44 protein-coding genes, 1 tRNA gene and 2 riboswitches (1 of these 47 running past the window's edge) are annotated in these 57671 nt (G+C 37.8%); of the genes, 32 read left to right on the top strand and 13 right to left on the bottom strand.

The genetic code is table 11. The features are described 5' to 3' along the window. Window positions 1-94: the beginning of a hypothetical protein gene (locus VIO64_RS20125; RefSeq protein ID WP_331921535.1), read on the bottom strand. Its footprint begins 698 nt before the window's first position; 94 of the gene's 792 nt are visible here — the first part of the coding sequence; its start codon is at window positions 92-94; the stop codon falls past the left edge of the window. Window positions 95-288: 194 nt separating this feature from the next. Here VIO64_RS20125 and VIO64_RS20120 point away from each other — a divergent pair, with 194 nt between their 5' ends. Beyond that, window positions 289-1623 (top strand): PTS transporter subunit IIC, encoded by a 1335-nt coding sequence (locus VIO64_RS20120; RefSeq protein WP_331921534.1) that lies wholly within the window; start codon window positions 289-291, stop codon window positions 1621-1623. A gap of 128 nt (window positions 1624-1751) precedes the next feature. Beyond that, complete coding sequence (locus tag VIO64_RS20115; RefSeq protein WP_331921533.1) at window positions 1752-2393, top strand: superoxide dismutase; 642 nt, start codon at window positions 1752-1754, stop codon at window positions 2391-2393. 38 nt (window positions 2394-2431) lie between these two features. On the opposite strand, the gene VIO64_RS20110 is transcribed toward VIO64_RS20115, so the two are convergent. From VIO64_RS20110 to VIO64_RS20090, 5 genes are all read right to left on the bottom strand, one after another. Next, a complete protein-coding gene (locus tag VIO64_RS20110) occupies window positions 2432-7165 on the bottom strand; it encodes an S-layer homology domain-containing protein (protein ID WP_331921532.1) in 4734 nt (1577 codons plus the stop codon). A 180-nt stretch (window positions 7166-7345) separates the two neighbouring features. After that, on the bottom strand, window positions 7346-10006 hold the full coding sequence (locus tag VIO64_RS20105; RefSeq protein ID WP_331921531.1) for a cation-transporting P-type ATPase: 2661 nt from the start codon (window positions 10004-10006) through the stop codon (window positions 7346-7348). Window positions 10007-10192: 186 nt separating this feature from the next. After that, window positions 10193-10885 carry an SDR family oxidoreductase gene (locus tag VIO64_RS20100; RefSeq protein ID WP_331921530.1) on the bottom strand — a complete coding sequence of 231 codons (693 nt, stop codon included), beginning with the start codon at window positions 10883-10885 and terminating at the stop codon, window positions 10193-10195. Further along, window positions 10882-11892 (bottom strand): SPL family radical SAM protein, encoded by a 1011-nt coding sequence (locus VIO64_RS20095; protein ID WP_331921529.1) that lies wholly within the window; start codon window positions 11890-11892, stop codon window positions 10882-10884. Before VIO64_RS20095 ends, VIO64_RS20100 begins: the two co-directional genes overlap by 4 nt. Continuing rightward, window positions 11852-12688 (bottom strand): nucleoside phosphorylase, encoded by an 837-nt coding sequence (locus VIO64_RS20090; protein ID WP_331921528.1) that lies wholly within the window; start codon window positions 12686-12688, stop codon window positions 11852-11854. Before VIO64_RS20090 ends, VIO64_RS20095 begins: the two co-directional genes overlap by 41 nt. Before the next feature lie 204 nt (window positions 12689-12892). Here VIO64_RS20090 and VIO64_RS20085 point away from each other — a divergent pair, with 204 nt between their 5' ends. Further along, window positions 12893-14425: a PLP-dependent aminotransferase family protein gene (locus tag VIO64_RS20085; protein ID WP_331921527.1), complete on the top strand. Its 1533-nt coding sequence runs from the start codon at window positions 12893-12895 to the stop codon at window positions 14423-14425. A gap of 40 nt (window positions 14426-14465) precedes the next feature. After that, window positions 14466-15680: a PLP-dependent aminotransferase family protein gene (locus tag VIO64_RS20080; protein ID WP_331921604.1), complete on the top strand. Its 1215-nt coding sequence runs from the start codon at window positions 14466-14468 to the stop codon at window positions 15678-15680. On the opposite strand, the gene VIO64_RS20075 is transcribed toward VIO64_RS20080, so the two are convergent. Together VIO64_RS20075 and VIO64_RS20070 are read right to left on the bottom strand one after the other, a co-directional pair. Then, on the bottom strand, window positions 15657-16622 hold the full coding sequence (locus VIO64_RS20075; protein WP_331921526.1) for an ImmA/IrrE family metallo-endopeptidase: 966 nt from the start codon (window positions 16620-16622) through the stop codon (window positions 15657-15659). The genes VIO64_RS20080 and VIO64_RS20075 overlap by 24 nt on opposite strands. 147 nt (window positions 16623-16769) lie before the next feature. Continuing rightward, on the bottom strand, window positions 16770-17198 hold the full coding sequence (locus VIO64_RS20070) for a helix-turn-helix transcriptional regulator (RefSeq protein ID WP_331921525.1): 429 nt from the start codon (window positions 17196-17198) through the stop codon (window positions 16770-16772). Between the two features lie 168 nt (window positions 17199-17366). Between VIO64_RS20070 and VIO64_RS20065 the strand changes: the two genes are divergently transcribed. From VIO64_RS20065 to VIO64_RS20055, 3 genes are all read left to right on the top strand, one after another. After that, window positions 17367-20471 (top strand): Ig-like domain repeat protein, encoded by a 3105-nt coding sequence (locus VIO64_RS20065; RefSeq protein WP_331921524.1) that lies wholly within the window; start codon window positions 17367-17369, stop codon window positions 20469-20471. Further along, a complete protein-coding gene (locus VIO64_RS20060) occupies window positions 20452-20604 on the top strand; it encodes a hypothetical protein (RefSeq protein ID WP_331921523.1) in 153 nt (50 codons plus the stop codon). The genes VIO64_RS20065 and VIO64_RS20060 overlap by 20 nt, the downstream gene beginning before the upstream one ends. A 422-nt stretch (window positions 20605-21026) precedes the next feature. Beyond that, complete coding sequence (locus VIO64_RS20055) at window positions 21027-21167, top strand: SHOCT domain-containing protein (protein ID WP_331921522.1); 141 nt, start codon at window positions 21027-21029, stop codon at window positions 21165-21167. A gap of 50 nt (window positions 21168-21217) precedes the next feature. Here VIO64_RS20055 and VIO64_RS20050 read toward each other — a convergent pair whose 3' ends face one another. Beyond that, the gene (locus VIO64_RS20050) at window positions 21218-24199 is read right to left on the bottom strand and encodes a CotH kinase family protein (protein ID WP_331921521.1); all 2982 of its coding nucleotides are present in this window, start codon (window positions 24197-24199) and stop codon (window positions 21218-21220) included. Window positions 24200-24649: 450 nt separating this feature from the next. Between VIO64_RS20050 and VIO64_RS20045 the strand changes: the two genes are divergently transcribed. The 9 genes from VIO64_RS20045 (at window position 24650) to VIO64_RS20005 (ending at window position 32417) form a co-directional block, all read left to right on the top strand. Then, window positions 24650-25024 carry a response regulator gene (locus tag VIO64_RS20045; protein ID WP_331921520.1) on the top strand — a complete coding sequence of 125 codons (375 nt, stop codon included), beginning with the start codon at window positions 24650-24652 and terminating at the stop codon, window positions 25022-25024. 6 nt (window positions 25025-25030) lie between these two features. After that, on the top strand, window positions 25031-25915 hold the full coding sequence (locus VIO64_RS20040; protein WP_331921519.1) for a hypothetical protein: 885 nt from the start codon (window positions 25031-25033) through the stop codon (window positions 25913-25915). A 396-nt stretch (window positions 25916-26311) separates the two neighbouring features. Beyond that, a complete protein-coding gene (locus VIO64_RS20035; RefSeq protein ID WP_331921518.1) occupies window positions 26312-26680 on the top strand; it encodes a hypothetical protein in 369 nt (122 codons plus the stop codon). Between the two features lie 130 nt (window positions 26681-26810). Continuing rightward, window positions 26811-27887, top strand: a complete 1077-nt coding sequence (locus tag VIO64_RS20030; protein WP_331921517.1) for a DUF4261 domain-containing protein — start codon at window positions 26811-26813, stop codon at window positions 27885-27887. A gap of 280 nt (window positions 27888-28167) precedes the next feature. Continuing rightward, window positions 28168-28551, top strand: a complete 384-nt coding sequence (locus VIO64_RS20025; protein WP_331921516.1) for an STAS domain-containing protein — start codon at window positions 28168-28170, stop codon at window positions 28549-28551. A 429-nt stretch (window positions 28552-28980) separates the two neighbouring features. After that, window positions 28981-30552 carry a DUF3369 domain-containing protein gene (locus VIO64_RS20020; protein ID WP_331921515.1) on the top strand — a complete coding sequence of 524 codons (1572 nt, stop codon included), beginning with the start codon at window positions 28981-28983 and terminating at the stop codon, window positions 30550-30552. 215 nt (window positions 30553-30767) lie between these two features. Continuing rightward, entirely contained in the window at window positions 30768-30932 is a 165-nt protein-coding gene (locus tag VIO64_RS20015; RefSeq protein ID WP_331921514.1) for a hypothetical protein, read from the top strand. Window positions 30933-31209: 277 nt separating this feature from the next. Beyond that, window positions 31210-31291, top strand: a tRNA-Leu gene (locus tag VIO64_RS20010). A 973-nt stretch (window positions 31292-32264) separates the two neighbouring features. Beyond that, on the top strand, window positions 32265-32417 hold the full coding sequence (locus VIO64_RS20005; RefSeq protein ID WP_331921513.1) for a hypothetical protein: 153 nt from the start codon (window positions 32265-32267) through the stop codon (window positions 32415-32417). 81 nt (window positions 32418-32498) lie between these two features. Here the strand turns inward: VIO64_RS20005 and VIO64_RS20000 are convergent, their stop codons facing one another. Next, window positions 32499-35357 carry a cellulose binding domain-containing protein gene (locus VIO64_RS20000; RefSeq protein ID WP_331921512.1) on the bottom strand — a complete coding sequence of 953 codons (2859 nt, stop codon included), beginning with the start codon at window positions 35355-35357 and terminating at the stop codon, window positions 32499-32501. A 528-nt stretch (window positions 35358-35885) separates the two neighbouring features. Beyond that, window positions 35886-35969, bottom strand: a riboswitch (cyclic di-GMP riboswitch). A gap of 393 nt (window positions 35970-36362) precedes the next feature. Between VIO64_RS20000 and VIO64_RS19995 the strand changes: the two genes are divergently transcribed. From VIO64_RS19995 to VIO64_RS19950, 10 genes are all read left to right on the top strand, one after another. Continuing rightward, window positions 36363-37490, top strand: a complete 1128-nt coding sequence (locus VIO64_RS19995; RefSeq protein ID WP_331921511.1) for a DUF2087 domain-containing protein — start codon at window positions 36363-36365, stop codon at window positions 37488-37490. Window positions 37491-37676: 186 nt separating this feature from the next. Beyond that, window positions 37677-39998 (top strand): anaerobic ribonucleoside triphosphate reductase, encoded by a 2322-nt coding sequence (locus tag VIO64_RS19990; RefSeq protein ID WP_331921510.1) that lies wholly within the window; start codon window positions 37677-37679, stop codon window positions 39996-39998. Between the two features lie 18 nt (window positions 39999-40016). Beyond that, window positions 40017-40526 (top strand): anaerobic ribonucleoside-triphosphate reductase activating protein, encoded by a 510-nt coding sequence (nrdG, locus tag VIO64_RS19985; RefSeq protein WP_331921509.1) that lies wholly within the window; start codon window positions 40017-40019, stop codon window positions 40524-40526. 242 nt (window positions 40527-40768) lie between these two features. Beyond that, a complete protein-coding gene (locus VIO64_RS19980; RefSeq protein WP_331921508.1) occupies window positions 40769-42859 on the top strand; it encodes a sensor domain-containing protein in 2091 nt (696 codons plus the stop codon). A 98-nt stretch (window positions 42860-42957) separates the two neighbouring features. Next, window positions 42958-43096, top strand: a riboswitch (TPP riboswitch). 180 nt (window positions 43097-43276) lie between these two features. Beyond that, window positions 43277-44050 (top strand): thiazole synthase, encoded by a 774-nt coding sequence (locus VIO64_RS19975; RefSeq protein WP_331921507.1) that lies wholly within the window; start codon window positions 43277-43279, stop codon window positions 44048-44050. Between the two features lie 48 nt (window positions 44051-44098). Beyond that, window positions 44099-45199, top strand: coding sequence for a 2-iminoacetate synthase ThiH (thiH, locus tag VIO64_RS19970; protein WP_331921506.1), 1101 nt, complete (start codon window positions 44099-44101; stop codon window positions 45197-45199). Window positions 45200-45242: 43 nt separating this feature from the next. Continuing rightward, window positions 45243-46295: a thiamine phosphate synthase gene (thiE, locus tag VIO64_RS19965; protein WP_331921505.1), complete on the top strand. Its 1053-nt coding sequence runs from the start codon at window positions 45243-45245 to the stop codon at window positions 46293-46295. A gap of 1 nt (window position 46296) precedes the next feature. After that, on the top strand, window positions 46297-47598 hold the full coding sequence (gene thiC, locus VIO64_RS19960) for a phosphomethylpyrimidine synthase ThiC (protein ID WP_331921504.1): 1302 nt from the start codon (window positions 46297-46299) through the stop codon (window positions 47596-47598). A 12-nt stretch (window positions 47599-47610) separates the two neighbouring features. Continuing rightward, on the top strand, window positions 47611-47814 hold the full coding sequence (gene thiS / locus VIO64_RS19955) for a sulfur carrier protein ThiS (protein ID WP_331921503.1): 204 nt from the start codon (window positions 47611-47613) through the stop codon (window positions 47812-47814). Between the two features lie 6 nt (window positions 47815-47820). Beyond that, complete coding sequence (locus VIO64_RS19950; RefSeq protein WP_331921502.1) at window positions 47821-48651, top strand: HesA/MoeB/ThiF family protein; 831 nt, start codon at window positions 47821-47823, stop codon at window positions 48649-48651. Between the two features lie 53 nt (window positions 48652-48704). Here the strand turns inward: VIO64_RS19950 and VIO64_RS19945 are convergent, their stop codons facing one another. Further along, complete coding sequence (locus VIO64_RS19945; protein WP_331921501.1) at window positions 48705-50672, bottom strand: DNA topoisomerase 3; 1968 nt, start codon at window positions 50670-50672, stop codon at window positions 48705-48707. A gap of 153 nt (window positions 50673-50825) precedes the next feature. Here VIO64_RS19945 and VIO64_RS19940 point away from each other — a divergent pair, with 153 nt between their 5' ends. Both VIO64_RS19940 and VIO64_RS19935 read left to right on the top strand, forming a co-directional pair. Beyond that, complete coding sequence (locus VIO64_RS19940) at window positions 50826-51434, top strand: accessory gene regulator B family protein (RefSeq protein WP_331921500.1); 609 nt, start codon at window positions 50826-50828, stop codon at window positions 51432-51434. A 47-nt stretch (window positions 51435-51481) separates the two neighbouring features. Beyond that, on the top strand, window positions 51482-51619 hold the full coding sequence (locus tag VIO64_RS19935; RefSeq protein WP_331921499.1) for an AgrD family cyclic lactone autoinducer peptide: 138 nt from the start codon (window positions 51482-51484) through the stop codon (window positions 51617-51619). 50 nt (window positions 51620-51669) lie between these two features. Here the strand turns inward: VIO64_RS19935 and VIO64_RS19930 are convergent, their stop codons facing one another. Then, window positions 51670-52995, bottom strand: coding sequence for a sensor histidine kinase (locus tag VIO64_RS19930; protein ID WP_331921498.1), 1326 nt, complete (start codon window positions 52993-52995; stop codon window positions 51670-51672). A gap of 359 nt (window positions 52996-53354) precedes the next feature. Here VIO64_RS19930 and VIO64_RS19925 point away from each other — a divergent pair, with 359 nt between their 5' ends. Genes VIO64_RS19925 through VIO64_RS19910 form a run of 4 tightly spaced genes read left to right on the top strand, consistent with a single transcriptional unit; the run spans window position 53355 to window position 56974 of the window. Then, window positions 53355-53786, top strand: coding sequence for a YaiI/YqxD family protein (locus tag VIO64_RS19925; protein ID WP_331921603.1), 432 nt, complete (start codon window positions 53355-53357; stop codon window positions 53784-53786). Between the two features lie 40 nt (window positions 53787-53826). Beyond that, window positions 53827-54270, top strand: coding sequence for an FHA domain-containing protein (locus VIO64_RS19920; RefSeq protein WP_331921497.1), 444 nt, complete (start codon window positions 53827-53829; stop codon window positions 54268-54270). Window positions 54271-54282: 12 nt separating this feature from the next. Then, window positions 54283-55563 carry an FtsW/RodA/SpoVE family cell cycle protein gene (locus VIO64_RS19915; protein WP_331921496.1) on the top strand — a complete coding sequence of 427 codons (1281 nt, stop codon included), beginning with the start codon at window positions 54283-54285 and terminating at the stop codon, window positions 55561-55563. After that, on the top strand, window positions 55556-56974 hold the full coding sequence (locus VIO64_RS19910) for a peptidoglycan D,D-transpeptidase FtsI family protein (protein WP_331921495.1): 1419 nt from the start codon (window positions 55556-55558) through the stop codon (window positions 56972-56974). Before VIO64_RS19915 ends, VIO64_RS19910 begins: the two co-directional genes overlap by 8 nt. 229 nt (window positions 56975-57203) lie before the next feature. On the opposite strand, the gene VIO64_RS19905 is transcribed toward VIO64_RS19910, so the two are convergent. Then, on the bottom strand, window positions 57204-57359 hold the full coding sequence (locus tag VIO64_RS19905) for a hypothetical protein (RefSeq protein ID WP_331921494.1): 156 nt from the start codon (window positions 57357-57359) through the stop codon (window positions 57204-57206). Between the last annotated feature and the right edge of the window lie 312 nt (window positions 57360-57671).

Here is a 57671-nt window from a genome sequence, read left to right as displayed (position 1 = left end):
CTTTGTAAAGCCATATTATAACAGCAAAAGTGCCTGCAATTAAAAATGTTTCAGTTTGGTTGTTTTCTATTGCTCTAATAAGTACGTCAAACATATTGGTGAACCGCCTTGGATTAAACTCATTAATATAAATATATAAGAGAATAGGCTGCTTAATACTTAATAGTTGAATTTATAGCAGATAAATATCTTCTAGACATTATTAAAGTGTTTGTGATATAAAAGTACTTATATTGTTGATTTAGGCAATAGAAATATACTTCAAAACTTTAAAAAATGGAGAGTAAAATGGATATTGTTAAACAAGCTGCAATGTATTTTCTGGGCTTCAAACCCTACGTTATGCTTCCGGTCATTATTTTTATCCTTGCCCTTATATTCAGGATAAAGTTGAGAACTGCTATAACATCTGCATTTACTATTGGGATAGGATTTATAGGTATATTTATTGTATTTGATTATTTCGTAGCAATAATAAACCCTGTAATACAGAACCTCATTAAAAGAACGGGACTTAACCTCAATGTCTTGGATGCAGGCTGGCCGCCTTTGGCAGCTATTACATGGTCGTTCGCATTTGCACCTGTATTTATAATTCTAGTTATGGCTGTAAATATAATTTTGCTGATCACAAAGCTTACCAAAACCATAAACATAGACATATGGAATTACTGGCATTTTATCTTTACCGGGGCTTTGGTTTATAATGTAACTCAAAACATTTTTCTTTCTTCTTTGGCTACAGTTATTATTTGTGTGATAACCCTTAAGATAGCTGACTGGAGTGCACCTTTAGTCAACAAATTTTCAGGGATGGAGGGTATATCCATTCCTACTCTTTCAGCTGCAACGTACTTCCCGTTTGGAATACTAGGGAACAAGCTTATTGACAAGATGCCATTTGTTAACAAGATTGATGCCAATCCTGAGAAAATGAAAGAAAAAATAGGTCTTGCCGGAGAGCCAATGATTATTGGATTTGTTATCGGCATCCTGCTGGGCATAGGCGGAGGCTATGACACAAGAAAAATAGCCGAGCTGGCTTTCGGGATTGCAGCAGTGATTTACATACTTCCCAAAATGGCCAATATTGTTGGTTCTTCACTAATCCCAATATCTGAAGGAATGAAGGGATTTATAAAAAAACGTTTTCCCGGTATTGGAGGAACCTATATTGCCCTTGATGTGGCAGTCCTGGTAGGTATTCCATCCGTGGTTGTAACCGCAATACTATTGATGCCTGTTGCATTAATCCTGTCTTTTACTCTTCCGGGTGTAAAATTCATTCCTCTTGGGGATTTGGTTAATATCATGGGTTCTGTTGCACTGGTATGTGCTGCGACTAGAGGTAATGTAATAAGATCTTTTTTAATAGGAATTCCAATTGTGGTGATACACTTGTACACAGCTTCCAACATGGCCCATGTGTATACCAAACTTGCGGGAAGTGTGAATTACAAGCTTGAGAACTACTCAGGTACGTTTACCAGCTTTCTTGACGGCGGAAATGTGATAAGGGTATGGGTGGTAAAGCTTTTTGTTGGAAATACCTATGCATTGCTGTTGATTCCGGTATTTATACTTATATTTTACTTAACCAGGAAGATAGCCAAGAGAGGATGAAATGCTTTAATCCCAAAAACAGAGGAATGCAGCCAAGATTACGGCTTATTATATATTTTTGCACAATATAAGCCCCTGTTGAATAATATGCAGTAAACGTGACTATTAACAAGGGGGCTTTTAATTTCATGCAGTATACAATGATTTTTCCCGGGCAGCACCAGCTTCCTCCACTTCCGTATGCTTATAATGCTCTTGAGCCTGTAATAAGTGCCAGAACCCTTAGAATTCATCATGACAAACATCACAAGTCCTATGTTGATGGCTTGAATAAAGCAGAATTAAGCTTGGTTGATGCACGCAGACGGAATGATTTTCAGTATATAAAGTATTGGGAAAAGGAATTGGCCTTTAACGGCTCGGGACATATTTTACACAGTATTTTCTGGACTGTCATGGCTCCAAGCGGAACTGGAGGACAGCCGGGGCCTCATACCACAGCACAGATAAATAACTACTTTGGCAGCTTTGATGCATTTAAAGAGCAGTTTAAAAATGCCACTGAGAAGGTTGAGGCATCAGGCTGGGGTATATTAACATGGCAGCCTTCATGGAGGCGGATGGAAATTTTGCAGGCAGAAAAGCACCAGAATTTAACACAGTGGAGTGGGATTCCCATTCTAGTATGTGATGTTTGGGAGCATGCTTATTATCTTGATTATCAAAACGAACGAAGGAAATTTATCGATGCATGGTGGAATATTATAAACTGGTATGAGGTTGAAAGAAGGCTAGTGCTTGGAATGAACGGTCAGGTTCATTTAGTGTGAAAGCGGACCGGGAGGCCCGCTTCACAATTATAGTTAATTTACAGCTTCTTATAAAGTCTGTATAAAATTATAGCTGCATCCCCTCTTGTACATGAACTCGTGCCCTTGAAACTGTTGTCGGGCTTTTTTACAATAATGCCTTCTCTGTTTCCGAGTGCAACGAATTTTTTTGCCCACTGCGGAATACTTTGCTTATCGACAAAATTCAAGTATTTGTCCAGATTTTTGGGATAGTAATATCCTATTCTTTCGTTAAGGGTGGCGGCACATATTTTTACTATTTCCTGTTTGTTAATGACTTTGCTGCCTCTGAATGTTTTGTCTTCATAACCGGCTATTATTCCTTCAGCACATGCAATGGATACTACATTGTAGTACCAGGCGGTTTTTAAAACGTCCTTAAAGTCACTAGCTGCATTATCATCATTGAGGTTCAGGCCTTTTATTATGAGGCTTGTAAACTCGCTTCTGCTGATAGATGCATGAGGGTCAAAGGAATTCTGGCTTCGTCCGCTTATTATGCCTTTTGAAGCCAGAGCCTCGACGGCCTTTTTCATTTCGGAGGATTCCTTTCCAATGTCCTCAAAGGATTTTTTATCTTCCACAATGAAATAGTCACCTGCAGATGCGGTACTAACCCTGAGTATTTTATAATCCAAATCCTCGTGTCCCCCCATATTATAAACATTGCCATCCGATTCGTGCATTATGGCACTATATTCGGGATTTCCAGAACCGTATGGGAGCTCATACCCCAATTTTTTGCTGAGCTTTTTAAGTATTCCAATTCCAGGGTTTGCAAAATTCATGCTAACTCTAGTACTCTTTATGTTTTTAATGTCAGGAGATGTTTTTTTACTTTCGGCAAGAGATATTGTCAAACCGTTTTTCAACTGAGTATCTGCATTCTCATTATATAAGATAACATTTCCTAGGTTTGTAGAAACCTTCACATCTACCTTTTCTTTCATGACATTTACAATATCTTTATTAAAGTTAAGGCTCAATTCCTTATGGGTACCTTCTACCAGAATATTTATCCGAGTGCGTATATCTCTTATATCTTCATCAATATAAGGCTTTAAAATCTTTTCAACATCATTTTTAGCTTCCTTTGCTTTTTGGCTTTGAGGTAGAATGAAAACTTTGTTTATGTCCACAGAACTATTTACACTTTTTACTCTTCTTAAGCTTATATCCTCAATTGTTTTTTCAGCCTTTCTTATGAGTACCTCATTCATGTCATTATATGTATCCGATGTAGCTTTATATTGATCAACTATTTTAGATACCTCATCCTTAAATGTGGTTATTTTTTTATTGTAGTCCGAAGCCGATATTATGGTAACAGGCTCGGGAGTACTTGTGGAAGCTTTCGTAGGTGAGGGCACAGGTGTTTCTGAAGCCTCGGGGGATGGAGCACCCGGATAGCCGGTTTGAGGGGTGTATATATAAACCGGGCTGTTGGGCACTGGGGTTGTGGTACTTTGAGAAGGTGTAGGCGTAGGAGGGGACGTGAGCGTAGGAGAAGATACCGGGGAAACCACAATCTCATTTGTGTTGACTTCCATATTGCCCCTGTAGGATATTGTATATTTAATTTTCTTACCACAATCTGAGGGATCAATCTCAGGTACCTTGATTATTGCTGTATTTGTGCTAGCATCAAAGTCGTATACACTGAACGTGACAGACTGGGGTGAAGACCCGTTTATTATTCTGTTGACGTAAAAATCCTGCTGGTTTACTGATTCCACATATGCACCTTCAATTTGTACTTCAATAGTATCGTCTAATAACGAAGCACTGCCTATAAACGGTTGGACAGGCATATGCTCGGGTTCCCATAAGGTATAGCCATTTACCCTTCCAAGCCTGAAAAGGTAACCATCAGCATCTATATAACTACTTGTTCTATGGCCTGTTGAGAATTGGATGACATTATCGGTAATGAGTGTTGGTTCGATAATATTTGATTGAGTGTCCCTAGGTACAATCTGGTTATCAGAGTTGTCTCCCCAGCCCCAAAGTGTGCCATAGGTATCTAATGCAAGGACATGGCTGTCAGATACAGATAAATCATTAATAAAGTCCATTATTTCTGCAGGTTGGTTATTAGTGCCCTCTGTGACTCTTCCTAATTGACCTTGGTCATTAGAGCCCCATGAATACAGTGAATTATCCATTGTTAAGGCGTATGCTGATTGGGTTGAAGCAAAAACTTCCTTTATTCCTTCATTAACATTATCCATAATTCTTTTTGGGGTGTTACTAAACGAATCAGATTCTAAAATATACCCCAATTGGCCATATTCGTTATTACCCCATGTCCACAAGGTGTTATCTGACTTTATTGCATAGCAGGAATAATACTTTATTTTTATTTTCTTTACTTTATCCATAATTGCGACGGGTTTACTGTTTGAATCTGATATATTGCACATTTGTCCAAAAGTATTATCACCCATACCCCACAGGTTGTTATCTGTTTTTATAGCCATAAAGTAATCAGGTCCGCTGGCAACATCAATAACATCATCCATTATTTTTTTTGGAGTTACATAGTTAGGTAAATCTCCACCAAGCTGACCTCCGGAATTATCACCCCATCCCCAGAGTGTGTTGTCGTTTTTAATTGCAAAGCATGTTGAATAATCACCGCTGATCCTATAAACATCATCCATTATATTTATAGGCTTGGAGCTATGGTTTGTAGTATTATCTCCTAATTGGCCATAACTGTTACTGCCCCAGGTCCAAAGCTTTTTGTCCTCGGTGACAGCCAGAATGTTTCCCTCATTGCCTATAGATACATCGGTTACATGTTCCAGCATTTTTACAGGGTGGGTAAGCATAGCTGCTTCACTTTCGGTTCCAGCTGCTTCATATATTATGTTGCTCCACTGCCAAAGACTGTTGTCACTTAGAATGCCAAGATATATTTCGTTATTGGTAAATACTTTTTTCCATTTTAGGGTTGGAATTTGAGCAAATCCGATAAAAAAAACTCTATATCCGATTCCAACCAGTGAACCATCCCCCATTAACAGAGCTGCATGGTATCGCCCTGCAGCGACTTGTTTTACATTTCTGTATGTGCTGGGATCAAGATAGAATGCTTCGCTGTGATTTTGCCAGAGGCTGATTGTCTTATTTCCATTTAATGCAATTATGTAATCACTTCCGGCATGTATTGATTTTGCACCTGAAAGTTGCTCCAGCGTGGAAGGTAGACTTGAAGGATCATCTCCCCAGAGATGCACAAATCCATCCGAAGAAAGTGCTGCTGCAAAGTTATATCCGACGGAGATATCAATATAGTTTTGAGATTGGCTTAGGGAGGCGTATTTCCCATTGCCAATATCACCCCAGTAGACAATGCTTCCATCATGGTTTATTGCTGCACTGTGACTATCACTTGCTGCAATGGCTTTTACACCGGATAGCTCATCTGGAATATCACACTGACCGTAATAATTATCCCCCCAAGCGATAACAGTACCGTCATTCTTTAAAGCAAGGGTAAAACCATATCCTGCAGCTATAGCCTTAACATCTTTCAGACTAGGTGGAACATCACACTGATAGGATGTATTATTTCCCCATGCCACTACAGTGCCATCATTTTTAAGAGCTACCGAATGGTCATAACCGGTCGCAACAGCTTGTACATCAGAAAGATCCGAAGGGACCGAACACTGTCCGTAATCATTGTTACCAAATGCAGTAACAGTTCCGTTTACCTTAAGCACAAGCGTGAAATCATTACCTGCAGCTACTGAACGAATTTTAGTTGAATCAGGTGTAAGGCTTTGTCCGAAATCATTTAAACCGAAGCACTGGATAGACCCATCTTGTTTTAATATTATTGAATGATTATTTCCGGCGGAAATTGACTTTACATTGGTAATACCTTGGGGCATAGAGGGGCCACCGCTTGTGGGTGAACCGGTTTGAAAGCCTCCTGTATAATAGCCCCATGCTGCTAATGTTCCGTCTTCCGATAATGCTAAGGAATGACTTCCACCTGCAGCAAGGGATGTAATATTTAAAAGGTTTTGTGGTATTAAATCCCAATTGCCGTTGTGCTGGCTACCCCATGCAACTATGGTTCCGTCATTCTTTAATGCTAAAGAATAGTTTGTCCCTGCAGCAACAGCCTTAACATCCGATAAAGATTCCGGAACGTTGCACTGATTGGCATAGTTATAACCCCATGCCACCACAGTTCCGTCTTCTTTTAGTGCAAGGGTATGATCATATCCAGCTGAGATTGCCTTTACATTTTTCAAATCTTCCGGAATTGTAGTTTGTTCATATTGGTAGGGATTATCACTCCATGCAACAACAGTACCATCTTCTATAAGTGCAACTGAAAAATCATATCCTGCCGATATGGCTTTTACTTTGGACAATCCATCAGGAAAATTTCTTTTTAATCCGTTATTTGTTACAGAACCCCAGCTTGTTACGGTACCATCATCTTTTAATGCCGTAACATGATTACTACCTGCGGCAATAGCTTTGACACCGGAAAGCCCTGAAGGAACATTACATTGGCCGTAGTCATTCCGGCCCCATGCTATAACTGTTCCATCATTTTTTATAGCTGCTGAAAAGGAATCGCCAGCAGCAACTTCAGTATAAATTGTGTCAGTCTGCTTTGTCTGTATAACAGTAGCATCGCTATCGGCAAATGTCCATGTTTGGTTTAATGGCAACAGATTTAGAAACAGGGATAAAGATAGAAAATAAACTAAAAACCGCTTCACAAAATCATCTCACTTTCTTTAATAAAACATATTAATAAAGCTACTTCCAATATATATAATAATCTTTCTTGTAAAGGAATTACAAGAAGAATTTTTCTAGATAGAACAAAATCGCATGGGATTACTTAGACATAAAAAAGGCAGCCGTATAAGCTGCCTGATATTTTTAGTTAATATTTTTTATTGCTTTTTAGATATAAATAACTTTGAAACTACTTTCTCAACCTCCATTACGATAAAGGTTCCAATTCCTATTGCAACTATTTTTATCCAAACATCGCCTGAAAGTGGCTCTGTTTTAAAGGCACTGTTCATAAAGGGCAGGTAAATGAATGCCCACTGCAAAACTGCCATTGTAAGAATACCCAAGAATATAAATTTATTGGAGAAGAATCCTATTTTTATAAGGCCTGCATGTAATGAGCGGCTGTTGATAAGATATGCAGCCTCTATAACAATAAAAACTGTTACTGCTGTAGTTCTTGCTGCTTCTATACTGCTGCCGTTCCTTATTGCATGATCGAACATGAGGAAGGACGCAGCAAGAAGAATTATACTTACAATAATTATCTTTACTATTAGCTCTTTTGTTAAAATGGGTTGAGACGGGCTTCTGGGTTTCTTCTGCATAATTCCCGGTTCTTTTGGCTCAAAAGCAAGCATAAGGCCAAGGAACACTGCTGTAGTCATGTTAATCCATAAAATTTGTGTCGGAGTTATGGGTAAAGTAATTCCAAGGAAAATGGCAAGAAGTATGACCAGACCTTCACCAAGGTTGGTGGGAAGGGTCCATGTAATAAATTTTGTGAGATTGTCAAATACACCTCTTCCTTCCTCAACAGCATTTTCTATTGTGGCGAAGTTATCGTCCATGAGTATCATATCTGCTGAATCTTTAGCCACTTCAGTACCGGTGATTCCCATTGCGATACCGATATCCGCCTTTTTCAAGGCTGGTGCATCATTTACTCCGTCGCCTGTCATCGCAACAACATGGCCTAAGGCTTGCAGTGCTTCAACAAGCCTTAGCTTTTGCTCGGGAGTAACCCTTGCAAAAACGTTATTTGAAGCCGCAACACCTTTTAATTCCTCGCTGCTTAGTTTTTCAAGCTCAATTCCTGTATACACCTTGCTGTCCTTGCCTGTAGGGGCAATTCCAAGCTGCTTTGCAATTGCCAATGCGGTGACTGCGTGGTCTCCTGTAATCATTTTTACTATTATACCTGCATCATGGCATTTTTTGATGGCAGTGATGGCTTCCGCCCTTGGGGGGTCGATCATTCCCTGAAGACCTAAAAATGTAAAACCTTCCTTTAAATCTTCCTCAACTATTTTATTGTTTGATGTAACCTTATAAGCAAATGCAAGTACCCTTAGTCCATCTGATGCTATGATGTCGTAAGCCTTTGTTACATTGCCGCCAGTGTTGCTGATTTTTGAAAGTTTTTCCAGGGAGCCCTTCATATAAATACGGTTTTCCCCGTTTTCCGTCTTTATCAATACAGCCATATACTGCCTTTCGGACTCAAAAGGCAATACCTCCAGACGAGGGTTGCTCCTTATAAGAAGATCATTATCAATTCCTGCTTTAGCTGAACAAACAAGCAGGCTGATTTCAGTAGGATCCCCTTGTATTTCACTACCTCCTTCTTTGAAATTTATTGAACTGTCGTTGCAAAACACCCCACACCTTAAGCATTCCAATAAACTTTGGTCGTCATCCAAGTTAACCTTATTTCCATTTGCAAGAATACTGCCATCCTTGTCATAACCCTGACCTGATACATCATAGTATCCCTTTTCGGTCCATATTTTTTTAACGGTCATACGGTTTTCCGTCAGGGTGCCTGTTTTATCGGAGCAAATAACAGTGGTGCTTCCAAGGGTTTCAACTACTGGTAGCTTTCGTGTGATTGAATTCTTTTTTGCCATTCTCGATACGCCGATGGCAAGTGTTGCTGCCAGTGCTGCAGGAAGTCCTTCGGGAATTGCACCAACAGCCAGGGCTATTGCTGCTTTAAACATATCCAACCAGCCTTCCCCTCTGAAAACACCTACAGCAAACGTTACTACTGCCAGGATGCCTATTATGTACATCAAAAGTTTGCTGAATCCTGCAATTTTCTTGATCAGGGGTGTTTCCATTCTGACTGTTTCTTTCAACAGATTGGAAATCTTTCCGACTTCGGTATTGGTTCCTGTAAATACAACGATTCCATAGCCTTGACCGAATGTAACAAAGGTTGATGCAAAGGCCATATTAACCCTATCACCTAAAATAACGTTTTCTCCAATGGCTTTACTGTTTTTCTCTACTGGAACTGACTCGCCTGTTAATGCTGCTTCCTGTATTTTTAGTTGGTTAGTCTGAAAAAGTCTCAGATCTGCAGGTACTTTGTCTCCAGATTGGATAAAAACAATGTCTCCCGGTACTAATTGCTTACTGGAAATTTTTATTTTCCTTCCGCTTCTTATGACAGATGCCTCGGTTTCAATGGAACCTGCAAGGGATTCAAGAGCCTTTAATGCTTTAGCTTCCTGAACAAAACCTATTACTCCATTAAGAAGAATAACTCCGAATATTACCATAGAATCAATTTGCTCTTTCATAACCAGAGTTACAATAGCTGCAAGCAATAGAATATATATTAAGGGCTGATGAAATTGCCTTAAAAAGAGGAGCCACAGGCTTTCCCTTTTTGCCCTTGCCAGCTCATTGGTACCGTATTTTTTTAGCCTGGCAGCTGCTTCCTCATCGGTTAAACCTTTATCTTTGCTTGTTTGAAGCGTTTTTTCTACCTGACCATCCTTTAGCATAAAAACATTTTGTAGATTAGTCATATTTTCATCCTTTCTTTTTTCCATATTAAAAGTAATCAATAATACTTTTAATATAACGTACATTAAGTTTTATATTATATACTCAATTGCAGCCATAAAATCATTTCTATTTTTGGCATAATCGAGATATTTATTCATATGCTGATTTCTCAGCAATATATCTACTTTTTTCTTTTGAGCCTATTGCTATTTTCTTTTGATCCGGTTAATCTGAGGGCGAAGAGTTATATCACTGACAACAATATTTTGGTTGTTTGAAAGGACATATTCTACTGCATCAGCTACCTGGTCAGCTAAAATTACTGCACCTTCCACATCTTCATAGGTAAAATCAAGTGAGTCGTAAAAATTGCTTTTGGTAATATCGGGATGAATGGTGGTTATTTTTATACCGGACTTTCTGACCTCTTCAAAAAGGCTTGTGAGAAAGTGGGAAAGGCCAGCTTTAGTTGCAGCATAAGCACATCCATGTGTACTGACTTTTTTTGCAGTTACAGATGATATTGATAAAATCGTCCCCCTGCTGTTTTTTAACGGCCTTAGAAGGAGTCTGCAGAGGACAAGGGGGGCTTCTAAGTTAGTACGTATCATAGTTTGAATATCCTTAACGGATATCTGCTCATGGGTACCGAAGTATCCCACACCTGCATTGTTTATAAGAAGATCTATCTGGGGAGCACAATCTATTATTGAGGTAACTGCCTTTGTCAGCTCATCAGTGTTTAAAAGATCACATTGAACCGGTATAAACCTGTCGTGTGAATAAGTACTGTCTTTAGAGCGTGACAGTCCATAGACTTTATAATTTAGGGAAATCAGCCTTTTTACAATAGAAAGGCCTATACCTTTTGATGAACCTGTTAATATTGCAACCTTCATAATGAAAATATTCTCTCCTTCTTAATGTATTGTGAAAGCATTTTAATGTGATTTGATTTGACTTTTTCCTGAAGTTCCAATGGATAAGATATTATATCATCAATCAGACAGTAGTCTTGTGCAAACAGTGATGAATTATTATGCTTTCCTATTCTTTTGAAAAACTCATTGGACATGCGGAAAAATCCATATCCAACATCAAAAACACTGTCCGGATTGATTTTATTAAAGATATACCTGAAAAAGGGCTCATAAAGATCATCTGTTTCAGGATTTATAAATACAGGGTCAAGACAAAGTCTTACCTTATAACCTTCATTTATCGCTGTATTTATTGCCTTTAATCTGATATCTAGAGATGGTGTATGCTTTTCAAATTTTCTAATTATTTCCTCCGGAGAGAGGGTAAAAGCGATAATGATATTATCCAAAGGGGAATAGGCTTTATAAAAGCTTTGACTCCCGCTTTTGGTACGTATTTCAACTGTTATATTTGTGTTTGAATTGAAGAACTCATAAAAGTAATCCATGTATGGAATTAATTTGTGGAATCCAATCAAATCAGTGTCATATGAAGCCGCCAGATATAAGGGTGCATTTAAAGAGGCATTTTTAATGGCTGTCTTATATTCATGGATATTTACAAATGCCACCAGGTTTGCTGATGGGTACATACCCTGAAGATAGCAGTACTCACAGTTAAAAATACAGTTTAACAAGAAGGATGTGTAATAAAAGTTGGCATGTCCAAAGCTTTGGCAAACCTTAGGACCCTCATAGAGGAAAGTATCTTCCTTAACAGCCAGTATTAATGACGGGTATTGCTTTTGAATACTGAAGTTCTGCTTTTTGCGGTTGAAAACATCCTTATAGCAGCGTATTTTGACAACCGGAATACAGGGATGATCTTTTAAAACGTCCCTGGTTATCGGATAGTCAAAAGCATTTTCTTCAATATAAATTGTATTAAAAGGCGTCTTGCCTGATATCTTTGATGACTTGTTCAAAAATTTTCTTCCCTTCAGGTTTGGTATTAGCGTTGTTCTTTATATGCTTTTCCAGGACTTTTAAAGGCATCAGTCCTTTTCTCTTTAACTTTTTTACTTCCACATTCAGAATTTGCTTCATGGCGGAAGAAAGCCTGATATTTTCTGAAATTATTGAGATAATCTTCTCTTCTTCCTCAAAGGAAATTGAACTGGATAAGCTATTAACTTTTCCAAGTTTATTAATAATTTTTTCTATGGTTGGTATGTTACATTTTATATAGTCTCTAAGCCGTAGTTTTTCAAGGTTTTCTGGCATCAAAAAATCTGAAACTATCTTAATTAGGGCAACCTGATGAGCGTAGAAAAACTTACAGGCTGCTTCCATAATTCCTGCAGACTCCATATCAAAGAGATTATCCATATATTGGGTATGGTTATGTTTAACCGGTTTTGAGCAGCAGAATATAGATTCATTAGGCAAACCATCCCCGACAAAAACATCAGGGTAATAGTCCTTTCCGGTATCCAGGTCAGTAACCTTGTTTATTATAAGAAGACTGCCAAGTGGATATTTACCCATTCTGGCACCACAAAGTCCTATATTAATTAATAGATTATTGCCAGTTGCATTGTGTTTTGAACTCAAGAAGGTTGCTGCCATCGCGGACTTAACCTTTCCAACTCCGCTTACTATAAGTGAGATCTCATTGTTGCGAAATACAGGAAATGGATGAATGGACATATCCCTCTTAAGCTTATAGTGATCAATAATAGGAGAAGCTTCCAGCATAAGTGCGGTTATAATAAATATCATACCTATATATGCCCCTCTATTTACAATAAAATCATAATAATTTCAAGTATGTATTATATCATATATTTCCAACAGAGCAAAGCTCATCTTAACTGTCCAAAATATTATAATATATTCTGATCCATAATTGGATGGTTATAATAATATGGCATTGGATGTTGTTAAAGGAATATTTTAGATATATAATTAAATTGGATTAGTCCAATGGAGGTGATTGGTATTAAAATTGCTATCGATAAAAGTATTAATACCCCAATATATATTCAGATATTTGAACAAATCAGGGAGCAAATCATTCGGGGACAGCTGATTTCCGGTTTTAAGCTTCCCCCTGAAAGAAAGCTTGCAGACAGCCTTGGCGTAAATAGAAGCACTGTATTGAATGCTTACAGGGAACTTAAAGCAGAGGGATTGGTAGAGTCCAGAGTTGGAAACGGCACTGTTGTCCTATCCTCTATACAGGAGGAGAGCAGCAATGCGAATGAGTTTAAAGAACCTACATGGAATCATATATTCAGCCAGTATTCAGCAGGTTTTGATTCGCATTTGGTAAAGGATTTACTTACTCTGGCAAGCAGAAAGGATGTAATATCATTTGCCACAGGTGTTGCAGCACCGGAAAGCGGGCCTATAGAAGCTTTGGAAGGAATCGAGAGAGAGATCATCGAAAACCGCAACTTCAGGGCTCTATTTCATACACCTACAGAAGGATTCACATCCCTTAGGACTGCTATTAGCGGGTTAATGCACAGAAGAGGTGTATATTGCAGCTATGAGGAAGTAATGGTTCTTTCAGGGTCTCAGCAAGGCATTGACATTGCTGCAAGGGTAATACTTGATCCTGGTGATATAGTTGTAGTTGAAGAACCTACATTTTTTCCGGCAGTCCAGGCATTTAAGGCCATTGGAGCCAGGATACTGAGTGTGTCTATAGATGAAAACGGAATGAGGATAGATGTTTTAGAGCAGCTTCTTCAAAGGTACAGGCCAAAGCTCATTTATACCATGCCCTCTTTTCACAATCCATCCGGTGTTGATATGGAGCTGGATAGAAGAAGGCGGCTTATAGAACTGGCCAACAGGTACAGGATATTGATCATGGAGGATGATGCCTATGGAGACTTGTGTTATGACGGGCATCAACTTCCGCTCCTAAAATCGATGGACAGCAGCGGATATGTAGTTTATATAAGTACATTTTCCAAAAACGTATATTCAGGTTTAAGACTTGGATGGATGGTTGCTCATAAAAAGGTGGTGGAGAGGTTTGCAGCGGTAAAGCAGGTAACCGATTTGCATTCAAGCAGCTTATCCCAAACCATAATAGAAAGGTTTATCTTAAGTGGAGGCATTGATAGGCATATGGCTAAAATATGCAGGGAGTATAAACAAAAAAGAGATATCATGTGCGATGCTCTTTCAAAGTATGCTCCAAAGGGTATGACCTGGAGCAGGCCTAAGGGTGGGTATTATGTATGGTGTAAACTTCCGGAAGGGGTATCTGCATTGGAGCTTGTACCTAAGGCGGCAGAAAAAAATGTTGCTTTTATTCCAGGCTCAGCCTTTTATGCATCACCAGGCCTGGAAGATGGCAACCTGCGTTTGAATTTTACCTTTGCAGCGTTAAAAGATATAGATAAAGGAGTATTTAGATTGTGCGAGGCAATAAAGGAATTGATGCAGGCCAGTAAGAAGGATGATATTTATACAGACATAGAAATAAACCCGATAGTGTAATTGAATGCTTTTAATCTGGGATGGAGGTGCAGCGTATATGCTGGAATATAAATTTGCAAAAAGAATACAAAATTTGAGGGCTTCAGAGATAAGGGAAATTCTAAAGGTGACAGAAAGGCCTGAGGTGATTTCTTTTGCAGGAGGCCTGCCTGCCCCGGAGCTTTTCCCGGTTAAGGAAATTAAAGATGTAACAAGGCTGGTGCTTGAGGAAAATGGAGCCAAAGCCCTTCAATATACCACAACTGAAGGGTATACTCCTTTACGAGAATGGATTGCGGACAGAACCAACAAAAACATGGGTTCAAGTTTTGGCTATGAAAATATCCTTCTAACTCATGGATCTCAGCAGGCTTTAGATTTAACAGGCAAGGTGTTTTTGGATGAGGGTGATGTGGTACTTTGTGAAAGCCCTACATACCTAGCTGCTATAAGTGCATTTAAGGCATACGGCTGCCGATTCAAGGAGGTACCCACCGATAATGACGGGATGATTCCCGATGAACTGGAAAGCATACTCTACTCTACTCAAAATGTTAAGCTCATTTATGTTATTCCTGACTTCCAAAATCCCACTGGAAGGACTTGGAGCGTTGAAAGAAGAGAAATGCTGGTTCAGGCGGCCATGAAACATAACATAATCATTATAGAAGACAATCCATACGGTGAACTGAGGTTTGAAGGGGAAATGCTTCCTTCTGTAAAGTCTTTTGATAAAACAGGCTTGGTAATTTGCTTGGGCACATTTTCCAAAATATTTTGTCCCGGTTACAGAATCGGCTGGGTAGCAGGAGAGGAAAAAATAATATCCAAGTATATACTTGTTAAGCAGGGAGTTGATTTGCAGTGCAATACAATGGCTCAGATGGAGATTGCCAAGTATCTTGAGCTTTATTCAATTGATAAGCACATTTCCAATATAAAGAAGGCTTACAAGAGAAGAAGGGACACTGTTGTTAAGGCTATGGAGGAGGAGTTTCCTGAGGGGGTAACTTTTACAAGACCTGAGGGAGGACTGTTTGCATGGGTTGAGCTTCCGCCTGATGTAGACTCAAGGGATGTTCTTCAAAAATGCCTCGAAAAAAATGTTGCATTTGTTCCGGGAGGAGCTTTTTTTCCCAATGAAAACAGGCAGAACACCATGAGAATTAACTTTTCAAACATGCCTGAAGAAAGAATAGTAGAAGGCATAAAACGTATATCCGATGTTTTAAGAGAATTTATTCATGCCAAGCTACAAGCTTCCCTCGGCGATTGATTCAGACATCAATTCAGGCTGTTCTTCATACCAAGGCTTAATGTAGCCCCCTTTAAAGAATTCCGTTTTGCTTCCGCATATTTCACAATACCTGCCATTGCCAGTGCTGTGGTAGTCACAATGAGGATTATGCTCATTGGTGCAGGTGTTTATTATAACTGCTCCGCATTTATTACAGTTGCTGCTTAAAATGCAGCCGCTGTCATCGCAACAATTGGGACAGGCCAGTGCTTCGCTGTTATTGTTAACCTCAATTCCCTTGTAGTAAGTCTTAAGGATGCCATTCTCATTGTCCTGCCATTTGCTGCCGCAAATCATGCAGTATTTTGAAAAGAAGCTTCTTTCGGTATTGCCACATTGTCTGCAAACAACGCTTTTCCTAAGGGTTAAAAGATCAAGTCGCCGTAAAACATGGATTCTTGTTGTTAATGCAGACACTGAAACATTAAAAAAATCAGCCACAGCTTCTAATGAATAAAAGTTGCAGTTAAGAAGGATGCTTTGAGGCATGAGGAGCCTGCCGGCAAATTCATTGGCTTCTAAATCCTCTATAAATCTTTCGTCAGTGGTTTTAACATCATCACTTATTGAAAGATGATCAAGAAAAATATGGCCCAGTTCATGTGCTATTGTAAAGTTCAATCTTCTGTCTCGTGACTCCTTAAAAGGGTAATTTATTTTATTTTTATTTAAAATTATCTGGTAATCGTGGCTCTCGGGATTATATATAGATATGGCATCAAAGCTGCTGCTGACATTTGAAACAGTTCCAACCTGAAGAGACAGGCTATTGTTGCTGCTGATAACATCAAGGAGCTGCACACAATCAATAGGCCATTTTGTTATGAAGTACGTACTGAAAAACCTTCGTATTGTATAATCTATAAACTGTCTGCGGTATTGGGGAATCTGTTCAATAGTATAATTGTCTATCTGATTCATAGGGTTATCCTCCGTAAATGGAACATGTGTTCTGTATAATTATACAGAAATCCCTATATATTGTAAATAGGCAAGTTGAAATAAATTATGGGATATTCTGTGAAATTATGAGAGAGCCTTTGTTGAGCAGGCTACAAAGGCTCCTGTTCATTTCTTCTTTTTTTTATTCAAAAGGGACTTTGCAACGGCTTTTATTGCGGATATGTCATCTTCCGACAGCTCTTTGGATATCCTATAGGCAATATTTGCCCAGTCGCTGTCCTTCTCGTACATTTCCTTAGCCCGTCGTAATATATCTACTACATTTCCCTTATCATCCCTGAATACCTTTTCGGTATATCCTGAATGATCAATTGTTTCTTCTATATAACCCGCTTTTATCAATAGTTCTTCATAAGGTACCTCTAAATGAGGAGCTAGTGCCCTAAGCACAGCAGGTGTAGGATTTTTTCTTTGGCCTGTCTCAATTCTCCAGACTTCAGTATTGCTTATTCCTGCCCTTTCAGCAAGCTGACGCTGGGATAACTCCATTTGGGTCCTTATGGATTCGATATATTTCCCGAGTTCTGTTGACATTATGGATCACCTCAATTTTAATTATATACCATAAGTTGCTTGTAAGCAACACTTTATTAATAAATTGTGGCTAAATATTGACGAATGAGAACGAAACTGGTAAAATGGACGTGTAACCATTAAGAGACAGAACGTTATAATATTAATTTTTAGGAGGAATACACGAATATGACTAAAAAGAGAGCAGCAATTTTATTTGTAGTTATGCTTCTTGCATTAAGCATGCCAGTAATTATTTTTGGGGAATCATACAGCGAAAGCGACATAATGGGTGACGGTATGACGTTTACTTATGACTCTGATGAGAATCCCTGGACTGAAGACGAGCTTCAGCTACTAAGAAGGGCAGTTAATGATTTTTATCCTGAGACCCTAAAAGTTTTTGGTAGACCGTTTATGATAATGACAGTCAATATAGCTAAGGACCCCAATTTGAGTTCGGATGGAGTTTTTGAGGAAAATACAATAAAACTCAAGGGTTTAAATGACTTGTCGGTAGTCCTAAATCAAATGCTTTATATGTTCCGTGGTGGGTGCAGAGTAAAGCTGGACAGCTTTGACAAAGGTATGGTGTCTGCTGCAGCAAGAGTAATTTTAGAAAGGCTTCCTCAATACAGAGACTGTATAAAACCCGGTAATATTTATTATGAAGCTTTGAATAGTGAAATAATAGGGGGTAACTATAGAGACGGGCTTGACCCAAGGTTGCATGATGAGTTATGTAGTTATGCGTGGAACAAGGTTTATATGGAGAATGAAGAATTTTTTGGATGGTTCAATGTTGCCTTGTATCAAAAATATATGTATGATAGCGAAATTATAAATTCGGAGGATAGGCTGATCGAGCTGGCAGAAGAAGTCCAGGAGACTGTTGAAGGAATGAAGTTTAATGAATGGTACGAAAGACAGGGATGCTTGAAGGGAAAACCTGCAAAGGGTATTTTTATGAATCAATACCCAATTATGGATAAGTTAGCAGTGCCACAGTTATTTCACCGATATGATTACAATAGGACTATTCTGAGGGATTATGAAAGTCTTGCTTGGGAAGTTACAGATTGCTACGGGGACGAATTAATTTCAGGAAACAGCACTGAGGGAGATAACTTGGAGGATATAGGAGAAAAATTAGGTTCCATTGGCTATAGAGGCAGAATAAAAGTTAAATATAAAGCAGAATATTCCGGTAATATTATTGAAGATGTTTTTTATCAGTATTGGGATACAAAAACAGAAGATTTGGGGGTCTTTGGAGTTTTGCCCGACTCTAACAACGGGATAATCAGGTTTTATACTGAGGATGACAGGTGTATAGAAGCTAATGTTTTGAACGGTGCTTTTACAGCTCCGGAGCTTAGGGATATAAAGGGTAAAATGGTTACTGTATTTAATGACTTAAACGGCAATGTATTTGAAAAAAGATTCAATAAATATGAAGGAGATTATTTTCTCTTACTGGCACCTCCTGCTCCGCTTGGCCTAAGCGTTAGTCATGAAAACGGTATTGTGAAGCTCCAATGGTCGGGAGAGCTTGGAATAGACTTATACAAAGTAAAAAGAAGCACAGCACCTGGAGGAGAATATGTTACTATAGCTGATAATATTGCCGGTGTTGGAGAGTTGGTTACTTTTACAGATTCTGTGGCTGATGATATCAAATATTTTTATACTGTGTCGGCAATAAGCGGAGGTAATGAAAGCCTCAGCAGTCCTGCAAAGACATGGGGCGAACTGTACAATACATCGATATATTTAACAAGAAATGGACAATACTATACAGTAGGTAACCCAGTTGCACTTGGAGTAGATGTTATTTCTAAAGAGGGATTCTCTCCAACCGGCAGCGTAATTTTCAGAGACGGTGATTTAATAGTAGGCGAGGCACAGCTACAGCCTTTTGATAATAATCGTTCAAGAGCATACATAACATTAACTTTTAATTCTATTGGTGCACATAGAGTTGTAGCAGAATATATCGGAAATGACATACTCCAAAATAGTACTTCAGAAGTACATGAGTTATTAATTGAGAAGCCTGAGATGTATATAAACTTATCATTCGTTCCGTATATTTCGGTGCCGGGTCAGCCTGTAGTTTTAACAGCCATTGTATCCGGAACATATAATGAGCTGCCTAAAGGCACTGTTACCTTCAATGCTGGGAGTATGATACTTGGCAAATCCAAATTGACTCCGCTGTCAAGTGGCAATAAGGCTATGGCTCAAATAGAAGTAAGCTCATTGCCCGAAGGTAAACACTTAATATCGCTAGATTATTCGGGAGACGAAAGTTATCAAGTAGTTTCATCTGCAATGGAACACTTGGTTAGCGATAAGTTTACAGTTACAGAGACCTCATTAAAGAGTAATTATAATCCCATACCTTATAGTGAGTCGGTTATGTTAAAGGCTGTAGTAAAGAGCTTAGATGGACAGGTTAAAAGCGGAAGGGTTGTATTCAGAGATCTTGATGAGGTTCTTGGGACTGCACATCTAGTGCCTGTGGAGGGTGCAGACTATTCAGAGGCGGTGCTTGAAAAGAGAATAAATTTTGTAGGTGTTCATCATCTAACTGCAGAATATCAGGAGGGTGATACCTATGCAGGAAGTGTGGGAAGTTTGGACCTGCTGCTTGTCAGCAAAGAGCGTAAATCTATAGAATTAAGTACCCTTAACGATTCTCAGTCAGGTGAACAGATTTTATCTGCTGAATTAACTTGGACACAAAAAGAGGTGTTTCCTACCGGAAAAGTAATATTTAAAGACGGAGATACAGTTATAGGAGAGGCTCCTTTCCTAAGGGTAGATGAAAGAGAGGCTACAGCAACCTTGAAGCTTAAAGGCCTTATACCTGGGCTGCATAACATAACAGCGGTTTATAACGGGGATATATGCTTTGATGGTTCTTCTGATTCAGAGGAGATTGCAGTTACTGCTCCTGTAAAAAAGAAGTATAAGATATCGGGTTATTTGGAATCAGATTCCAATGAAGAGCTCTCAGGATTTTCGGTACAAATCCAAGGAACTGGTTATTATGCTGTTACAAATTCCAACGGGTATTTTGAATTAGCAGATGTTAATGAAAGTGATGAAGGCTGCTCAATTAAAATAAGTAAAGCCGGGCATTTATACAGGATAATTGCTTTAGAAAAGCTCAATGAGGATTTGGAGATTGGCAGCGAATCCTCCAGGATTCAAATATGGGGCGGTGATATTGATCAGGATGGAACAATTAACATGAAGGGACGTTATCATGATAGCCAGGTTGTTTAATGCCAATTTGAATGATGCTGCGTATAATGCACAATGTGATTTAAATCTGGATGGTGCAATCAACTTAAGTGATATTGTTATCATTGCAAAGCACTTTAATTCATCTGCATCATCGTATGTGAAGGTAATATAGGAGAGCGTGTTTGCTAAAAGCAACATAGTTCAAAAAATTTAGAATAAGTATTGACGATAGGTGACGAGTCTGGTAAGATAATAATGTAACCTATAGGACACGCAAATAAATCGGTTATATAATCGATAAACGTTGAAAGTTGTTAAGAATAGCTACAAATTAATAAAACCACAAATATACTCTTATCATAACTGTTGCTAAAAAGTGAGAAAATCAGCAAGGTAATAGAGGGGGGATTAACAATGTAAAGTAATCAAAATTTGATATTGGTTATATATTTCCATTAATAAATTACAAAGATATTGAATACTTTATTTAGGAGTTATTGTATGAGGAGCAATTAAATGGTCATAGGTAAAAGTATGAAAAAATATAAAAAGTTTTTCTTGTCTGATAAAAATCCGAGGAGGTTTTATGAAAAAATGAATATCGAGAAGAAAGATCCAGGTATTCAATATATTGTATCAAAGCATATTTTAAAACACTTGCTTTTAAAGGGTGTCATTACAGAGGATGAATACAACCGTATCAATAATGAAAATATAAAAAGCCTGGAACAGTAACAAGGAGATACCGAACTTTAAACTTTAAAGTTCGGTATCTCCTAATAGCACTACTGATTGTAACTTGACGAAGTCGCATTAAAATGCTTGGCTATTGCGACAATGTCAGCCATATTGACTGAATTGTCCCTGTTCAAATCAGCGTTTAAGTTATATGTTTCGCTTCCGGCAACAGAGTTGAATGATTTTGCTATCTGGATAACATCCTTCATATTTATACTGTTATCCTGAATGCCATCAATAAGAATATCGCCGGCCCAGATATTTGCAGGGCTTGATTTTGCAAAAAGGAGCCTGTCCTCTTTTATGACAACATTCTCAATTTCTCTTGCAAGATAGTTGTCTTTGCTAATCCTCACTGTATACCCGGTAAGGTTCTCGGGAACACTATTAATCTCGAAAAATCCCTCTGAATTTGTGCTGGCTGATATTCCCTTACCTACCAATTCTACTTTGAACCCTTCTTTAATGTTTGGTGAACTTGACAAAATGTCCGGGTTTACATAACCGGTGAGTTTAAAACTGGTAACTGATGTAGGCGAGGGTGTAGGAACAGTATTTTCGGGTTTGAAAACAGCTGTTATATTCAAGTTCGCCGAGGGGGTAAAGGTTATGGTATCTGCTGTTGATGCAGCACCTGGTACTCCTTCCCAATGATCAAATTTATAACCGGCAGTTGGGATTGCCTTTAAGGTCACAGGAACTCCGTTAAAGTATGTACCTGACCAGTTTGAGGGAGTGGTAATCCCAGGAGTAGTTGATTTTATATCGATTGAATTAATCCTAACAAAACCTGCTGACATATCTGTATTTATGTTGATTTGAGATGTTCCTGTTACACCATCGTTTTTGAATTTGTTTATTATATGTTCCCTCACGGCGGAAGGCCTTTTATCAGCATATGATTTAATATACTGGAGGTTGCTGTCCCATGTCAGGCCTCCAGGATAGGAGCTAACCATATCTATAACTCTCCATCTTCTGCTTTGCTCCGGCATTGCTTTTTCAATTGCAGATTTGCACTCATCTATTCTTTGTTTGACTCTTTTTGGGTCAAAAGATGTATTTAATTGATCAGCAAAGCAATTTATAAAATCATTTCGGAAATCGGTATTTTTTAATAAGGTCTTAAGAAGAAATACTGCCCATGGCTGATTTGCATAGGCAAAGTCACCTTCCTCAGGCTTATCTGCGGTAGCAAAGCTCAGTGTATCAAAAGTCACGCTTTTTTCATATAAGCCAAATCCGAAATCCGTATCTCTCAAAAGCCATCTCCATCTTCCGTCCTGACCGTATGGTGCCTCAGGATGATACTTGCCGTCATCGGTTTTATATCTCCAAACACTTAAATTGTTTCCCGGCCAGTCATAATTTCCAAAGAAAATTTCCGATACGTTATACTCTATATAATTTTTGATATCCATTTTAGTATTTATATAGTCATATGTAGTTTGCTCTGCTATTGAATTGGTTTTTAGATAATTTATTATATCATTGATATAAGGTTTCTCATCTCCAGGTTTTCCCTCCTGAACACTGGGATATTCCCATACGTCAAGAATAACTGCTTTATCTTTATCAAGATTGTAATGAGAAGCTAAATATTCACTGTCATAACGTTCACGAATGTTATAAATACCCCAAAACTCGCCATCCAAAAATACTACTGAGGGTCTATAGGCTTGGGTATCAATACTCAGGTGTGAAACAAGGCTCTGCATCATGGCGTCTCTGAACATAACGCCTGTCCATCCGATATCATTTGCAGTATTCCTGAGGATAAGGCGTTGAAAGCTGTCTAGCTTTTTTCCGGTTGCTTTCTTTTTTAGCCCTGGAAAAACTTCATACTTAAATTTGTTTGTATCGTCATATCCGTGATCTGCATATAATCTGAAAGACTTTTGTGGAATTTTACGGGAATAGCCGCCGTTAATCCTCATACCGCTGTTCTGAGAGAAAGCAAGTGTTCCGTCCTTTTCGAAAAACTCAATATGTACAGGTCTTTCCCATGCATCACCTTTATTTTCAAAATTTTCGTTTACATAAATTCCTGTAGTATCATCAAATAGATTATCCCTGTCGGTAACAAGAGATATTACCGGTAAGTTGTATCTGTCCTTCATATTGGGATCAATGAAATATGTATGAGTTATTATTTTGCTTTTTGTGCCGTCTTCTCTGATAGATGCTGCCCTTATTGTGGAGCATTTAAAAACTTCTCCGATTGGCTTCTGCCACTTATTCCATTGATCATTGGATATATTGGATATCATTGAAAGAACATTAGGTTCTCCAACCCTGCTTCGTATGCTTATTCCATTTTCGTACAAATATGTCCCTTCAGCTCCAGGCACAGGATCAGAGCCATCTAAGGTATAGTATATCTTAATCCCTTCCTGATCGGTTGAAAGCTTAAGGTCAATACCTTCATTGTAAAATCCTCCCTTGTGGGAAAAGAGGGGCTCTTTAACCAGTACTGTTGCGTTTGAGTAAACATTGGATTTGTTGGGAGTTGATTTGGAAAATATAACCCACTCGGAAGACCCATCAGATTTTCGTCCATAGGACCCATTATCCCCTAAAGCAGCCGTTGTAACACTGTCGATAATAGTACCGTCAGGTTTTTTTAATGTTATAAGTTCTCCGGATGTGCTTAGCTTAAAATTGGTATGCATTTGGCCGTCTTTCGCGATTTTGTTTTTGTCAGATGCCCATACAAGAAGATAACCTTTTGCAGGTACAGTGCCTTTTGGAAAGCTCCATTTGGCAGATGAGTCGGATAGTGTATATCCCGTTAAATCAATAGGCTCTGTTCCGGAATTGTAAATTTCAATCCAGTCCGAATAAGCTCCGCCAAGGCTTCCGTAGCTAGGATCATCCACGTCACCGTCCCTTAGGGTATCGGTGTTAGAAGACATTACCTCATTAATAAAGAGTGCTTGTCCTGCCTCAGCTGTAACTGCCGGACCCGCCTGTGGTACTAATGATGTCAGCATTGCAATAGTTAATAAACATGACATCTTCTTTTTCATTTTTCTTTCCCCCTACCTAATTTGAATAAATATATTAAATAAAATTAATATTTGCAAATGTTTCTCTTTTACATGCTAATTGCTGTTATAGCAATATTATATCATATTGATCATAAAAAAGATTAGCTAAATTAAAAGTGTTTGTAGTCTTACATTTGTTATACTTTTAAGACTATTAATATTCTGTGACAAAAAGATTTATATTTTTTGGACAATTTATATAATTTATGTTATAATATAATAAACGATTTATTTTCTGAGATTTTTTAATTCCATCATGTCAATAAAAAATCATTTTTTCATCTTTTTATTTATTAAATATTCTTTAGTTTTTGATTGTTTTTTAGGTATATAATTAATATTTTCTTATTAATCAACCGAGACGGCTCAATGTCAAATCTTTTGTGGTACACATTTGCAATTCAAACCAATAATTAAGGAGGAAATGTCATGGGTTCTAGTTCGTTAAAAATTCTTGTTTGTGATGACTCTATTTTAATCAGAAAAAAGCTTAAGGACTACTTGGTGGATTGTGGTTGTGAAGTTCTTGAAGCATTGGATGGACAAAAGGCTGTGGATATGTACAAGGAAGAGAAGCCAGACTTGGTATTTATGGATATTGTAATGCCCGTTAAAACCGGTATACAGGCAACTGAAGAAATAATACAGTTTGATAAACATGCTAAGGTAGTAATTGCATCCTCGTCAGGTACAAAAACTCATTTAAAGCAAGCCCTTGAAGCAGGGGCATATGAATTTGTCCAGAAACCTATTGATGAAACCCAGGTAAAGAACATTATTGCTAACTTTAAAAAGGAGGACTAATAGTATATGTTTACTCAACTATTTGGAAGTTTTCTTTTAAATAAAAAACTGGTTACAATTGAACAGTTAATGGATGCTTTAAACTACCAGAGTTCAGTCCGTCTTAAACTTGGTGTTCTAGCTGTAAATGCAGGATATATGACGTCTGATGACATCAACAAAGTGCACGATGTACAGTCAAAAGTAGATAAGAAATTCGGCGAGATTGCCATCGAAATGGGATTTCTTGATGAAGAAAAAGTTAATAAGCTTTTATCATCACAAAAAACAGGGTATTTACTTTTGGGACAAGCACTGGTTGATAAAAACTATATGACACTTAAGCAGTTTGAGGAAGCTATTAACATTTACAAGAAAGAGCACAGCCTCACAAATGAACAACTTCAGTCTATAGACAGCGGTGATTTTACAGCAGTTGTCAATGAATTTTACCGCTTTGATAATCTTCCCGGAGGCGAAATTTATAAAGACTATTTTTCTCTTCTTCTGAGAAATATTATTAGATTTATTGATGGAAGCTTTATCCCCAAAGAAAAGAAATCCATTTCAAACTATAAATATGAATGGATGGTTTCACAAAATATATTCGGTAACATAGGGCTTGGTACATATATATGCGGAAATGAAAAGGCATTTATAGGCTTTGCCGCCAAGTTTGCACAGGAAAACTTCAGTGTAAATGATGAATATGTACAGGCATCGGTTGGAGAGTTTCTAAATCAGATAAACGGATTGTTCCTTGTAAATATGTCAAATAGCAATATTGAGTTGGAGTTAACACCGCAGATTGTTGAAAATCATGGTACCCTATCCGATCTATCGGAAGCTTATTGCATTACAATTGAGTTTCCTTTTGGTGAGATAGATTTCATAATATCCAAGACTATCTAGACTATCTAATGATAATGATTTGTTATAAGTGTTATACACCCAAATTACCTTGATAGATACAGAATTGTAAAATAATGTGCCGGTCGGACTGGAATAGCTCTTATTTCGCTATTCCGCTCACTGTATATAACTAGATTTACAGTTCGGTATCTATAATAAAAGTGTTAATAATCTTACATTTGGCGAAGCAAATAACGAACGGTTCAACGGGATTTGCGACAGACAAATGTAATAGATTTATCACTTTTATTCTATAGGTTTGGGTGTATTTAATTTATATTTATTATAATTAAAAGAATAACCTTAATGTTCCTTAATGTTTTGATACAATTGCACAATGTTACATTTACTGATAAAATAAATAAGTTGAAATTAAAACTTAAGGGCGGAATAATAATGATTATCAAAAAGGAATGGGGCATAGGCGGATATATAATTGTTGGAGCTGGTATTCTGGCAGGATTGTCGATGATTATGAGCTGGGTCAATTTGTCAACCTTAGCCAGAAACGGTATTCAACAAAGCACATACTTTTATTTGGTATTTTTTATTTATCCGATTATTATTACACTTAAAAATTGTAGAATAAATAAGCCAATAGGATATATATGCAGCGGACTTGCTATTTTTTGTGGAATCAGGTACATAACTACCAAAAGCACATTTTTTTTTGGTAATTTATCTTCAACAGGAGCATATGTGTTTACATTGTCATCGATTATGCTTTTGGTGGGAATCTATTTGTTCCGAAATAAAGCAGTATAATGCAAAGCACATCTTCACTAATTATAATAAATAACTTGCGGAAATTATGAAACTGGGCTAAGATTAATACAGATGAAATTTAAGCAGTAGATTTTCAAACTTTATATATAAAATGTGTTGGAGGTGCAATATGCCTAAGGGATTATTTTCGCAAGGCATGGTGGTTCTTTTATCGGAACCTGTTTTATTCAGCAAACTAGAGCAAATTCTTGCAGAGGACTTCAAACTTGTAGCCAAAAACGAGAATTCTGAGCAGTGGTATTTTGGAGGCCCTAGTGTTTTGATTGCGTATCGCCCTGAAGTTAATGGATATATAACGGTTGATTTGGTGGACAAACCTTGGCCGGATCATATGGGTCATCCTGAAGATGAAAAGATGCTCTTTGGTGCATGGTCAATGGGCTACTTTGGTCCATTTACTTATCCTGGAAACCTAAGTCATGCAGCTCAGCAGTCATGGCTTTATGAGGATGGGGGCAAAAATGCGGCAGAGCATAAGGCTTTTATAAGAGTTCGCTCAAGTTATGTCTTAGGCAACGTAGACAATGATGCACCTGTTTTGCCAGAAAACTATGATTCAGGTCACGAGATGATGTTTTTAACTAAGGTTTGCCAAAATATACTTCAGATGTCTGAAGCGTTGTGCTATTTTAATCCTAATGGTGAATGTCTGGCTTCTGACGAAATAGTTGACGGTCTTTTGGAAAGATACGAACAAGCAGGTCTCTATCCCCTCGAATTATGGGCGAATATTCGTTTGTTTAATTTTCCTGATAATGACAAATGGGCGTTAATGGATACAGTGGGTATGGGGCAGCTTGATACAGTGGATCACGAGGCTATATTTATTAAGGGTGAATTTGAGCCCAATGAAGTCGTAAACTTTTTCAGAAACACTTCTGTATTTTACCTTAATAATAAGGGACTTGTTTTTAAAAATGGAGAGATAATTGATGGGCCAGGCGGCATAGGCTGGCAGGGCGTAGCTATTGAAGAGGGTATTGCAGCTCCGCCAAGATCGGTCATAAGATGGTTTCCTGCTGATGGAAGCGAAAGACCTGAAGAATACTTGGGTGAGCTTAAAAATTATGTAAATAAAAACCCTGATGATTTGGATGATGACGAATATGATGAAGATGAGAATCGGTCATCGGGTGATGATGGTGAAGAAAAAAAGGGATTCTTTAAAAGAATACTAGGAAAATAATCAGGAGTAAGAAATCTCGGAGACAAAATGTCTGCGAGATTTTTTAATGATTAGCAAACTCAAGACAACGATCAAGGCTGAAAAATCAATTCGTGTTTTTTATTAACATAATAAAAGGATATTCAGAATTTATGTAGAATTATTTATATTATAATATTATAATTCAATTCATTTATCTTTCTATGTAAAAAGTTTTTAATCTCCTACATTTGTCCTGTGTATTTTCATTATGGTTTTTTTATTGATTTTGAGTTATTTTAAGGAAAGGATTGTGGATGTTATGAGTAAAGATCTGAATTCAGATATAATATTAGTTTCTGAATCGATAACAGAGAGAAATCAAATAATTAAATTTAACGGCTGTCTTGTATTCAATACAGCACAAATGGTAAAGGATAAGATCAGCAAGCTTTTGATCGATGCAGAAGGATATATACTTGATTTTTCAGGAATTACTAAGATAGATAGTGCAGGATTTGGCGTGATTTTTAACTTTATGAGTAAGAAGCCTCACAAATCACCAGTTGTGGCAGTAGTAAAGGACACGTTCATCTTAGAGCTTTTCAAAATAACAAAAGTGGACCAAATATTGCCACTTTGTGGGTCAATTGAGGATGCTAAAGATATAATTGATTATATAATGTCAATGAAGACAACAGTATAACTTTGTAATCAAACAGAAATAAGGTGCAGTTTATGCACCTTATTTCTGTTTTTGGGGAGACTTCAATTAAATTTTATATTAATTTGCGTACTGACTCTATATGATTATAGAACCAGAAAACCAATATGTATCTTATTATTACTATTTTTCTATATCTTTTCAATGTAATTATTTGATATATGATAGCATTTTTTTGTGCTATTGCTTTGTTAACTGATGGATAGCATTTTTTTGTCATGCATTAAGCAGAAATTTATTTACTAATCTAAAGTAGGCTTTTACAGACTAATGAATTGGAAATAGGATTACAATAGGACTATGCAAAAAATATATACCTGCCGATAATATAAAAGATATAACCATTGATGTAATATGATATGTTGATTTTATTTTTAGATATACAATATTCTGGTAGAGGTGAGAATCATTATGAGTTTGGAAAGAATAGAAAAGGAGTTTCATAGTTCTGTTGATGATGAAATGATTCTTTTATTGGATAATGATGAGGAGCAAAAGGAATGTTTAGACTACTGGAATATATTGGTAGTTGATGATGAGGCTTCTGTTCATAGCATAACAAAAATTATTCTTGAGGAGTTTAAGTATGGGGACAAAGGTCTTAAGATATATGATGCTTACACAGAAGAGGAAGCAATGAGGATAATTACTGAACAACCGGAAATTGCAGTTGTTCTACTGGATGTTGTTATGAATTCAGATGATAGTGGATTCAAATTTATTAAATATGTCAGAGAGGAACTGGGAAACAAGCTTGTCAGAATTATCTTAAGGACAGGACAGCCAGGACAAGCACCCGAGCGAAAAGTTATTATTGATTATGATATCAATGACTATAAGCTTAAGTCTGAAATTACTGCAGATAGGTTGTTTGTATCTGTATTTACTGCTTTAAGATCGTATAACGATATGAAGGTATTGGAAGACAGCAAAAAAAGTCTAGAGAAAATAATAAAATCATCACATGAGTTATACAAAAACCAATCCTTTAACAGTTTGATAGCAAGCATGCTGCTGCAGCTCAACTCTATTTTAATTGGCAGTAATGTTGTTGAAGTTTCAGATGTATCGATACTAGAAGCCACTAAAAAGGGGGATTCGTTTTATATAGAGTCAGCGGTGGGATGCTGTTTTGATTGTATAGGAAAAAGAATTGAGGATGCTTTGCCTCAGAAATCGTTGGAAATGATAAATAAAGCAGTAAGGGAAAAAGATAAGGTTTATGAAGAACAAAATTTTGTCTCATATTTTCAAAGCAGTTTAGGATCTGAAAATATTATTTTCATAAAAAACAACAAGGAGTTCAACGAACTTGAGAGGGATCTGACAGAGATTTTCTGCTCAAACATTTCCATGGCGTTTGATAATTTTTATTTAAAACAGGAGATTAATACGAGCCACAAGGAGATAATATTCACCCTTGGTGAAATTGCAGAAACCAGGTCCAATGAAACAGGATTCCATGTAAAAAGGGTTGCAGAGTATTCAAGGGTTATAGCCATAGAATCGGGGCTGTCTGAGGAAGAAGCTGAGCTAATTAGCATCGCGTCCACTATGCATGATGTTGGAAAGCTTGGAATACCAGACTCAATATTAAATAAGCCGGGAAAGCTCACTAGCGATGAATTCGAGTGCATAAAAACACATTCCTCCATAGGATATAACATGCTAAAGCATTCAAAGGGCAAGATAATTAGTGTAGCTTCTGTCATAGCACTTCAGCATCATGAAAAATATGACGGCACAGGTTATCCCAATAGATTAAGCGGTGAGGAAATCGACTTACACGCAAGAATTGTTGCCATTGCCGATGTGTTTGATGCTTTGGCTTCAAAAAGAGTTTATAAAGAGTCGTGGGATATTGAAAGAATTATAGAACTGTTCAAAAATGAGGCAGGTAAGCACTTTGACCCCAGGCTTACAGCAATTTTTCTCAATAATATTGACTACATGCTTAATATAAAAAATAGTTTTCCTGACTAGGGAGAATATGTCAGTCATTTAGTGTATAAGGGTGATTTAGTATAAGTTTAAAGCATATTTTAAAGAAAACAAGCATTTATATAGTATTAGAAAATGAATGTAAAGAGCTTGTGACTAATATATACCTTGGTTCGCCGACACAGGTCCCGGAGCAGTATTTTCCATAGATTTTATGTAAATCAATAAGTTATAATATTCCTAAGGGGGTGTGGGTTATGTTTGGTGATGACTACAAATTAGTGCCAAGGACTTATTCTATTAAAAGCTATAAAAGACGTAAATCTACCAAACTTAAAAGGGCTTTCAAGGTCACATTTTACACTGCCATTGTGCTGGCTGTTATAGGGGTTTCAATTTTATCAGCAGCACATTATATCTAAATATAAAAGGCAACTGATTTATTTCATTAATGCTTTTTATATAGCTACATATCACGTTAAGACACTTAAGATAACAGCGACTTTTCTTGATGTCCAGGATAGTTTGGGTGAAATTATGGTGTCTATTGAACGTTGAAGTCCATTTTATATATAGGCACCATAAATTTTCGCTTTGCATCCTATATTTTCTCTTATAGCGACTTTTCAGAACTTTTCAGTATTGTGTTGACAAATCCAATAAACCGAATTATAATATTATAGTCTTAAAAAATTATATGCGGATGTGGTGGAATTGGCAGACGCGCTGGATTTAGGTTCCAGTGGGCAAACCCGTGCAGGTTCAAGTCCTGTCATCCGCACTAGAAGGGTTTAAGAAAGTTTTGGTTTCTTAAACCCTTCCTTTAACACTCGAGCAAGTTTAAAATCCTGTAAAACCTTAATATAAAAGGCTATACAGGATTTCGTGTTTATATAAAAAGTGAGTACTTTTTTATCATCCCACCATCTCTATCAAAATCCACACTTGGAACATCCCTGCTATCCCAATCAACACTGTTGAAGGCCTTGGCAACTTTCGAGTGGCTATTGTGCATCTGGTATTTAAAATTATATAATTGGTTTATATAAATGGGTTGCAGAAAATTTGCCTGGATCATATGGATTAATATATGTTCATGATAATGAGGATTTTAAAGGCTCTATATGGAATCCAACAACTGATGATACTAATAAATTTATAGTATGAAAATTGGCAAGAGGTGTACTTACAAAGGAGGAAGATCCTTTCTTGTCCCCCTGCATACCAATTATATAAGATCCATTTGACCCATCAAGGGATGATTAAATCAAAAGTTGAGGAGAATAGGAAATTATGGCACTAAGGAAGTTTATTATAGTGGTTTTGAGTGTAGCGTTAATGGTATCTATGGTTATTGCATGTAGCAATAATTCATAATTGGGATAGTATATTTTGGGAAATTATAGATTGTACGAACGAGTATTATAAATATGTAGAAGAGTCTCTTAAAGGGATATCAGATATATCAATTAAAGAATGCATTTACTAATAATCAAATTTTTGAATAGACCAGAACTGCTGAGAGATTTTCCGCCATGGTCCGAGAAACTTCCCGAAAGGTTTAGGCTATAAGCGGTATAGAAAACAGGTTTTTGACCTGATTGACGATATAACCGGTAAAATAAAACGTACTGAAGGCCCTGTGGGCTATGGCTGACTGATTGACAAGAACGGAATAAACTGGAAAGGATACAGTCATTCCAATTAAGGGCTGGCAATTGATCTTAACGGTTATGTATGGAACAGGACCTTAGGTGAAGATGTTATTCGTAAATTTTCACCCAATGGAAGACTTGTCGGAAGCTATAATCAAGGAAACAACAATGCCCGGGGATGTGTTGTCGATAAATATAATTAAAATAACAAGTCTTTTTACACTCAAGTCCTCATCCGCACCAAGGGTTTGAGGGTGTGCGTAATTTCTTGAAGCAAGAAATTACGCACAATTTACTAACGAATTCTAATTATATTTTATGTTTTGCCATCAATTAATTAAAATTCAACCCGTCAATATAAATTGAGAATATATTATCATGGTCAGTAGTCAGTATGGTAGATCCTATAGATATTTCAACATAGTTAACCTTCTTCATAATCGTATCCTTAAGAGCATTAACTGCATTTGTTCTATCTGAACCTGTTAGATTGGGGTTTATATATCCGATAACATTACTCTCCCACATACTATCTCCATTAAGGGGGACAGTGAAATCATTCCATACATTAGGATTCAGCAAATAGTTCTTATAAATACCGCTATTCTTTGGAATGTACTCTATCTTGTTACCGTTGTCCATGCATAATCTGATTATCGGGTTTGTGCCATTAATAAGATTAAAGTTCTGGCCAGGCTTTATAGAAAACTTAACACTGGTCTTGCCGGCTAAATTCCACCCTGCATTTTTACTTAATGGATAGAAAATATCGTTTCGACCTTTTGACCCGCTTTCTACATCTTTGGAACAATTAATTTCTGCCTTTAATGAATTATTACCATATTTTACGTTTTGTGCTTCTTCAGTAGTTGACTTATTAATCATGGTTAGAGTGGCATTTTTTCCGCTTATATTATGCGAGTGCCAGTAGCCCCATTCCAGACCTCTGCTTGAATTTTGCTCAGTCCCGTACTCGTTGTTTATAGGATTGTGAGTTGTAGGAAGTGGAGTTGGGAAGCCGGTAACATTATAGGTTATGCTGCTTCCGTTAAACCGATTGAAGTCATAAACATAGTACCACCAGTTATTTAATATACCGTTACTATTTACACCTGGGTTATGTGGAAGATGATTTAACCACCACATATGATATGCTAAAGGTGTATAACCCATCTCCTTATACGAAGTACCTACTTCATAGTAGTTATATGCACCGAAATCATACGGACCAATCATTTTGTATACAGGAGGTGAAGGAAGATTTGGATAGCTGTACCAGTCATCTGCACAACTGCTGACATAGTTGCCAGGTCTCCAAGTTTCTGGAGCCTCCCAACCATAATCGATTCCTCGTATGGAGTTTGGCGGGAAGTGACTCGAGCCTACGTTGGCATTTCCCGGTGATGATGCAGCAAATCTATCGTCATTGGTTCCGCATCCTTGCTGATCTGCTGTCCTAAATCTGCCCCATAAGTTGTAATTTCTTAGTTCAAGTTCATTACTGGCAGGAGGCTTAATGGTATTCTCTTTATAAACATACATGGAAATGTTTCTAGGCCAGGTACCAGCTCTATTTGCATCAGAAATACTTGACATTACACCTTCAAACATATGTATATTTGCATCAAATGTTCTGCTATCACAAAGTATCATTGAAAAGAAAAAGGATCTTGAACATGCAACCGATTTATCTGAACGAAATACTTCATGATCAGGTAAATCTAAGCCGATATTTCTATTGCCTAAAAGTGGATTTTCGGCAAAACCACAAAGTGGTGGTCCGCCTAAAAACCAAACAGCGTCGATTTCTCCCTTTTCCACAAGGTCAATAATTGAGTTTCCACCAAACTCAGTGTATTGCTTTGATACCATCTTCTGATAATCAACTCCCCCATGTGGGCCAACATCATATATAATGTTAGACTTCATTGTACTTAGGTGATCTTTATTTGAACATCCCTTATTTGAACAATGTTGTGGATCACATGCCATTTCTAAAATGAGCTCATCATTTTGCTGAAAGTTACTGTCGTTAGCAGGCGGGTATTCGTTTAAAGCTATAACTTTATTATTATAAAATTCAAAGTCAATGGTTTGGTTTGAGGCAAATTTATAAATATTCTTTGCATTTTTTAAAAACTGATCCTTGTACCTGTGCATCTTTGAGGAATCATTAAACTCTCCAGGCATACTGCCATCACTGTTGGTAACAACATTACCGCGAAGCTCGCTTACCCTTCTGTTTGCCATGTTGTTTTTATAATGCTGGGCTAAATTTACACCATTTATTGTTTGGTTTGCGTATTTTGTGGGTACATTAGGGCCGAGAACCGGGTCATAAGTTAAGGCCAATACTTTATAAGATGTTTTTACCTTTACTTCATTAGTAGTTTTTACATAAATTGAATCAGAAGTTGCAATTTCCATACCGGAGCTATCTAAGGCACTTACTCTATAAGTATATGTAATAAGCGGGTTGCGGCCAAAATCACTAAAGTACCCGGATTTGCTCTGTGTTTTGCCTATTAGAAAATCGTTTCTGTAAACAGCGTATTTGTCTACTGCTTGTGTAACCAGAGGCGTCCAGTTGAGCTTAACTGAAACTGCATCTACTTCTACAGCTTTTAAATTTTGTATAGTCAGTGCACTAGGCTCTTTTCCCCAGTATAAAGCACCTGAAATATGTGCAGTAACTTTTTCCCAATCAACATATCCTGTAGTATTTTCAAAAGCATCCTTGTTGTAAGAGTAATCATTTGATTGGTCAAAATTAGAATAATCAGGCTTTGCAAATCTAGATTTTATTAGTACAGAAGAATTTGGAGGAATGGTACCCTTTTTAAAAGTCAATTCAAAATATCTGTCTGCATTTGTTGCATTGTTTACAATACCGAATCTACCAACTATATCCAAGCTTGAGATATTACTTGCATCATCTATCCAAAAATTAAAGGTTTCAGTGGTGGATTCAGCAGTAAAATAATATCTTATGGCTACTTTGGTTAAATCAATTGAATTTGTGTCGGTATTTACAATTTTAAAATTCGGGCAAATCTGATTAGATGCATTTTGGCTGTGACAAGTCTGAATCTTTATAGATGTTACTGCTGTGACTTTTATAGCCGGTAATGCTATTGTTGCCAAAATACAAAGTGTGACAATTAAAGTTATCATTGATTTGATTTTTTTCATACGTGTCCCTCTCTTTCTTTAAAGCTTCAGATTTTAGTAGCAACTTCTTTGTGTTGATTTGTTGCGTTCTTTTTTGCTATTGTTTCTCAAATTTTTACAATTCTTTTGCGGCTTAAGTCACCTCCTAAATACGTACCGTATAATATAATCATAAGTGCAAACCCTATCCATACTGGTATTATAGTAGCTGTATAAATATATTGTTATGTATGCGATAAGATTAAAAAAACTATATCATGAATATTAAAATGATAGTTGGAATAAAAGCTGAAAGATTTATGCAAATTTTCTGAATTGATTTGTTTTTTAACTAATTTTTTATTAAGTAATGTGAAGATTGGAGTTTTACATAGATAAGGGGATAATTAATGGGAAAAACATAAACAAAAAAGGGATTCTTTCGAATCCCTTAATTAACTCATAATTTAATTGCTATACGCAAACTTCCTTAAAAAAACATGGTATAAGGAAATAATATCTAGGACCTATCTCCTCTCATAGTTTAAAGAGTTATAAACAGAACCTTTTAATGGTAACCTGGCGATCATAGCATACTGCCTTAGACCCACGGCTTTGCGTCATTATCTTTCGAAAACTTTGCCCTGTTTCATAAGTCTCTATTTATATCTCCTTATACCGAGTAGAAATAGGAGGTTTACGTACAATTATATTGTAGCACCTCTGTCGAAAAAAGTACAACTTTGTAATACCTCGTCTAATCCTCTAAAATTGTATATTTGGTGATTATATAAGATTGTGTTTTTAAATCATCAAATTATTAAGCAATACTTGATGGGACGTAGTTTAAAAAATAATTCTATCATGACCAGGTGAGTTTGTCAAATGTTTCTAGAAAAATTATTTATAAATTTTTCTAGAATGAAGGATTTTTTATAGATAAATGATTCAGCAATTAAGGGGATTTATAATTGGAACTTGACACAATACAAACAAAAATATAATATATCTATATGACAACAAACAAAATGCAAAGGTGTTGATATAATGAATGAAAATGAAAGGTTGTTTAATTCTCCGTTGTCCGACATCAAAAGAGGATATGCAGACGAGAGTGATAAATATGTGTGCCTGATTTGTGGTGAATCCATAGAGAAAGGACTTGTCTATTCAAAAGGAAATATATTTTATGAAGCTGAAAAATACATGAAGCTTCACATAGAAAGTTCACATGGAAGCGTGTTTGAATATTTAATAGATCTTGATAAGTCTTTAAACGGACTTTCACCTCACCAAAGCAAACTTTTAAAGCTTTTTTATCAAGGTATGGGAGATGAAGAAGTAAAGAATGAAATGGGCATCGGTAGCAGTTCAACTATAAGAAATCATAGGTTTGTGCTTAGAGAGAAGGAGCGTCAGGCTAAAATATTTCTTGTGCTGATGGAGCTTTTAAAGGAAGGTTCAAGTAAGACTTACAATAACGTAAAACGTCAGACTGCCCCTAAGGCTGGAAGTGGAAGACATATTGCAACACAACAAGAAAAGGATAAAATAATTGAAAAGTATTTCCCAGAAGGAATTGATGGCCCTCTAAAGACCTTTGACATGAAAGAAAAAAGCAGGATTGTTGTGTTGGAACAATTAGCAGCCAGGTTTGATAAAGAGAATGTGTACAGCGAAAAAGAGGTCAATGAAATTTTGAAAGGGGCATCTGAGGATTTTGTTACTTTAAGACGATACCTTATAGAATATGGATTTATGGACAGAAAGCAGGACGGCAGCCAGTATTGGATAAGGAAATATGATAGCGGCAGGGAGGTGTTGGATTTGGACCGCAGGAAGGAACTGAAAAATCAGTTTAAGGAACTGAAAACAGAAGCGGGAGTTTACCAGATAAGAAATACTATAAACAATAAGATATTATTAGTTGCCACTCCCAATCTTAAAACTATAAATGGCAGGCAGATAGAGCTTAATACAGGAGGATACAGGAACAAGCTCCTTCAGGAGGAATGGACAAAATACGGAAATGAGGCTTTTGTATTTGAGGTGCTTGAAGTATTGGAACAGCCGGAGGAAGGTTTTTTTGATATGAAGGATGAACTAAAAAAACTGGAGAAAAAATGGCTGGAAAAGCTTCAGCCATATGGAGATAAAGGATACCATAAAATTTAGTCCCAAAAAACCATATTAAAATATCGGATTGACACAATATATTGTATGTGATAATATTAAGTCACTAAATATTGCACAAAACAAACGTTATAAATACAGGTTTAATAATAAAAGCTCTTCGGCTAACGGAGGCTTTTATTGTGTCTTATGAAGGTATGTACATATATGGGGAGGATACGGACAGGTATGATAAGTAAAATCAAAAAGCGTGACGGAAGAGAAGTACCGTTTAATATTGAAAAAATAGCGAATGCTATTTTCAAGGCTGCTACAGCAACCGGAGGCAAGGACTATGATTCTGCAATGGCTTTGGCAATAAGGGTTGCAGAATATATTGAAAACTCGCAAGGAAAGCTTACTCCTACAGTTGAGGAGATACAGGATGCAGTTGAAATAATTCTAATGGAAACAGGCCATGTACGCACTTCAAAGGAATTCATATTATACAGGGCTGAACGGACAAGAATAAGAGAAATGAATACAAGGCTTATGAAGGTTTATGAAGAATTAACCTTTAAGGAAGCCAAGGACAACGACATGAAGCGTGAGAACGCAAACATTGATGGCGATACTGCAATGGGCACAATGCTTAAGTATGGCTCTGAAGGAGCAAAGCAGTTCTATGAGATGCGTGTTTTAAAGCCGGAGCATGCCAAGGCCCATAAAGAAGGAGATATACATATTCATGACATGGACTTCCTTACTCTTACAACAACATGCTGCCAGATTGATATAACCTCTCTTTTCAAAGGAGGTTTCAGTACGGGACATGGACATTTGAGGGAACCAAATGATATACATAGTTATTCAGCACTGGCTTGCATAGCTATACAATCAAATCAGAATGACCAGCATGGTGGACAGAGCATACCTACCTTTGATTACGGCATGGCACCGGGTGTTGGCAAAACGTTTATACGGCTGTACAAGGAGAATCTGGTTAAGGCGTTGAATCTATTGGCCGATATTACCGATGCGGATGAGAAGGTAAAGCTTATAGTTGATAAAATAAAGGAAAATCATGGGCTAAACCCTACATTAGGGCGTGGGGATCTTTATGGCAAGTATGAAGAGGAATTATTGATAGAGCTTGTTAAAGATACAGATATAGCCCGTAAGTGCCAGAAGTTTGCCGTTAAAATGGCGGAATCCGAAACAGACAGAAGAACATATCAGGCAATGGAAGCCTTTGTACATAATCTAAATACAATGCACAGCAGAGCTGGAGCACAGATTCCTTTTAGCTCCATAAACTACGGCATGGATACTTCGCCTGAAGGAAGGCTTGTAATAAAAAATCTTTTGCTTGCTACAGAGGCAGGCCTAGGGAATGGAGAAACCCCAATATTCCCTATACATATTTTCAAGGTTAAGGAAGGAGTTAACTATAACCCTGAAGACCCTAACTACGATTTGTTCAAGCTTGCATGCAGGGTAAGTGCAAAGAGGCTTTTTCCAAACTTTTCTTTCCTTGATGCACCATTTAACCTTAAATACTATAAGCAAGGTCATCCTGAAACTGAGATTGCTTATATGGGCTGCCGTACAAGGGTTATTGGAAATGTTCATGATGCTGAAAGAGAAGTCATTTATGGAAGAGGGAATCTCAGCTTTACAACTGTAAATCTCCCAAGAATAGCACTTAGAAGTAATAAAAATGTAAATATTTTCTTTGATGAGCTTGAAAGAAAAATAAAGCTTGTTATTGATCAACTTATTGAGCGTTATAATATTCAGGCAAGGAAAAAGGTCAAAAACTTTCCGTTCCTCATGGGGCAAGGCATATGGATAGACTCCGATAAGCTGGGCTGGGATGACGAGATTGGAGAGGTATTAAAGCACGGTACTTTGACAATGGGATTTATCGGACTTGCTGAATGTCTTAAGGCACTGATAGGCAAGCATCATGGTGAATCTCAGGAGGCACAGAACTTAGGTTTGGAAATTGTAGGCTTCATGAGAAGGAAGATGGATGAAGCAAGTGCACATTATAAAATGAATTTTACCCTTATTGCTACTCCTGCAGAGGGTACAGCAGGAAGGTTTGTTAAGTATGACAGGAATTTCTATGGAGTTATCGAAGGTGTAACAGATAGAGATTATTATACAAACAGCTTTCATATCCCGGTTTATTATGAGATAAGTGCTTTTGATAAAATAAGAATTGAGGCACCTTACCATGAGCTTACAAACGCTGGACATATTACGTATGTTGAGCTTGACGGAAATCCTTCACAAAACCTTGCTGCCTTTGAGAAGATTGTACGTGCTATGAAAGAGTCCGGTATTGGCTATGGCTCTATTAACCACCCTGTGGATAGAGATCCTGTCTGCGGATATACGGGAATTATAGGCAATGAATGCCCCTCATGCGGCCGTCAGGAGGGTGAGATGAAGTTTGAAAGAATCAGAAGGATAACCGGTTACCTCGTCGGAACACTAGAACGCTTCAATGATGCAAAAAAAGCGGAAGAAAGAGACAGAATAAGGCACTATGCAGGAACATAACCTGTGGAGGTACGAGAAATGAGTGTATTTATCAGAATAGCCGGAGTTGTAAAAGAGTCCATTGTTGACGGTCCGGGCATAAGGTATGTGATTTTTTCTCAGGGATGCAGACATAACTGCAGGGGGTGCCATAACCCCCACACCCATTCATTTGACGGAGGAAGTCTAGTAGATGTTGATGCCATAATAAATGAAATGAGAAAAAATCCGCTTTTAGATGGCATAACCTTAAGCGGAGGAGAGCCCTTTGAGCAGGCTGAAGGCTTTGCACAGCTTGCCAGAAAAGCCAGAGACTGTGGCTACAGTGTGATGACATATACAGGGTATTCCTACGAGCACATATTAAAGTACAGGCATCAGAGATCAGGATGGGATGAGCTTTTTGAGAATTCCGATGTTATTGTCGATGGCAAATACGAGGAGAACAAAAGAAACCTTATGCTTAGCTACAGGGGTTCGGAAAATCAACGTGTTATAGATGTAGGTCAATCTATTGCAATGAATAAGGTAGTTCAAATCGACATTTAATTTATGTCTATGACTTGGAAATTCTTTGATATAACTGTTAAAAGTAATTTTGTTTGATAATGTGAACTGTTATCAAATAAAATTACTTTTTTATATGACTTGGAAATTATTTTGTGAGTTCTATTGAATATGAGGTATATAAAGAATAAATGGAGGAGATTCCAAAAACGTGTAGAATATATACTAATCGTAGATATTGGCTGAGCATAACTAATAAGGTTAGAGGTAAAGGTGGTATAAAAATGGAGTTTACGGATAGGTTCTGCCAGATGGTAATAGAAAATATGAGTAATGCCTTTGCATATCACAGAGTTATTTTGGACGATTGCGACAGGCCGGTTGATTACGAATATATTGATGTAAACCTTGCCTTTGAAAAATTTACAGGTCTCTCAAGGGAGATGGTTATAGGAAAAACAATCAGGCAAATTGTTCCTCAAATTGATAAAGACACTGCCAATTGGATAGATTTTTTCGGTAGGGTTGCCATGGACGGAAAGGCCCAGGTTAAAGAGCATTATTCAGAAGCTTTCAACAGGTGGTATTCTGTAAATGCCTATTCTCCTGCTAAAGGTTACTTTATTGCAATTTTTAGTGATATAACGACGTTAAAAATGAATGAAGAAATATACAAGCTAATATCTGATGCAACGACAGATGGCATATGGTATTATGATATAATCGGCAATAAAAAGGCTTTTTCAGGTAAATGGTACGAAATAACAGGTTATGAAACAGACGAGATAGGGAATCTGAATTTATGGAATGGTATCATACACCCGGATGATCTGGACAGGACCTATGAAGCATACATGAATCATATTAACAACAGGATTGATAAATTTCAGTGTGAATGCAGGATAAAGACAAAGGATGGCATTTATAAGTGGGTAAGGGCAATCGGTAAGGCATTGTTTGATGAAGCCGGTAAAATGTATATGGTAGCCGGTGCTATTTCCGATATCAGTGAGTTAAAGGAACAGCAGGCATATATTGAATATATGGCATTTCACGATTCTTTGACAGGTCTTCCCAACAGGGCACTATTTATGGACAGGCTTTCAATAGCTGCAGGCCTTGCAGAAAGAAATCAAAGGAATGTTGCAGTTGTTTTACTGGATGTAGACAATTTTAAGGAAATTAACGACAGTATGGGCCATGATGTAGGGGATTTGCTTCTTAAAATAATAGCAAAGCGTCTTGCACAGAGTGTCAGGAACTATGAAACATTAGCAAGACTTGGAGGAGACGAGTTTGCCATACTGCTGCAGAACATAAGTGAGCAGGAGGAGGCTTTTGAATTTTGTGAACGCCTCAGGGAAGCCGTGGTTCAGCCTTTTGAGTTGTATATTCACACCGTAAATATAAGCATAAGCATTGGGATTGCCATGTATCCTAATGACGGAAAGAATATAATGGAAGTCTTAAGGAATGCTGATACGGCTATGTACAAAGCCAAAGCCCTGGGGAAAAACAATACACAGTTTTTTAGTCTTGACATGAAGGAAACGATGATAAGAAAGCATCTTATTGAGAGGAAGCTGAGAACAGCTCTGAGGGAACAGAAATTCACCCTCAATTATCAGCCTCAGGTAGATTTGGCTACCGGCAAAATCAGGGCAATTGAAGCACTTATTAGGTGGTTTGATAAGGACCTGGGTATTATTGAACCCTCAGAGTTTATACCAATAGCAGAAGAAACCGGCCTCATTGTATCGATCGGCGAATGGGTCCTTGAGAACGCATGCAGGCAAGGTGTGATGCTGAACATGAATTACCACCCTGATATGTTTATTTGTGTAAATGTATCATCTGTTCAGTTTAAACAAAATGACTTTTCAGAAATGGTAAAAAAGATCCTAGATGAGACTGGTTTTGACCCTTCTCATCTAGAATTGGAAATAACCGAAAGCATCCTTATTGATTCCTTTGAAAAGATATGCTTTATTTTGGAAGGGCTTAGGGATATGGGAGTGAGGGTGTCCATGGATGATTTCGGAACAGGTTATTCTTCTCTAAATTACCTCAAGAACCTGCCTCTAAATACTCTTAAAATAGATAAAAGTTTTATAAAGGATGTGGATAATGATACGATAGAAAAGGAAATAACGGGTTCAATTGTATCTTTGGTTCATAAGCTCAATATAGAGGTAGTGGCAGAGGGTGTAGAAACCAAAAGTCAGCTGGACTACCTCAAGGGCTGCAAGTGTGACAATGTTCAGGGCTATTTATTTGGAAGGCCTGTACCTGCAGAACGAATTCCTGAAGCAATAGTGAATGCGTCAAATGTTTTTGGACATACAGATGGGGATAATGGCTATAGTAATAATTAATGGTTATAATAATGGTTACAATTGTTAGAGAATTATTGCAGTGACATTAATAATGTGTTATAATTGCTTGAAAATAAAAATATAATAAAACATAATATTATATATGCTAGGGGTGCTTTTTAGGGATTGATTAGCGTAAGCTGTTATTAATCATTTCCAAGCTGAGAGAAACTTTTGTTTCAACCCTATGAACCTGATACGGATAATTCCGTCGTAGGGAAGCGATCGCAACATTTATTTAGATCATAGAGCTTACCCTTACGGGTAAGCTTTTGTTATGTCTAGGAAATTATGGTGTATGCTACACCACAATTTCTCACGACAACGATCAAGGTTGCAAAATCCCTTCGTGATTTTGTTACGTCCAGGAAATTATGATTTGGGGAGCATATAAGTTTTATAAAGGAGGATGGAGAAATGTCAAAGGATACTCTGGTAATTGGGGGAATAGAACTAAGAAGCAGATTATTTATCGGGTCTGGTAAATATTCATCAAATGCACTTATACCCAAAATTGTAGATAAGTCGGGAGCACAGGTTGTTACTGTTGCCGTAAGGCGTGTTGATTTGGAATCAAAGGATGAAAACATGCTGAATTTTATCCCGAAGGAATGTGTTCTGATGCCAAATACATCAGGGGCAAGGAATGCAGAGGAAGCTGTGAGAATTGCACGCCTTGCAAAGGCAATGGGTTGTGGAAACTGGATAAAGATTGAGGTAATATCCGATACTAAGTACTTGCTGCCTGATAATTTTGAAACCCTCAAAGCAACTGAAATTTTAGCTAAGGAAGGGTTTGTGGTTCTACCATATATGAGCCCTGATCTTATGATGGCAAAAAGGATGAGAGATGCGGGGGCTGCTGCAGTAATGCCTCTTGGGGCCCCTATAGGCACCAATAAAGGCCTTAAAACAAAAGAGCTGGTTAAAATTATGATAGATGAAATTGACCTTCCTATCGTAGTGGATGCCGGAATAGGCAAACCTTCCGAAGCAGCCGAGGCTATGGAGCTTGGTGCAGCTGCAGTGCTTGTAAACACTGCTATCGCTTCGGCTGGTGATGCCGTATCCATGTCGGAAGCCTTTTCGTTAGCTGTTAGGGCAGGAAGGATGGCTTATTTGGCAGGCACAGGAGCGGTTAAGGATTTTGCAGAAGCATCATCGCCCCTTACCGGTTTCTTAAACGGTTAACAGCAGTAAAAATAGTAGAAGTTTTAAGGAATAGATGGTGATATTATTATGAGTTTTTATGATGTTTTGCAAAAATACAAACAAAATGTTGTATTTGAGAGGATACAAAGTGTGAGCAGAGAAGAAGTAGATAGGGTGCTTTCAAAGGAAATCTTTTCGATTGACGACTATCTTGTCCTGATATCTCCTGCTGCCTCAGACTTTCTGGAAGAAATGGCGAGAAAGGCACAGCGTATAACCCTTCAGCATTTCGGAAGGGCAGTGGTTTTGTACGCACCCCTGTATCTGGCCAACTACTGTGTGAATAATTGTTTGTACTGCGGATTTAATGTTCACAATGATCTGGACAGAAGGAAGCTTACAATGGAAGAGCTTAGGGTTGAGGCAAAGGCCATATCTGAAATGGGTATAAGGCATATCCTGCTTCTTACAGGCGAATCCAGGAAACATTCTCCTGTAGAGTATATTAGAGATTGCGTAAAGATTATAGCTGAATATTTTACGTCCATATCTTTGGAGGTTTATCCCCTTGATGAAGAGGACTACAGGCTTTTGGTAAACAGTGGGGTTGACGGCCTTACCATTTACCAGGAGGTATATGATGAAGATGTTTACAAGACGATGCATCCATCAGGACCAAAAAAAGATTTCCGTTATCGATTGGATACTCCTGAGAGAGGCTGCAGAAGCGGTATGAGATCAGTTGGAATCGGTGCATTAATGGGTCTTGGCAACTGGCGTACAGAGGCATTTTACACTGCTTTGCATGCACATTATCTTACAGGCAAGTACTCAGAGGTTGAAATAAGTCTGTCCATTCCGAGGATGCGTCCTCATACAGGCAGTTTTGAGGTGCCTTCTCCTGTGGGAGATCGGGACTTTGTACAAATAATGCTGGCGGCTAGGCTGTTTTTAAGGCATGTTGGGATAACCGTTTCTACAAGGGAAAGGGCTTCCTTTAGAGACAACCTTGTAGGACTTGGTCTTACCCGAATGTCTGCCGGTTCGGTTACAGAGGTTGGAGGATATAATGAAAAACGCGGTGACGGACAGTTTGAAATATCCGACGACAGGAGTGTTGAGGAAATAAGGCAGATGCTGTATGGTAAGGGCTTTCAACCGGTATTTAAGGACTGGCAGTACATATGAAAAAGTTCCGTCGAGATATCAAAAATTAAGGCAGGTGATATAAGTGGAAGGATTTGAGAGACTGATTGATGCCAATATCAACAGGGCGTCAGAGGGTTTAAGGGTATTGGAGGATATATCAAGGTTTTCCCTTAATAACAGGGAGCTGACTTCAAAGCTTAAAGCATTGAGACATGACATAAGAAAAAGTATGAATGGATATGCCTTTGACATTATCCAATATAGAGATTCGGATTCTGATATAGGTCCATCAGTATCAGAGAAACTGGCAGTGGACGGAAAAAATGATATAAGGGAGCTTGTGGCTGCCAATTTTAAAAGGGCACAGGAAGCTGTAAGAAGCATAGAAGAGACGCTTAAGGTCATGGGAAAAGATGAGCTTTCCAGAATATATGAAAAGATAAGGTATGGACTTTACTCAGTGGAGAAGGAGTTTTCACTGGCATTAAAGCCCTTTGTAAGGGTAGATTGCCTTAAGACAGATATTTACTGCCTGACAGCAGAAGAACATTCCAAGGGCAGAGACAATATCGAAGTGGTTTCCCGAATGCTTGAAGCGGGTATAAAGCTTATACAATACAGGGAAAAGGATAAAACAATGCTGGAAAAGTATCGCCAGTGCATCAAGATAAGGGAGATGACTTATGCAGCAGGTGCAACTTTTATAGTTAACGATCATATCGAACTGGCAAAGAGCGTTATGGCAGATGGTGTACATATAGGACAGGACGATCTTCCACTTTATGCAGCCAGGCAGCTTGTGGGTAATTCTATGCTTATCGGCGTTTCCACTCATTCACCCCAGCAGGCGGTAAAGGCCGTTGAAGGCGGGGCGGATTATATAGGTGTAGGCCCTATTTTCAAAACATTTACCAAAAAGGATGTATGTGATCCTGTTGGATTTGAATATCTTGATTTTGCTGTAGAGAATGTAAAAATTCCTTTTGTGGCAATAGGAGGAATAAAGCTTCACAATCTTGGAAAGGTAGCGGAGCATGGAGCCAAATGTGTGGCCCTTGTTACTGAGATTGTTGGTGCAGATGATATTGGCGAGATAATCGCTTCAGCAAGGAAAATTATGAAGGGAGTAAATTGAAATGGAATATAGAACACAAATGGAGGCCGCAAGAAAGGGCATATTAACCGAGCAGATTAGAAAAGTAGCTGAAAAAGAGGGCATGGACCCTAATAGATTGATAGGGCTTGTTGCAGAGGGAAGGATAGCTATTCCTGCAAATAAGAATCATACAGGCCTTGAACCTGAAGGCGTTGGAGAAGGATTAAGAACCAAAATCAATGTAAATCTCGGAATATCAAGAGACTGCAGAGACTTTGAACCCGAGATTGAAAAGGCAAGAAAGGCTATAGATATGGGAGCTGAAGCTATAATGGATTTGAGCTCTTATGGGAAGACAAGGGATTTCAGACGTAAGCTTGTTGGAATGTCAAAAGCAATGATAGGTACTGTTCCAATGTATGATGTCATAGGGCATCTTGATAAGGATTTGGGAGAGATTTCGGTAAAAGAGCTTTTGGATGTAGTAAAGGTCCATGCTGAGGATGGAGTGGACTTTATGACTATCCATGCAGGCATAAACAGAAAAACTGCCCAGAGGCTCAAAACAAATGGCAGGCTTACTAACATTGTTTCGAGGGGCGGCTCTTTGATATATGCATGGATGGAGCTTACAGGAAACGAAAATCCCTTCTATGAATATTTTGATGATCTTTTAGAGGTGTGCAGGGAATATGATGTTACAATTAGCCTTGGTGATGCCTGCAGACCGGGAAGCATACATGATGCAACAGATGCATGTCAGGTAGAGGAGCTTATCACTTTGGGAGAATTGACAAAGAGGGCTTGGGCCAAGGATGTGCAGGTTATGATTGAAGGACCGGGGCATATGGCTATAAACGAAATCCAGGCTAACATGGTACTTCAGAAGAGGCTCTGCCACAATGCTCCATTCTATGTGCTAGGGCCACTGGTAACCGATATTGCACCCGGCTATGACCACATAACAAGTGCAATCGGCGGAGCAATAGCTGCTGCCAGCGGTGCAGATTTCCTTTGCTATGTGACTCCTGCAGAGCATCTTCGTTTGCCTGACCTGGATGATATGAAGGAAGGAATTATTGCTGCAAAAATTGCTGCTCATGCCGCTGATATAGCCAAAGGCGTAAAGGGTGCAAGGGAGCATGATTATAAGATGAGTGTTGCTAGAAAGAACCTGGATTGGGAAGGAATGTTCAAGCTGGCTATTGACGAAGAAAAGCCAAGGAAATATAGAGAGTCATCGGTCCCGGAAATCGAAGACTCCTGCACAATGTGCGGTAAAATGTGTGCTGTGAGGACTATGAACAAGATTATGTGCGGTGAAAGACCGACTTTCGAATAAAGGAGGATTTTCATGTACACTGTTACAGTAAACGGTAAAAAGATAGAGTTGGAAAAGTCGCTTTCCATAAAGGATTATCTGGAATCGGCAGGGGTTGATCCTAAAATAGTTGTAGTAGAGTACAATTTTGAAATCCCGGATAAGGGAAAGTGGACTGAGATTACCTTAAAGGATGGAGACAACCTGGAAATTGTAAAATTTATCGGGGGCGGCTGATGTATCATGGATAAATCTAATACAAACAGTACAACTGAAAATTATAAGGCCCTCAGGTATTCACGGCAGCTTATACTGGATGGTTTCGGATTAGAGGGACAGGAGAAGCTTAAAAGGGCTAAAATACTTGTTGCGGGGAGCGGAGGTCTGGGCTCTCCGGTTCTCCTGTATCTTGCAGCGGCAGGTGTTGGAAATATCGGAATTGTGGATTTTGACACTGTTACAATTTCCAATCTTAACAGACAGGTATTGCACTTTACGGAGGATATAGGAAAAAGAAAGACGGACAGCAGTGAGGAAAAGATAACTAAGCTTAACCCGGAGATAAAGATTGTAAAGCATAATACCCGAATTGATATTGATAATGTACAGGATATTATTTCTGGATATGATGTTGTAATTGATGCCACAGACAACTTTACAGCCAGGTATCTTATAAGCGACTGCTGTTATTTCTTGAAAAAGCCCCTTATAGAGGGTGCTGCCGTTGCCCTTGACGGTATTCTCATGACTATAATCCCTGGAAAGACTCCGTGCTATAGATGCCTTTACCCTTATCCCCCTGAGGATGGAGTGCTGCCAACCTGCAGCGATATGGGAATATTGGGTGCCGTAACGGGTGTGATCGGCTCAATGCAGGCTTTAGAGGCTATTAAGCTGGTTGTGGGAATAGGTGAGAATGTAACAGGAAGGATTCTTACTTTTGATGCACTTGCCAGTAGCTTCAGAGAGGTAAATTGGGCCAGAAGAGAGTCTTGTCCATTGTGTGGTAAAGAGCCAAGAATAACGGAACTGGTTCAGTATGAGGTAAAGTGCAAGCTAAAGGGCATGGATTGATAAAAGCAGTAAAACAGCTCCACCACCGTGATTGCGGATTATGGAGCTGTTTTTTATTTATTGGAGTATTCCTTAACGATATTAATAATATTAATTTTGCCGGTATTACATCTTTTTACTTTATCAATTGTCCTTGTTATATAATTATGGAGCTTTTCACGGAAAATATCCTCGGTAGTTTCATTGTTTTCCAGCATTACAAGACCTTTTTCCCAGCTTGCGGTAAGGGAGGGATTTAACAGCTCTTTTGCAGTCAGGCGTACCAGCTCTACTATTGCTTCACCCTTTAGTGTAGGCGTTACAACCTGAGTCTTCGGGTGAATATTTATATATTTGATATCCTTTAGCTTCTTTATAATACCCGATCTTGTAGCAGATGTACCTATGCCGCAGGTTTTTATCTGCTCCCTCAGTTCTTCGTTTTCAATGAATTTACCAGCCTTTTCCATGGTTATAATAAGTGACCCGTCTGTGTACCTTGGAGGCGGCTTGGTTTCCTTTTCTTCCAGATCAAACCCGTTTACGCTGCAAGGCTCTTTTTTTACCAGCTTGTGTATTGGTGAACTGCTGGTATCTTCTTCGTCCTTTGATGTTGAAACCTCATATACCTCTTTCCATCCAGGCTCTTTTAATGTTTTGGCAGTGGTTGTAAAAATTTCTCCTGCTATCTCAGTCTCAACTTTTACAGTATTAAACTCCGCTGGAGGATAAAATATAGCAAGGAACCTCTTTACGATGAGGTTGTATACGTTTTTTGTATCGCTATCAAGCCTTGATAACTCAGTAGTGACATATGTGGGAATTATGGCATAGTGATCTGTAACTTTGCTGTCATCTACAAACCGTTTTGAGGATTTATTTACTTTAAGCTCACCAAAATCCTTTATTCTCTTTACAATGTCCTTGTATGAGGAATTTGCAAAAAGGCCGTTCAGTATTTTTGGCAGCTCTGTCAGTACATCTGTTGAAATAACCCTGCTGTCTGTCCTAGGGTAGGAAATCATTTTTTTCTCATAAAGGCTTTGTGCTATTTCAAGGGTTCTGTCAACAGGAAGCTTAAACTTTTTGTTTGCTTCTGATTGCAGCTCTGCAAGGTTAAAAAGAAGTGGAGGCTGCTCATTTTTAACCTTTATGTCAACTTTTTTTACTGCTGCTTCATGATCCTTGAGCTTTTCAATAAGCTCTTCAGCCTCTTCCTTGGTGATGTACTTTTCTTCCTCCTGAGTATCCTTATCCTCCTTCTTTTTGGAAGGTTTTTTAGGCTGCCACTTGCCTTTGTACTCAATATTGCTGGTCTTGGATGTAAAGTTTGCAACAACCCCATAATGTATCTTGGGTACGAAATTTCGTATCTCAAGTTCTCTGTCAACAACCAGCCCAAGGACACAGGTCATGACCCTTCCTATGGCTATTACTGAGGACTTACCCTCTTTCAGGAGGTTTGACAGCATACGTCCATACTGGCATGTGTAAATTCTGCTGAAGTTCATTCCGAAAAGCCAGTCCTCTATAGCCCTGTTGTAGGCAGAAATGCCAAGAGAATCATATGCAGAAAGGTCTTTGGCCTCATCAATCCCTTTTTTAATAGAATCATCGGTATGTGATGAAATCCATACCCTTTTAGAGGGCTTGCTGCATCCGCTCTGAGCTGCTACCAATCTGTAGATGTATTCACCCTCACGACCGCTGTCGGTGCAAGAGTAAATATAATCCACGTCTTCCCGTAACATAAGGCTTTTGATTGTTTCAAACTGTTTTTTAACGCCGCTGTCATCAATAACTATATATTTGTATTCTTCAGGTATAATGGGCAGGTGCTCTACTTTCCATTCCTTGTATTTTGTATCATAAGCATCTGGAAAAGCCATTGTGATAAGGTGACCAAAACACCATGAAATAATAGCATTAGCGGACTCGGCATAACCCCGTGCCCTATCGCTTTTTGATACGGTTACTCCGAGAACATCCGCAAAGCTGGCTGCTACAGAAGGTTTTTCGGTTATATATAGATTTTTGCCCAATTGTTATCTCCCTCATAAAATCAGATTTATTGCATTCAACATTATAACACAATTATCAATTATAAATAATGTGAGTATGAAACAATTATGTTAATTTTTTTATAAAAGAGCCCGATAAAAATCTTATAACATTGCAATACTTAAGGGGTTTCTATGATTGAGTACTTATGCGTTAAGATTGTAGATTTTTTAAAGGGAAGTATGGATGGAATTGATAGCGATAAGGAAGAAACTCTTAAATACGGGCTGGATATTCTTATTTATAATGCTCTGTTATTGGCTTTTTTCTTTATGCTGGCTGCTTTGTTGGGAGTTATTAAACCTGTTGTGGTTTCTCTCTCTGTATACGGATCTCTGAGAATTGCTGCAGGTGGGGCACATGCAAAAACAAGAACCAGTTGCTTTGTAATATCCAATTTAACTTTTTTCGGGGCGGTATTTATGGCAAAATACCTTGTTATTACTTCTTTCATTCCTGCCATTATCATTTTCTTTATAAATATTTTAGCAATGGTCGCTTATGCACCAGGTGATACCTTTGAAAAGCCTATCATTAGCAAAAGAATAAAATATTGCAGAAAGTTGGCTTCTGGGGCTGTTGCTGTGGCTGTTCTGGCCATATCTTTTAAAGTATACGATTTGGATATGGTTTTGTACAGTGTCATATTGTTTTCAAATATTCCATTTATATTGTTATTAACACCCTTAGGGTACAAGCTTCTTGGTTGCTTGCATAGTAACGGAGAAATTGAAGAGTGTTGAGCTCTATAGACATATTGATTTTCAATGTGGAGGGAGGTGATTAAATTATGAAGAAAAGGCTGATGTTTATTGTCTGTGTAATAATTGGAGTTATGGCCACATTTGTGGCATCAATCTCATGCTATGCAAGTATCCCGTTTTTGTCATATCAGCCAAAAGCCCCAAAATCCTTAATTAAGGAATGATTAAAAAGAAATCAGTTCAAAGGAGTTTAGGGCCCGAAACTCCTTTGGATTTAAAAAATTGCAATCTTCTGAATAAATAAGCTGCCGGAAATACTTGTAGTTAGCTTTGCATTGCTGCTGTTTTGGTTTATAATTCTATTTAGCTCCCATAATCCGAAACCTTTGTGCTCTCCTTTAGTAGTAAAGCCTTTATCAAAGATTTTTTCTATATCGGGACTCCCTGAAAATGAATTGATGATCTCGATAATCATGGAGCCGGAATGATTATCTTCCTTTACTAAAAGCTCCACATACTTCTTGTCTGAATCGGCTGCCGCCTCTAAAGCATTGTCAAGCAGTATCCCTAACAGCTTGCAAAAATCCAGAAGCTTTACATTGCGGGGATCCATTTTTGAAAAAACACGTACATTAAAGTTAATATTTCTTACCTGGGCATAGGATACCTTTGAAAGTAAAAGCCCGTAAATTGCAGGATTATTCTTAACATATGAATTTAGGGGCTCCATATTGTTGATTACCCTTGCTTCGTTCTGTATCTGGGATAAATATGTCTTAAGTCCATTCACATCATCTACATAAAGGTAACCTTGAATACAGGATAAAACGTTATTGAACTCGTGCTTAAATCCCCTAAGGTTATCTGTCAAGTCATCGAGGGTTTTGTTGTAGAGCCTTTGGAATTCCAGTTCCTTTTTCGCTGTTTCCAGTTCCCCGAATTTGATGGAACTATAGGTGCCGAGAATAAGAAGAATAAAGACGGAGACAGCGTTAAACACTATCAATTCTCCGGGAATCTTATCTAGTGTTGTTTCAAAAAACAGAATATCAGGTATTATTATGATTGCGATAATAAAAGTGTTTAGTATTATTGCAATTTTTCTTTTCTTGTAGATATCTTGAGGTATTTGAATTTTTATTTTTAAGTAGTATATTATAAGCACTGCCAATAAATCCAATAAAGTTCCCAAAAGCCTTATGATAAATGAATTTAGTGGAGAGGAGGCTGCCCAGGCGAATAAATCAAAACCTTGGAGAGAGAAGTTTAATATCGCCATAACAATATATTGTACAATAGCTGAAAGCAGGAACACCACAACTGTTCCTAATATTGCATATAAGAGTCTCAAACCTAAAACAAATTTAAGCAGTAATATCATGGACGCAAAATATATGGCTATAAAAATCGTTTCGGAATATGATGTTCTTGGCAGCAGGAGTATAGGCAGTATGTTTGCTATAGTATTGATAAAAGAAAACGTCAAAAGCCTGTTCCGCAATACCTTTTTGTTGAATAAAAACAGAACAAAAGTACCTAGCACCATACATTGTATAAATAATGCGGAAAAATTCAAAAGCAATGGATAAATAGTTTCCATAATAACCCCCAATAATTAAAAATAATATACCTCACTTGAAAATATATAAAATGTAATACTAATAAAACTTTTTATGTATCAAGAGATTTGATGTTGATTACAAAAATGGGAGGTACTGGCCCAAAAAGCTTTAAATAAGCAAGTTCCCTGTATGTAAGAATAGCAGAATTAGGAGCAGAACTCAACACCAAGAAAAGGTTCCAGAAATAACATATTGACTATATTTATGTTATATAATCTTTAATATAATTATGATACCTTATATTTCTGGAAATTTTACGCTATAATAATGGAAAAGACAAAAGAGGGGTACCCATTTGATGTAGTGTGCTTCAAGCATGGAAAGGACAGTTGGTTTAATGAATATTTTGGTTGATGCGGATGCATGCCCGGTTAAAAGTATAATCATAAAAATAGCCAGAGAAAAAAACATAAAAGTGTTCATGTTTATTGATACAAGTCATATAATTGACGATGGATATTCTACTACAGTTACAGTGGACCAAGGCAGGGATTCGGTTGATATAGCCCTTATAAACAAGGTTTCCAAGGGAGATGTTGTTGTGACGCAGGACTTTGGTGTAGCGGCCATGGCCTTAGCCAAGGGTGCAAGCGCATTAAACCAAAATGGACTTATATATTCCAATGACAATATTGATAGGCTTTTATTTGAAAGGCATATCTCTCAGAAAGTCAGGCGGTCAAAGGGCAGGGTATCAGGCCCGAGAAAAAGGACCAAAGAGGATGATGAAAGATTTGAAGATGCTTTGAGGCGATTGATTATAATTTAGTATTTTTCTGGTGAAGTCATAGTACGGGAGGGATTTAATAGTGTTTGAGATACTTTCTTCTTTGCTGAAATATATATTTGTTACTGTTATATATCTATTTATTTATGGTGTGATACGCCTGATTTATCTGGATATTAAATCAGCCAGTAGTCAGAACTTCCAGATTAAGAAAAATACCCCATATCTTAAGCTCATAAACATAAGAGAGCATTTTGATTTTAAGGTGGAAGAAATCTATATGCTAGGCAAAGATGTCGATATAGGAAGATCATCTAAAAACAAAATAGCTGTTAAGGATCCATATATGTCTACCAGGCATGCCAGGTTTTCAATAAAGGACGGTAAGTACTTTATTGAGGATCTCGGTAGCACAAACGGTACCTTTGTCAACGGAAAAGATTTAAAGAACATTAGGCAACCCTTAAAAGATGGTGATAAAATCCGTATTGGGCAGGTGGACTTTCTATTTGTAAGCGGTGAATAAAGGAGGCGTATGATGCTAAAGTTTCTAAGCTTGAAACGTCCTGTAAATATGCTGGTATTAGCCAATATTGTGGCATTCGGACTTCTGTATTATTATAAAAAGCCCTATGACAAGATGGTATTGATCGAAGGACTTGTTGTTACTGGACTTATATGCCTGTCCTATTTCTTTATTGCTAAAAAAAATATGGGTGATGAGTATCTATTTTTAGTGGTATCAATGCTTGCGAGCCTTGGTGTTTTAATGATTTACCGCTTGGATCAGGAATTGGGGCTTAAGCAGATTTTGTGGCTTGTAGTGGGAATAGCTCTGTTTTTTGTAAGCTACTATATATATGGAAAGATAAAGACCCGGGATAAGTTGATGTTTTACTATTATAGTGCTTCCATGCTGTTATTTGTAATAACCCTGCTTATCGGAAGCAGCATCAATGGATCTAGAAACTGGATATATATCGGAGGATACAGCTTTCAGCCCTCAGAAATTATAAAGATACTGTTTATCCTGACCATTGCCTGCTATTTCAAAAGCTCTGAGCAGTTGGTTGTAAGTTTTAGAGATATAAACATAAAATACAAAATCGATAAAGGCAAGCTCCTAAGCAAGATAGCGTTTTTTATAATGGTTTACTCGTTTATAGGCTTTCTGGTGCTGCAAAAGGAATGGGGAACGGCACTTTTGCTGTTTTTGATCTATTTCATGATATTATACACCTTTGATGATGACATAAAGCTGCTTTTATTAAATGGTGGTGCTGCAGCTGTCGGTGCAGCCGGGGGATATTTTTTTGTACATCATATAAAAATCAGGGTGGATATGTGGCTCAATCCATGGGTTGATGCCGCAGGAAAGGGATACCAGATAACCCAGTCCATGTTTGCCATAGGGGCAGGCGGATTTTTTGGAAGGGGGATAGGATTGGGCAACCCTCACCTGATACCTGAAGTAAAAACAGATTTTATTTTTTCAGCTATTTGCGAGGAAATGGGCATATTTGGGGGAATTGCCGTTATTCTTCTGTATTTTTTGCTTGTGTATAGAGGCTTTAAAATAGCCCTATACATTAAGGATTTGTTTAAAAAGCTTGTTGCAATGGGTATTACACTTATGTTTGGCTTTCAGACATTCATAATAATAGGAGGGGTAATAAAGTTTATACCACTGACAGGGATTACCCTCCCGTTCATAAGCTACGGAGGAAGTTCCCTGACATCTGGATTTATTGCTTTAGGGATATTACAGGCACTATCTAAAGAGTCTTACTCCGGAGAGGAGGACATAGAGAATGAATAGGAATAATAAGATAATTCATATTCTGGTATTTATATGCACAATTTTCTTTAGCCTTATGGTTTACCTCACTTATTTTCAGCTTTTTACGGGGAAAAAGATAGAGTCCAGCCCTTATAACAGGAGGCTGCAGCTTAAAGAAGACAATACCAAAAGGGGAAACATATATGATGCAAATGGCAGGATATTAGCGGAAAGTACTGATGTAAAGGGCAAGTGGCAAAGAAAGTATCCATATGGCAGTCTATACAGCCATGTCATAGGCTATAATTCGGAGGTTTACGGGAGGGCACTTATTGAAGAAAAGTATAACAACTATTTATTGGATATAAGTGAATTAAGGTCTGTTATGGGTATCAACAGCAGCCTGCTGCAGGGTAAAAAGGTGGGCAACAACATGTGCCTTACCATTGACCATAACCTCCAAAAGCTTGCAAATGACCTGATGGGAGCAAAAAATGGAGCTGTTGTGGCCATGAACCCCAGAACAGGAGGTGTTTTAGCCATGGTGAGTAAGCCAGGCTTCGACCCGAATAACCGTGCCCTTACAGAAAAGTGGAAAGAGCTTGTTGATTCCGAAGACAGTCCTTTTCTTCCAAGGGCTACCCAAGGCCTCTATGCACCTGGCTCAACCTTTAAGGTTGCTATAGCCGCTTCAGCACTGGAGAACGGTTTGGAAGGCCTGACCTTTGATGACAGGGGAACTGTAAGGATTGACGGCAAGAACTTTGATAATAGCAATAAGAAGGCTTATGGTAAAATTGACCTGGAAAAGGCACTTGTTGTTTCAAGTAATGTGGCGTTTTCTCAGATTGGTGTGAAGCTTGGGGAAAAAAATATAAGGGATATGGCACAAAAAATCGGAATAGGAAAAAGCATATCCTTTGATATTCCTTTTAAAAAGAGTGTTTTTCCTTATGACAACATGGGAAAGACAGATATGGCAGCAGTAGCCATAGGACAGGGCAAAATGCTGGTGACACCGCTTCATATGGCGATGTTGGCCTCTAGTGTTGCAAATAATGGTGTAATGATGAAGCCTTTATTGGTTAACCGGGTTGTAGACCCGGAAGGAAAGGAAATAAAAAAGTGGGAACCGGTAAAGCTGGGGAATACCTTTTCATATGATACCGCAAAAAAGGTAAAGGACATGATGGTACGGGTTGTAAAGGAGGGTACAGGTAAAAGTGCAGCCATAAAAGGGGTTACTGTAGCAGGGAAAACCGGAACTGCGGAAAACGAGCTTACAGGAAGCGGAGCCAACAAAGAACATGCATGGTTTATAGGGTTTGCTCCTGCAGAGAATCCCAGGATTGCTGTAGCCGTAATCGTAGAGTATAGCGGAGGATCGGGAGGAACTGTTTCTGCACCGATAGCAGGCAAACTTATGAATGCTTACTTAAGGTATGATTAGTCCAATGGTGTGTATTGCACAGTATTTTGAGGATATTTCTTTCGGGCAGGTACTGGAATAATTTCTCTTCCAATTCCTTAACACGTTTAGATTCTTTTTTGGTGAATATTTTTTTAGAGAAAGGTTACCATTTGCCTCTATAACAAGACTCTTATTATCCTAAGGCGTTAATTGATCCCTGTAATCTGAATATGTCTCTGATACCTTGTTCCCATTGATTATAAATAGCTTAAAAGTAATGAGAAATTTTAACTCTAGGTTGCCCAATTGGAGTTCCTTTTTCTTTTGCTATTGCAATTCCTTCAGAACCGAGTGCAAATGTCAGGTATTTGCACTTCTGGGTATCTTCACAAATTTCCAAAGTCTCTTTCAATACTTGTGACATTTAAATATTTCTTTCATTATAATGGTAGTTAACCTTCGGATTGCCGAAATAAGTATACAATAGTTTATTGTATATAATGTCATTACTTTTAATACTTATTTTAAATGACAGGGCTTGTACTAAGTACTACTTAATCCAGCACCTAAATTCTGATGAAAGTTATGAATTATCTATCGTCAGTTTTTATAAAAATTGTAAGTTTACTTCCCAAACAGTAAAATTTTTTAAAATATTTAGTTGATTGTGATTGAATGATAATTGCAAAACTTGAGAATGTTTGTTATAGATATCATGTAATTTCGAAACAAGCGA

It is taken from the genome of Pseudobacteroides sp., from assembly GCF_036567765.1.
In the GTDB taxonomy this organism is placed as follows: domain Bacteria; phylum Bacillota; class Clostridia; order Acetivibrionales; family DSM-2933; genus Pseudobacteroides.
This window is presented reverse-complemented; position numbering and strand designations above follow the sequence as displayed.

Coding starts and splice junctions, on each gene's coding strand:
- VIO64_RS20120 (WP_331921534.1), top strand. CDS start 289: ATGGATATTGTTAAACAAGCTGCAATGTATTTTCTGGGCTTCAAACCC.
- VIO64_RS20115 (WP_331921533.1), top strand. CDS start 1,752: ATGCAGTATACAATGATTTTTCCCGGGCAGCACCAGCTTCCTCCACTT.
- VIO64_RS20105 (WP_331921531.1), bottom strand. CDS start 10,006: ATGACTAATCTACAAAATGTTTTTATGCTAAAGGATGGTCAGGTAGAA.
- VIO64_RS20100 (WP_331921530.1), bottom strand. CDS start 10,885: ATGAAGGTTGCAATATTAACAGGTTCATCAAAAGGTATAGGCCTTTCT.
- VIO64_RS20090 (WP_331921528.1), bottom strand. CDS start 12,688: ATGATATTTATTATAACCGCACTTATGCTGGAAGCTTCTCCTATTATT.
- VIO64_RS20085 (WP_331921527.1), top strand. CDS start 12,893: ATGGAGGTGATTGGTATTAAAATTGCTATCGATAAAAGTATTAATACC.
- VIO64_RS20075 (WP_331921526.1), bottom strand. CDS start 16,622: ATGAATCAGATAGACAATTATACTATTGAACAGATTCCCCAATACCGC.
- VIO64_RS20070 (WP_331921525.1), bottom strand. CDS start 17,198: ATGTCAACAGAACTCGGGAAATATATCGAATCCATAAGGACCCAAATG.
- VIO64_RS20065 (WP_331921524.1), top strand. CDS start 17,367: ATGACTAAAAAGAGAGCAGCAATTTTATTTGTAGTTATGCTTCTTGCA.
- VIO64_RS20060 (WP_331921523.1), top strand. CDS start 20,452: ATGATAGCCAGGTTGTTTAATGCCAATTTGAATGATGCTGCGTATAAT.
- VIO64_RS20055 (WP_331921522.1), top strand. CDS start 21,027: ATGAATATCGAGAAGAAAGATCCAGGTATTCAATATATTGTATCAAAG.
- VIO64_RS20050 (WP_331921521.1), bottom strand. CDS start 24,199: ATGAAAAAGAAGATGTCATGTTTATTAACTATTGCAATGCTGACATCA.
- VIO64_RS20045 (WP_331921520.1), top strand. CDS start 24,650: ATGGGTTCTAGTTCGTTAAAAATTCTTGTTTGTGATGACTCTATTTTA.
- VIO64_RS20040 (WP_331921519.1), top strand. CDS start 25,031: ATGTTTACTCAACTATTTGGAAGTTTTCTTTTAAATAAAAAACTGGTT.
- VIO64_RS20035 (WP_331921518.1), top strand. CDS start 26,312: ATGATTATCAAAAAGGAATGGGGCATAGGCGGATATATAATTGTTGGA.
- VIO64_RS20030 (WP_331921517.1), top strand. CDS start 26,811: ATGCCTAAGGGATTATTTTCGCAAGGCATGGTGGTTCTTTTATCGGAA.
- VIO64_RS20025 (WP_331921516.1), top strand. CDS start 28,168: ATGAGTAAAGATCTGAATTCAGATATAATATTAGTTTCTGAATCGATA.
- VIO64_RS20020 (WP_331921515.1), top strand. CDS start 28,981: ATGAGTTTGGAAAGAATAGAAAAGGAGTTTCATAGTTCTGTTGATGAT.
- VIO64_RS20015 (WP_331921514.1), top strand. CDS start 30,768: ATGTTTGGTGATGACTACAAATTAGTGCCAAGGACTTATTCTATTAAA.
- VIO64_RS20000 (WP_331921512.1), bottom strand. CDS start 35,357: ATGAAAAAAATCAAATCAATGATAACTTTAATTGTCACACTTTGTATT.
- VIO64_RS19995 (WP_331921511.1), top strand. CDS start 36,363: ATGAATGAAAATGAAAGGTTGTTTAATTCTCCGTTGTCCGACATCAAA.
- VIO64_RS19990 (WP_331921510.1), top strand. CDS start 37,677: ATGATAAGTAAAATCAAAAAGCGTGACGGAAGAGAAGTACCGTTTAAT.
- nrdG (WP_331921509.1), top strand. CDS start 40,017: ATGAGTGTATTTATCAGAATAGCCGGAGTTGTAAAAGAGTCCATTGTT.
- VIO64_RS19980 (WP_331921508.1), top strand. CDS start 40,769: ATGGAGTTTACGGATAGGTTCTGCCAGATGGTAATAGAAAATATGAGT.
- VIO64_RS19975 (WP_331921507.1), top strand. CDS start 43,277: ATGTCAAAGGATACTCTGGTAATTGGGGGAATAGAACTAAGAAGCAGA.
- thiH (WP_331921506.1), top strand. CDS start 44,099: ATGAGTTTTTATGATGTTTTGCAAAAATACAAACAAAATGTTGTATTT.
- thiC (WP_331921504.1), top strand. CDS start 46,297: ATGGAATATAGAACACAAATGGAGGCCGCAAGAAAGGGCATATTAACC.
- thiS (WP_331921503.1), top strand. CDS start 47,611: ATGTACACTGTTACAGTAAACGGTAAAAAGATAGAGTTGGAAAAGTCG.
- VIO64_RS19950 (WP_331921502.1), top strand. CDS start 47,821: ATGGATAAATCTAATACAAACAGTACAACTGAAAATTATAAGGCCCTC.
- VIO64_RS19940 (WP_331921500.1), top strand. CDS start 50,826: ATGATTGAGTACTTATGCGTTAAGATTGTAGATTTTTTAAAGGGAAGT.
- VIO64_RS19935 (WP_331921499.1), top strand. CDS start 51,482: ATGAAGAAAAGGCTGATGTTTATTGTCTGTGTAATAATTGGAGTTATG.
- VIO64_RS19930 (WP_331921498.1), bottom strand. CDS start 52,995: ATGGAAACTATTTATCCATTGCTTTTGAATTTTTCCGCATTATTTATA.
- VIO64_RS19925 (WP_331921603.1), top strand. CDS start 53,355: ATGAATATTTTGGTTGATGCGGATGCATGCCCGGTTAAAAGTATAATC.
- VIO64_RS19915 (WP_331921496.1), top strand. CDS start 54,283: ATGCTAAAGTTTCTAAGCTTGAAACGTCCTGTAAATATGCTGGTATTA.
- VIO64_RS19910 (WP_331921495.1), top strand. CDS start 55,556: ATGAATAGGAATAATAAGATAATTCATATTCTGGTATTTATATGCACA.
- VIO64_RS19905 (WP_331921494.1), bottom strand. CDS start 57,359: ATGTCACAAGTATTGAAAGAGACTTTGGAAATTTGTGAAGATACCCAG.